57 protein-coding genes and 1 tRNA gene (2 of these 58 cut by a window edge) are annotated in these 57175 nt (G+C 49.0%); 20 read left to right on the top strand and 38 right to left on the bottom strand.

Features of this window, described 5'->3' with window-relative positions; all coding sequences use genetic code 11:
- The 7 genes from CRN95_RS11945 to tyrS all read right to left on the bottom strand — a co-directional run.
- A protein-coding gene (locus tag CRN95_RS11945; RefSeq protein WP_088631322.1) for a tetratricopeptide repeat protein crosses the window boundary here: on the bottom strand, positions 1-912 show its start. Its footprint begins 1329 nt before the window's first position; only the first 912 of its 2241 coding nucleotides appear in the window; the start codon lies at positions 910-912; the stop codon falls past the left edge of the window.
- An 11-nt stretch (positions 913-923) separates the two neighbouring features.
- Complete coding sequence (locus tag CRN95_RS11940; RefSeq protein ID WP_235003022.1) at positions 924-2441, bottom strand: OmpA family protein; 1518 nt, start codon at positions 2439-2441, stop codon at positions 924-926.
- A gap of 185 nt (positions 2442-2626) precedes the next feature.
- Complete coding sequence (locus CRN95_RS11935; protein ID WP_014546551.1) at positions 2627-2827, bottom strand: hypothetical protein; 201 nt, start codon at positions 2825-2827, stop codon at positions 2627-2629.
- Between the two features lie 126 nt (positions 2828-2953).
- Positions 2954-3745: a 1,4-dihydroxy-6-naphthoate synthase gene (locus tag CRN95_RS11930; protein ID WP_097021030.1), complete on the bottom strand. Its 792-nt coding sequence runs from the start codon at positions 3743-3745 to the stop codon at positions 2954-2956.
- A gap of 162 nt (positions 3746-3907) precedes the next feature.
- Positions 3908-4618 carry a futalosine hydrolase gene (mqnB, locus tag CRN95_RS11925; RefSeq protein ID WP_097021029.1) on the bottom strand — a complete coding sequence of 237 codons (711 nt, stop codon included), beginning with the start codon at positions 4616-4618 and terminating at the stop codon, positions 3908-3910.
- A 10-nt stretch (positions 4619-4628) separates the two neighbouring features.
- Positions 4629-5558: a 1-phosphofructokinase family hexose kinase gene (locus CRN95_RS11920; RefSeq protein WP_235003021.1), complete on the bottom strand. Its 930-nt coding sequence runs from the start codon at positions 5556-5558 to the stop codon at positions 4629-4631.
- Positions 5559-5593: 35 nt separating this feature from the next.
- Positions 5594-6811: a tyrosine--tRNA ligase gene (gene tyrS, locus CRN95_RS11915; protein ID WP_097021028.1), complete on the bottom strand. Its 1218-nt coding sequence runs from the start codon at positions 6809-6811 to the stop codon at positions 5594-5596.
- A 256-nt stretch (positions 6812-7067) separates the two neighbouring features.
- On the opposite strand from tyrS, the gene CRN95_RS11910 reads away from it, so the two are divergent.
- A complete protein-coding gene (locus CRN95_RS11910) occupies positions 7068-7685 on the top strand; it encodes an outer membrane beta-barrel protein (protein ID WP_235003020.1) in 618 nt (205 codons plus the stop codon).
- Between the two features lie 80 nt (positions 7686-7765).
- On the opposite strand, the gene CRN95_RS11905 is transcribed toward CRN95_RS11910, so the two are convergent.
- From CRN95_RS11905 to CRN95_RS11880, 6 genes are all read right to left on the bottom strand, one after another.
- Positions 7766-8656, bottom strand: coding sequence for a LysR family transcriptional regulator (locus tag CRN95_RS11905; RefSeq protein ID WP_097021026.1), 891 nt, complete (start codon positions 8654-8656; stop codon positions 7766-7768).
- A gap of 84 nt (positions 8657-8740) precedes the next feature.
- Complete coding sequence (locus tag CRN95_RS11900; protein WP_097021025.1) at positions 8741-10273, bottom strand: sigma 54-interacting transcriptional regulator; 1533 nt, start codon at positions 10271-10273, stop codon at positions 8741-8743.
- Between the two features lie 7 nt (positions 10274-10280).
- Positions 10281-10925, bottom strand: a complete 645-nt coding sequence (locus tag CRN95_RS11895) for a hypothetical protein (RefSeq protein WP_097021024.1) — start codon at positions 10923-10925, stop codon at positions 10281-10283.
- Positions 10926-11045: 120 nt separating this feature from the next.
- Complete coding sequence (locus tag CRN95_RS11890; protein ID WP_073424949.1) at positions 11046-11516, bottom strand: GatB/YqeY domain-containing protein; 471 nt, start codon at positions 11514-11516, stop codon at positions 11046-11048.
- 125 nt (positions 11517-11641) lie between these two features.
- Complete coding sequence (gene rpsU / locus CRN95_RS11885; protein ID WP_014546541.1) at positions 11642-11851, bottom strand: 30S ribosomal protein S21; 210 nt, start codon at positions 11849-11851, stop codon at positions 11642-11644.
- A 95-nt stretch (positions 11852-11946) separates the two neighbouring features.
- Positions 11947-13881: a SpoIIE family protein phosphatase gene (locus tag CRN95_RS11880; RefSeq protein WP_097021023.1), complete on the bottom strand. Its 1935-nt coding sequence runs from the start codon at positions 13879-13881 to the stop codon at positions 11947-11949.
- 339 nt (positions 13882-14220) lie between these two features.
- On the opposite strand from CRN95_RS11880, the gene CRN95_RS11875 reads away from it, so the two are divergent.
- The 3 genes from CRN95_RS11875 to CRN95_RS11865 all read left to right on the top strand — a co-directional run bounded on the left by CRN95_RS11875 (position 14221) and on the right by CRN95_RS11865 (position 16350).
- On the top strand, positions 14221-14763 hold the full coding sequence (locus tag CRN95_RS11875; RefSeq protein WP_097021022.1) for an SPOR domain-containing protein: 543 nt from the start codon (positions 14221-14223) through the stop codon (positions 14761-14763).
- A gap of 103 nt (positions 14764-14866) precedes the next feature.
- Positions 14867-16180 (top strand): 30S ribosomal protein S12 methylthiotransferase RimO, encoded by a 1314-nt coding sequence (gene rimO / locus CRN95_RS11870; RefSeq protein WP_097021021.1) that lies wholly within the window; start codon positions 14867-14869, stop codon positions 16178-16180.
- Between the two features lie 98 nt (positions 16181-16278).
- Positions 16279-16350 (top strand) — tRNA-Arg (locus CRN95_RS11865).
- 69 nt (positions 16351-16419) lie between these two features.
- Here CRN95_RS11865 and CRN95_RS11860 read toward each other — a convergent pair.
- From CRN95_RS11860 to CRN95_RS11830, 7 genes are all read right to left on the bottom strand, one after another.
- Positions 16420-17346 (bottom strand): autotransporter outer membrane beta-barrel domain-containing protein, encoded by a 927-nt coding sequence (locus tag CRN95_RS11860; RefSeq protein ID WP_235003019.1) that lies wholly within the window; start codon positions 17344-17346, stop codon positions 16420-16422.
- 204 nt (positions 17347-17550) lie between these two features.
- Entirely contained in the window at positions 17551-18462 is a 912-nt protein-coding gene (locus CRN95_RS11855) for a DUF3108 domain-containing protein (RefSeq protein WP_235003018.1), read from the bottom strand.
- A 129-nt stretch (positions 18463-18591) separates the two neighbouring features.
- Positions 18592-19065 carry a 5-(carboxyamino)imidazole ribonucleotide mutase gene (purE, locus tag CRN95_RS11850; protein ID WP_088631335.1) on the bottom strand — a complete coding sequence of 158 codons (474 nt, stop codon included), beginning with the start codon at positions 19063-19065 and terminating at the stop codon, positions 18592-18594.
- Between the two features lie 103 nt (positions 19066-19168).
- Positions 19169-20461 (bottom strand): phosphoribosylamine--glycine ligase, encoded by a 1293-nt coding sequence (gene purD / locus CRN95_RS11845; RefSeq protein ID WP_097021020.1) that lies wholly within the window; start codon positions 20459-20461, stop codon positions 19169-19171.
- A gap of 47 nt (positions 20462-20508) precedes the next feature.
- A complete protein-coding gene (locus CRN95_RS11840) occupies positions 20509-20964 on the bottom strand; it encodes a hypothetical protein (protein WP_097021019.1) in 456 nt (151 codons plus the stop codon).
- Positions 20965-21007: 43 nt separating this feature from the next.
- On the bottom strand, positions 21008-22483 hold the full coding sequence (locus CRN95_RS11835; protein WP_097021018.1) for a hypothetical protein: 1476 nt from the start codon (positions 22481-22483) through the stop codon (positions 21008-21010).
- A gap of 9 nt (positions 22484-22492) precedes the next feature.
- On the bottom strand, positions 22493-22900 hold the full coding sequence (locus tag CRN95_RS11830; protein WP_159462315.1) for a GNAT family N-acetyltransferase: 408 nt from the start codon (positions 22898-22900) through the stop codon (positions 22493-22495).
- Between the two features lie 102 nt (positions 22901-23002).
- On the opposite strand from CRN95_RS11830, the gene CRN95_RS11825 reads away from it, so the two are divergent.
- Positions 23003-23407 (top strand): GNAT family N-acetyltransferase, encoded by a 405-nt coding sequence (locus tag CRN95_RS11825; protein WP_235003017.1) that lies wholly within the window; start codon positions 23003-23005, stop codon positions 23405-23407.
- Between the two features lie 3 nt (positions 23408-23410).
- Here the strand turns inward: CRN95_RS11825 and CRN95_RS11820 are convergent, their stop codons facing one another.
- Together CRN95_RS11820 and CRN95_RS11815 are read right to left on the bottom strand one after the other, a co-directional pair.
- A complete protein-coding gene (locus CRN95_RS11820) occupies positions 23411-23890 on the bottom strand; it encodes an isoprenylcysteine carboxylmethyltransferase family protein (RefSeq protein WP_097021015.1) in 480 nt (159 codons plus the stop codon).
- Positions 23891-23952: 62 nt separating this feature from the next.
- Entirely contained in the window at positions 23953-24486 is a 534-nt protein-coding gene (locus CRN95_RS11815; RefSeq protein WP_097021014.1) for a flavodoxin family protein, read from the bottom strand.
- Positions 24487-24698: 212 nt separating this feature from the next.
- On the opposite strand from CRN95_RS11815, the gene CRN95_RS11810 reads away from it, so the two are divergent.
- Together CRN95_RS11810 and CRN95_RS11805 are read left to right on the top strand one after the other, a co-directional pair.
- On the top strand, positions 24699-24944 hold the full coding sequence (locus CRN95_RS11810; RefSeq protein ID WP_097021068.1) for a TIGR03905 family TSCPD domain-containing protein: 246 nt from the start codon (positions 24699-24701) through the stop codon (positions 24942-24944).
- Between the two features lie 74 nt (positions 24945-25018).
- Positions 25019-25384, top strand: coding sequence for a cupin domain-containing protein (locus tag CRN95_RS11805; RefSeq protein ID WP_014546523.1), 366 nt, complete (start codon positions 25019-25021; stop codon positions 25382-25384).
- A gap of 27 nt (positions 25385-25411) precedes the next feature.
- Here the strand turns inward: CRN95_RS11805 and rseP are convergent, their stop codons facing one another.
- The 5 genes from rseP to dxr form a co-directional block, all read right to left on the bottom strand.
- Positions 25412-26794 (bottom strand): RIP metalloprotease RseP, encoded by a 1383-nt coding sequence (rseP, locus tag CRN95_RS11800; RefSeq protein ID WP_097021013.1) that lies wholly within the window; start codon positions 26792-26794, stop codon positions 25412-25414.
- A gap of 166 nt (positions 26795-26960) precedes the next feature.
- Complete coding sequence (locus CRN95_RS11795) at positions 26961-29006, bottom strand: glycoside hydrolase family 9 protein (RefSeq protein ID WP_097021012.1); 2046 nt, start codon at positions 29004-29006, stop codon at positions 26961-26963.
- A 191-nt stretch (positions 29007-29197) separates the two neighbouring features.
- Entirely contained in the window at positions 29198-31060 is a 1863-nt protein-coding gene (locus tag CRN95_RS11790; RefSeq protein ID WP_097021011.1) for a glycoside hydrolase family 9 protein, read from the bottom strand.
- A 100-nt stretch (positions 31061-31160) separates the two neighbouring features.
- Positions 31161-32372: an alpha/beta hydrolase gene (locus CRN95_RS11785; RefSeq protein ID WP_235003016.1), complete on the bottom strand. Its 1212-nt coding sequence runs from the start codon at positions 32370-32372 to the stop codon at positions 31161-31163.
- 111 nt (positions 32373-32483) lie between these two features.
- Entirely contained in the window at positions 32484-33632 is a 1149-nt protein-coding gene (dxr, locus tag CRN95_RS11780) for a 1-deoxy-D-xylulose-5-phosphate reductoisomerase (protein ID WP_097021010.1), read from the bottom strand.
- A gap of 238 nt (positions 33633-33870) precedes the next feature.
- Here dxr and CRN95_RS11775 point away from each other — a divergent pair, with 238 nt between their 5' ends.
- Together CRN95_RS11775 and CRN95_RS11770 are read left to right on the top strand one after the other, a co-directional pair.
- Positions 33871-35856 carry an SUMF1/EgtB/PvdO family nonheme iron enzyme gene (locus CRN95_RS11775; RefSeq protein ID WP_097021009.1) on the top strand — a complete coding sequence of 662 codons (1986 nt, stop codon included), beginning with the start codon at positions 33871-33873 and terminating at the stop codon, positions 35854-35856.
- A complete protein-coding gene (locus tag CRN95_RS11770) occupies positions 35857-37014 on the top strand; it encodes a histidine phosphatase family protein (protein WP_097021008.1) in 1158 nt (385 codons plus the stop codon).
- Between the two features lie 91 nt (positions 37015-37105).
- Here the strand turns inward: CRN95_RS11770 and CRN95_RS11765 are convergent, their stop codons facing one another.
- The 6 genes from CRN95_RS11765 to CRN95_RS11740 all read right to left on the bottom strand — a co-directional run bounded on the left by CRN95_RS11765 (position 37106) and on the right by CRN95_RS11740 (position 43402).
- Positions 37106-37987, bottom strand: a complete 882-nt coding sequence (locus CRN95_RS11765; RefSeq protein ID WP_097021007.1) for a phosphatidate cytidylyltransferase — start codon at positions 37985-37987, stop codon at positions 37106-37108.
- Positions 37980-38690, bottom strand: a complete 711-nt coding sequence (locus tag CRN95_RS11760; protein ID WP_097021006.1) for an isoprenyl transferase — start codon at positions 38688-38690, stop codon at positions 37980-37982. The genes CRN95_RS11765 and CRN95_RS11760 overlap by 8 nt, the downstream gene beginning before the upstream one ends.
- 12 nt (positions 38691-38702) lie before the next feature.
- On the bottom strand, positions 38703-39236 hold the full coding sequence (frr, locus tag CRN95_RS11755) for a ribosome recycling factor (RefSeq protein WP_014546512.1): 534 nt from the start codon (positions 39234-39236) through the stop codon (positions 38703-38705).
- A gap of 158 nt (positions 39237-39394) precedes the next feature.
- Positions 39395-41002, bottom strand: a complete 1608-nt coding sequence (locus CRN95_RS11750; protein WP_097021005.1) for an FISUMP domain-containing protein — start codon at positions 41000-41002, stop codon at positions 39395-39397.
- 29 nt (positions 41003-41031) lie between these two features.
- On the bottom strand, positions 41032-42582 hold the full coding sequence (locus CRN95_RS11745; protein ID WP_097021004.1) for an FISUMP domain-containing protein: 1551 nt from the start codon (positions 42580-42582) through the stop codon (positions 41032-41034).
- A gap of 1 nt (position 42583) precedes the next feature.
- Positions 42584-43402, bottom strand: coding sequence for a TIGR02147 family protein (locus CRN95_RS11740; protein WP_235003015.1), 819 nt, complete (start codon positions 43400-43402; stop codon positions 42584-42586).
- A 304-nt stretch (positions 43403-43706) separates the two neighbouring features.
- Between CRN95_RS11740 and CRN95_RS11735 the strand changes: the two genes are divergently transcribed.
- From CRN95_RS11735 to CRN95_RS11715, 5 genes are all read left to right on the top strand, one after another.
- Entirely contained in the window at positions 43707-44291 is a 585-nt protein-coding gene (locus tag CRN95_RS11735; RefSeq protein WP_097021002.1) for a TetR/AcrR family transcriptional regulator, read from the top strand.
- On the top strand, positions 44288-44968 hold the full coding sequence (locus tag CRN95_RS11730; protein WP_097021001.1) for a dihydrofolate reductase family protein: 681 nt from the start codon (positions 44288-44290) through the stop codon (positions 44966-44968). Before CRN95_RS11735 ends, CRN95_RS11730 begins: the two co-directional genes overlap by 4 nt.
- A complete protein-coding gene (locus CRN95_RS11725) occupies positions 44965-45504 on the top strand; it encodes a GNAT family N-acetyltransferase (protein WP_235003014.1) in 540 nt (179 codons plus the stop codon). Before CRN95_RS11730 ends, CRN95_RS11725 begins: the two co-directional genes overlap by 4 nt.
- 61 nt (positions 45505-45565) lie before the next feature.
- Positions 45566-45769 carry a MerR family DNA-binding transcriptional regulator gene (locus CRN95_RS15035; RefSeq protein ID WP_235003013.1) on the top strand — a complete coding sequence of 68 codons (204 nt, stop codon included), beginning with the start codon at positions 45566-45568 and terminating at the stop codon, positions 45767-45769.
- Positions 45766-46341: an aspartate/glutamate racemase family protein gene (locus CRN95_RS11715; RefSeq protein ID WP_235003012.1), complete on the top strand. Its 576-nt coding sequence runs from the start codon at positions 45766-45768 to the stop codon at positions 46339-46341. The genes CRN95_RS15035 and CRN95_RS11715 overlap by 4 nt, the downstream gene beginning before the upstream one ends.
- Before the next feature lie 58 nt (positions 46342-46399).
- Here the strand turns inward: CRN95_RS11715 and pyrH are convergent, their stop codons facing one another.
- The 4 genes from pyrH to CRN95_RS11695 all read right to left on the bottom strand — a co-directional run bounded on the left by pyrH (position 46400) and on the right by CRN95_RS11695 (position 50192).
- Positions 46400-47107 (bottom strand): UMP kinase, encoded by a 708-nt coding sequence (pyrH, locus tag CRN95_RS11710; protein ID WP_097020999.1) that lies wholly within the window; start codon positions 47105-47107, stop codon positions 46400-46402.
- A gap of 196 nt (positions 47108-47303) precedes the next feature.
- Positions 47304-48209, bottom strand: a complete 906-nt coding sequence (locus CRN95_RS11705; protein WP_097020998.1) for an FISUMP domain-containing protein — start codon at positions 48207-48209, stop codon at positions 47304-47306.
- Positions 48210-48218: 9 nt separating this feature from the next.
- On the bottom strand, positions 48219-49211 hold the full coding sequence (locus CRN95_RS11700; RefSeq protein WP_097020997.1) for an FISUMP domain-containing protein: 993 nt from the start codon (positions 49209-49211) through the stop codon (positions 48219-48221).
- Positions 49212-49226: 15 nt separating this feature from the next.
- On the bottom strand, positions 49227-50192 hold the full coding sequence (locus CRN95_RS11695) for an FISUMP domain-containing protein (protein WP_159462314.1): 966 nt from the start codon (positions 50190-50192) through the stop codon (positions 49227-49229).
- A 167-nt stretch (positions 50193-50359) separates the two neighbouring features.
- Between CRN95_RS11695 and CRN95_RS11690 the strand changes: the two genes are divergently transcribed.
- The gene (locus tag CRN95_RS11690; RefSeq protein ID WP_097020995.1) at positions 50360-52321 is read left to right on the top strand and encodes a M6 family metalloprotease domain-containing protein; all 1962 of its coding nucleotides are present in this window, start codon (positions 50360-50362) and stop codon (positions 52319-52321) included.
- Positions 52322-52378: 57 nt separating this feature from the next.
- Here CRN95_RS11690 and CRN95_RS11685 read toward each other — a convergent pair whose 3' ends face one another.
- Positions 52379-53542, bottom strand: a complete 1164-nt coding sequence (locus tag CRN95_RS11685; protein ID WP_097020994.1) for an HAD family phosphatase — start codon at positions 53540-53542, stop codon at positions 52379-52381.
- Positions 53543-53759: 217 nt separating this feature from the next.
- On the opposite strand from CRN95_RS11685, the gene CRN95_RS11680 reads away from it, so the two are divergent.
- The 5 genes from CRN95_RS11680 to CRN95_RS11660 form a co-directional block, all read left to right on the top strand.
- Positions 53760-54029: a type II toxin-antitoxin system RelE/ParE family toxin gene (locus CRN95_RS11680; RefSeq protein WP_097020993.1), complete on the top strand. Its 270-nt coding sequence runs from the start codon at positions 53760-53762 to the stop codon at positions 54027-54029.
- Between the two features lie 27 nt (positions 54030-54056).
- On the top strand, positions 54057-54359 hold the full coding sequence (locus tag CRN95_RS11675) for a hypothetical protein (RefSeq protein ID WP_088631361.1): 303 nt from the start codon (positions 54057-54059) through the stop codon (positions 54357-54359).
- Between the two features lie 176 nt (positions 54360-54535).
- Positions 54536-55417: an electron transfer flavoprotein subunit beta/FixA family protein gene (locus tag CRN95_RS11670; protein ID WP_014545688.1), complete on the top strand. Its 882-nt coding sequence runs from the start codon at positions 54536-54538 to the stop codon at positions 55415-55417.
- A gap of 3 nt (positions 55418-55420) precedes the next feature.
- The gene (locus CRN95_RS11665; protein WP_072827777.1) at positions 55421-56446 is read left to right on the top strand and encodes an electron transfer flavoprotein subunit alpha/FixB family protein; all 1026 of its coding nucleotides are present in this window, start codon (positions 55421-55423) and stop codon (positions 56444-56446) included.
- Positions 56447-56451: 5 nt separating this feature from the next.
- Positions 56452-57175, top strand: partial view of an acyl-CoA dehydrogenase family protein gene (locus tag CRN95_RS11660; RefSeq protein ID WP_014545690.1) — the beginning only. The gene runs 989 nt beyond the window's last position; the window shows 724 of its 1713 coding nt (coding positions 1-724); the start codon lies at positions 56452-56454; its stop codon lies beyond the right edge, outside the window.

The raw sequence follows: 57175 nt of genomic DNA, 5'->3' as shown, positions 1-57175 counted from the left end.
GCCACGGTTCTTCTTGGCCCAGAGATCGTCGTGAGACATTTCGAGGTCGAGAGCGAGGTAACGGAAGATGCTCACATCCTTGACATTAACCGTAGCGCCAATGACCGGGTAGCCTTCCTTAGTGAAGCGAGCACGAACACCAAGGTGAGAAGAAAGGTAGTAAGTCAAGGTGAAGCTCATTTCGAGGTTAGCACCCTTACCACCTTCATCGGAATCATGAATGATATCAATGAGGGAGAATTCAGCCTTCATTTCGAGGAGACGGTTGAATCCGCGATAGAAGAACGAAACGTTCAGGTTCGTCGGGATCTTATAAGCATCAGCTGCGCCCATGAGAACGAACTTGAAGCTACCGTCACCATCAGCTTCGCTGACAGCCGGAGCAAGAAGGTTCTGGACGGCAACGCCGATGAGCAAGTAACCGTACTTCGAAGAAGCAAGCGGGTTCCAGCTCAAACCTACGTCAGCACCAACCGTGAGCTGCTTGAGTTCATCAAACTGGTTGATGTAAAGCACATCGAGGTTGACACCAAGAGAGAGCAAGTGGAAAAGTCTGTAAGCGTAACCGAACTGAGCGGCAATTTCGCCATAGGATTCACCACCTTCAATGGAAGCACCATTTTCGAAAAGGGAGAAGCCCAAAGTGTGCTTGTAGTCAATCGGGTATGTCAAGCTGACATATTCCTGGCTAGCTTCGCCACTAATGGTGCTAAAGAATGCAGCGCTGAATTCGAGCTGATCGGTTTCAGAAATACCAGCCGGGTTCACGTACATGGCGGTGTTACCACCAAATTCTGCAAACCAGTCATTCTGCTGATACTTATTCGGCGTGTAGGTTGCCTCTGCAAACAAAGAAGTGCTGGCTACGGCAAGTCCGAGAGCGGACGTCTTGATGAAACTAGTACGCAACATCACCTACTCCTTTACTTAATATCCGTGCGGATGAACTCGATACGGCGGTTCTGCGCACGTCCTTCAGGTGTCTTGTTGGAAGCAACAGGCTTAGTATCGCCCATGCCCTTAGTCGTCATACGGCTTTCGGTAATACCCTTTTCGACAAGGAAGTTCTTCACAGCGTTTGCACGGTCTGCGGAGAGGGTCATGTTCTTGTCCTTGTTACCGATGTTATCAGTATGACCAATAATTTCGAAAGTAGCTTCCGGGAAGGTTTCCATGATATCGACGACCTTCATCAAGGAGATGTAGGAGTCCTGAGTAATCGTGGACTTACCAGATTCGAAGTTCACACCTTCAAGAACGAAGACCTTCTTCGGCGGCTGCGGAACTTCATCCGGGCAACCATCGTCGTCCTTGTAGTTGTTGAGAGATTCAGCCTGTTCCGGGCAGAGGTCCACACCCTTACAGATGTGAGCGTACTGGGAAAGCATACCCTTAGCTTCAACCCACGGGTCGCAGAGACCATCGCGGTCGTTGTCGGCATCCGGGCAGCCATCGTCGTCCTGGAAGCCATCGAAGTCTTCGGCTTCTTCCGGGCAGTTATCGAAACCGGTGCAAACGCCAGCGTACTTTTCGGAGAGACCTTCTTCGGAAACCCACGGATCGCAAAGGCCATCGCCATCGGTATCCGGATTACGTGTTTCTTCGACAGCTTCTTCTTCCTTAACGACGTCAGTTGCAGTAAGACCAATATCCAGCTTGCCCTTTCCGCGCTTGATCATCGGAGAGGTGGACTGGCAGAAGAAGTTCGGGTTGCCGAGAGACGGGCTGATGAACTTCGGGTCCAAGGACACGTTCGTGCGGTTCACCTTGATGAACTGGTTGAACGGGTAGTAGTTCTTGTAAATGTTGTTGTATTCCACCTTCGTCTGACCGGCAGCCGGGTCAGCAAACACACCGTAGTAGTGGTTTTCCATGAAGATGTTGTTACGAGCGACCAGGTTAGTCGGTCCCTTCAGCGTAAGGCCGGAGTAGCCATTGCGAAGCACAACGTTCTGTTCGATGTAGGCATCGAGAGACTTTGCACCCCAGGCGAGAATGCCGGACCAGCGGTTGCCGTACACCACGTTGTTGCGGAGCCACGGCAGAGAAATAAAGGCACCGATACCAGTTGCATGGTTATCGATCACATAGCAATGATGAATGTAGGGGGCTGCGTTTTCGCAAAGGATACCTTCGAGACCGTTCCTCACAGTGAAGTGCGACATTTCTGCGCCCGAAGTACCCATGACGGTCGGACCGCGACGGCCACCATCGATAATGGTAGACAAGGGGTCCTCGCCCTTGAGAACAACACCCATGATCAAGGTGATGTTTTCGTTATAAACACCGCGTTTGACAAGGATTGTATCCCCGGCATCCGCATTTCCGAGAGCATCTGCAATCTTTGCGAAATCGCCAGGAACGTTGATATTCTTCGCCATGGCGGTTCCAGAAAGAAGCATCGCCCCGGCCGTAATTAAGACCAGTTTCTTTAGGGTCATACTGCTACGTTTCTCCAATCATAGAACACTTAAATTCGTTAAACATACGTTTGCCAGTTTGGCAAACACAAAACCCATGTGGGAATATACCTTCAAAAATGACTTTAGTCAAATACTTTTCGTCAAAAACGCCATTTTTCGTGTAAAAATTACACAGGTATAGCCATTTGGGGATAACTTATCTGTCAATCCTCGCTCGGAAGATCGTCCTTCTCCTCCTCCTTCTTTGCACCTTGAATTGAAACGCGGATCTCTTGGCAGGTCTTCTTGATGTTCTGCAAGACCTTGCGAGCGCGCGTGCCAGCTGACTTGTTGCCGCGTTCGAATTTCTCGTATTCGCGTTTGAAATTTTCAATTTCTAGTTCGAGATCGTTTACTAAACTCATAAGCAAACTCCAAAAAAAGATGCTTTTTGGAAAATAAATAAAGTTTTTGCTAAAAATTCGCCGTTTTGCAAAATTACGTTTACGTTTATAAACTATTACATAGAATAAAGCTTATTCAACAGCTTATCAACAGTGTGATAACCGCCACAGATTTTCAAGAGCCCTCCAACCCGCCTCGCCGACATTTTCGGAGAAGTCATTTACGAACATTGCGATGTGGGACTTGATGACTTCATCGTCATCGATCTGTGCTTTTTCGACGATAAAAGGGGTCACTGGATTATGCCTTTGACGGGCAATTTGGAGACTGCGCCGGATTTCATTTTCGACAGATTCGATAGTCGCATACCCCAGTTCCTTTTTCGCAACCGCAATTCCAAGCGGAATTGGAGAACCCGTTTCTTGCTCCCAATAGGCGCCTAAGTCCTGCAAAAGGTGTAGACCGTCACGCTTCCACGTAAAGCGATGCTCGTGGATAGTAACGCCCTGAGGGATATTCTTGTTCAGGAGTCCCTGATAAACCTCGTTAAAGAGGGCGTATTCGAGCTTTGGAGCGTTTTTGAACTGATGGGCGTACCAAAACTTGAAAAGGAGCACTGCGGTCGTATTGGCGCCCGGAAGGGTCGTCGAGAGCTCCGGATTGAACGTACCCGACTCCGAAGAGAGTAAAAGCGGGCCACAGCCGTACCCGATAGCTCCCCCACAACCGAGGCAGCGGTAGGTTTCAGCAATATGGGGATAGACCTGGGCACTAATCTTTGCGACGTCGAGTTCGCCCCGAAGGACCATTTCGTTAAGCGTCTGCACGTCGGCAAACGTCACTTTCCATTCAAATGGGGAATTTTCGAGCCCCTGGAGCAAGGCTTCGTAGATGAACGTGTCATTTGGGCAAGTGGAAATACCGAGTTTTAGTTGCATATGCTGTAAGGAGTAAGAAATTTGATGCTGGAAGTAAATTTAACTGGATTGACGCTTTGCGTCCGAGGCTTTGGCACAGAAATAGGCTTGCAAACAACCTGTTTCATTCGCCTTGCTCTCGTTTCTTCGGGCTACGCCCTCAGAATGACGTCAAAGAGAGGCTTAAAATGACGTAAAAGCAGCACGAAGAGCTGCGAGAGCATCGGAGATGCGCCAGGTGGATTTGTCACGAGTGGACGCAAAGTTACTGACACCACGGATTTCGTAGCAGGGAATGCAAAAGGCATGGCAAATCGAGAAGCAGGCGGCCCCTTCCATCGATTCTACATCGACATTGAAGTTTTCGCTACGCTCTTTCGCCATGGAGGCGGTTCCCGTGCAGCAATTCACGCTGAGACCGGCAACAGGCTTCAAATTGGAAAGCCATGCAGGAGCGCCCCGTAACGGAGAAGATTCGTAGACTTGTGCGGACTCTGTAGACGAAGCGCCATTCGCAGAAGCAGCGCAAACCTTGTGCCACGTCGTAAACGAGCCATCGCATTCTACAACGCCCAAATCCCCAACAATTTCGGAATCGACGCGGACAACGTCACCTACGTTCAATCCACGACCAGGATAGGCACCACAGATGCCCGCAAGCACTACATGCGAAAAAGGCCCCTCAGCAGCAAAACGAGAGAGTAAAACGGATAAATTTGTTGCAAATTCAAGCATTCCAACGCCAAGGACAACGGCAAAGCCGCGCCCTTCGGGCAACTCGACGATTTCGCCTAAACGAATATTACTTTGGACAAAGGACTTGCATTCAGGAAAGACGCCAAAGAATTCCAAGTTTGACGCAAAGGCAAACAAAGGAACAAAGTCGTTCTCCATAGCAAAATCCTTATTCGAGGCGTTCGACCTTTGTCGAGAGATCGCTTTCGAGCTCGGCAACGCGATCCAGGCTCAAATTCCACGGGCGTTCGACTTCGCAACGGGCACTAGCCACTGCAGTCGCCTTCGCCAAGCAGCTTTCAAAGCTAAGATTTTGTTCAAAAGCATAGAGCCAGCCCGCAAAGAACGAATCTCCGGCGCCGATATCGTTTTTCACATTGATGGTCGGCGGTTGCAACTGGATGCCCTGGAACTTCTTTTCCATGAGACGGAAGGCACGCACTGGAGCATCTTCTTCGGTCACGATGAGATTCTTGATCGGGAGACGTTCAAGCACTGCTGTTGCCGTCATCTTCCAGAACTGCGGGCTAGACTTGACTTGCGGAATGCCCATGCGTTCCAAAAGCTTGCAGTATTCCAGCATGTTGATTTTCAGAAGGTCCACGCCCTTGGCAAGGAGTTCATCAATACCGTCAATAGCATCGACAAAGATGTGCTTGTCGCTAAAGTCCAGCTCATTGAACATCTTCGCGTTAAAGCCTTGCGGGAACGTTCCGCACAAAGCGATGTACTGCGTTGAATCCCAGTAATCGTTGAGCGTTTGTGCAAAATCTTCGTTTTCGGAATCCGCAAGCATCGGAGACGGTTCCACAAGTTCAGTCGTGTCACCATTGCAGGCAATCGTCGTGCAGATGCGCGTATTTTCGCGAATCCAGATAGGCACCTGCTGGATGCCGCAAGCAGAGAGTTCGTCAAAGATTTTTTCTCCGTTCCCGGCACCGAGGAAATGCATCAAGCGAGGTGTACCGCCCAAGAGCTGCAACACACGGCAGCAGTTGATACCCTTGCCCGACGCGTATTCCTTGACCTTGGAGATGCGGTGGACTTCGCCTGGAGTAAACTTGTCCAGAAAGAACACCCTCTGCCAAGCAGGATTCAAACCGAGAACTAAGATTTCCCTTGACATCGCTTACCTTAGAAGTTCACCTTGAAGAACTTGCGCTTGCCCACCTGAACAACGAGCTGGTCGCCGCCCTTGATTTCGATTTGGGCCTGCGGATCAGCGAGCTTTTCGCCGCCAATCTTCACACCGCCGTTCTGCACCATACGGCGAGCTTCACCCTTGGAAGCAAAAGCCTTGATGTTCACAAGGAGATCGAGGGCGCCATACGTGCCAGCATCAACAGAGCATTCGAGAGCATCGCTCGGGATAGCGTTACCACTGTGGATTTCGCGTTCCTTGGCGGCAGCGGCTTCGGCAGCTTCGGCACCGTAGTACTGCGTCACGATGTCGATTGCGAGGCGGTGCTTTGCATCGTTCGGATTCATCTTGCCAGCAGCAATGTCTGCCATCATCTGCTTGACTTCGTCGAGCGGAATGTTGGTCAAAAGTTCGTACCAGTTTTCGACAATGTTGTCGGAGAGGCTGTAAATCTTGTGGTACATCACGTCAGCCGGTTCGTTAAGGCCAACGTAGTTGCCGATGGACTTGGACATCTTGACCTTGCCGTCAGTACCGAGCAAAATCGGCATAAAGAGACCGATCTGCGGTTCCATGCCTTCAAAAATCTGGAGGTCGCGACCACGAAGCACGTTGAACTTCTGGTCGGTGCCGCCGAGTTCCACGTCACTCTGGATAGCGACAGAATCGTAGCCCTGCATCATCGGGTACATGAATTCGTGGAGGCTGATCGGCGTGTTTGCCGTATAGCGGTTGTGGAAGTCTTCGCGTTCGAGCATCTGGGCGACAGTGAACTGGCCCATGAGTTCTGTGACCTTGCTGAACGGGAGCTTGGAGAACCATTCTCCGTTGTAGTGGATTTCGACCTGATCGCGGCGGACCACCTTAAAGAACTGTTCCTGGTATTCCTTCGCGTTTTCGAGCACCTGTTCGTGCGTAAGGCGCGGACGAGCCTTGTTGCGACCGCTCGGGTCACCAATCTGAGCAGTGTAGTCACCCACGATGAGGACGACCGTATGACCCAAGTCCTGGAACTGGCGGAGCTTGCGCATCACGACCGTATGACCGAAGTGAACGTCCGGAGCCGTCGGGTCCACACCCATCTTGATACGGAGGGGCTTACCCGTTTCGTAGGACTTCTGGAGTTTCTTTTCGAGTTCGTCTTGCGGCACAATGTCAGTAACACCGCGCATCAAAATTTCAAGCTGTTCTTTAACAGGACGGAATTGCATAATAATCTCAATGGTTGATTTTTTAATTTCGCGACAAAGATAGTAATTAGTTGTTGACCATTAGTCCATTGCCATTAAACGAGTTATGCATTACGATGGTAAAAAATCAAAAGGACATTTGCGGAATATGAAAGAATTTGAACCCTTTTGTATCATTAAAATACATGTAAATATATATTTACAAATATAAACTTTGAATTGATTTTTTATTTATTACTTTTTGCGCAAAATTTTAAACTTATCAGGAAAACATTATATGAAAAAAATTCTTTTGTCCATTGCACTTGCCGCCATCTGCGCATTTGCAGCTTCTGCTCCGAAAACCCATGACGGTTTCTTCTTGAACGCCACGATGGGTGCCGGCTATTCCAGCTTTGAAGACAAGATTGAAGGCGGTCTCGGCAAGATGACTTGCGACGGCGGCGCCTTTGAAGCATCCTTTAAGTTGGGTGGAACCGTCGCACAGAACCTCATCTTGCACGCCACATTCTCTGGCGACGTTCTTTATTCCGATCTCAAGCTCAAGAGCGGCTACGTCGATGAAAAACTCGCACACGACGGTTTCAACATGCTCATGCTCGGTGCAGGCCTCACCTACTACCTCCCCATCCAGGAAAACGTCTATGTCAGCGCCTCCTTCGGTGTGACCGACATCAGCATTACCCTCAACAACAACGATTACAACTTTGACAACCTTGATGCCGGTTTCGGTTTCAACATTTCCGTCGGTAAGGAATGGTGGATGAATGACGAACTCGGACTTGGTATTGCATTCTCCTACACGCACCATTCTGCTGACGGCAACTACCGCGGCGAAAAGAACGAAGCTTCTTCTAATTCGTTCGCACTCGTAGCCTCCCTCACCTTCAACTAATTGTTGATTTAAACCATTGAAAAGCCTCCATGTCTAACATGGAGGCTTTTCTTTTTTACAGTCCTGTCACGCAAGCGTGATTATTTCCGTTTGTTCTGTTGACGGCGAAGGATATACTTGGTCAAGAAGTTGTAGAATTCTTCGGTCTTGGAATTATCCTGTTTATTGCGACGCAGCGATACCACGATATCGCGCTTAAAATCCGTATCGGTGATTTCAAGAAGCCGAACGCGCTTGTGGTCCATTTTGCCCCACGAGAGTTCCGGCCAGAAACCCACGCCAATGCCCGCAGCAACAGCTTCCTTGACAACAGCGGCGTTATCACTTTCGAACGTCACATTTGTATGGAATCCGATACTATCGCAGAGTTCGTTACAAATCTGGCGGTACTGTTTGGAACCGTAAAGACGGATAAATTTTTCGTCTTTCAAATCAAAGAGCGATATAGAATTGAGCTTTTTGTACTGCGCCGTATTCGGAACCGCCAAGAAAATCTTTTCGGAATGGACAAACGTTTCGTCACTTTCGGTATTGTCGAGTTCCGGTCTGTAATTCGCGTAAGTGCGAACGCAGATATCGAAAACGCTCGTTTCTTCATTCTGCACAATGTCCACGTCGATATCTGAATTACTTCGTCTGTACTCAATCACAGCACTCGTGATAAGCGTGGATGCGGCAAGGACGTTCAGCTTGACATTGTTGTTCTGCTTGTTCGCCGTCTCCTTGAGAAGAGCCGGAAGCGCCATCATATTCTCGTAAAGCGGCTGGAGCTTTTCGTAAAAGAACTTTCCGCTATCAGTGAGCTTGATGTTTCGCCCAGAGTTTTTGAACAGCAAAACGCCTAGTTCATCTTCGAGCTTGTGGATAGCTTGCGTAAGCGCCGGCTGAACGATGCAGAGGTTCTTTGCACTTTGCGTGACATGCTCCGTGCGCGCCACCTCCAAGAAGTATTTAAGCTGAGTCAGTTCCATGTGTAGCAATATAGGTTTTTAGACGAGAGGGAGGAGCCCGATCAAGTCGGGCATGACATTCAGGCGGGCATGACAACATAACTGCTACTTACTAAAAGCAGTGAGGTCGATGCCGAGCTGTTTGATTTTGTAAGTCAGGATGCGCGGGGTGGTTGAAAGACTGCGGGCGGCAGCGGCCATCTTGCCCTTGCTACTCTTGAGCGCATCGCAAATGATATCGCGTTCGTACGCCTCGACCATAAGCTTGAGGTTTCCGCTCACAGGCGTTCCGCTCGTTTCGTCCGTCTGAATCGTCGGCGGGAAGTGATGCGGGTAGATGACGTCTTCTTCGGTCAAGAGCACCGCACGTTCAATCGCGTTTTCAAGTTCGCGCACATTGCCTGGCCACGGGTAGCTCATGAGCATTTCGATTGTACCGCGAGCAAGACGGCGCACATTCTTACCCACCAAGCGGCAGTAATGATCCACAAAATAATCTGCCAAGAGCACAATGTCGGTGCGGCGCTTGCGAAGAGGCGGTACGTAAATCGGAACGATGTGAAGCTGGTAGTACAAGTCTTCGCGGAAAGTCCCATCCGAGACCATCTGCTGCAAATTCTTAGTGGTCGCGCAAATCACGCGCACGTTCACCTTTTTCGGGAATCGAGCACCAACACGTTCCATTTCGCCCTGTTGCAAAAGGCGAAGCAATTTTATCTGCAAATTCGGCGTGAGTTCAGCAACTTCATCGAGGAATAGCGTGCCGCCTTCGGCCTGCTCGACGCGGCCCGGCGCCTCGTTAACGACGCCAACCAAGGCGCCCTTTTCGCTACCGAAAAGTTCCCGGTCCAAAACGGACTCCGGGAGGGCCGCGCAATGCACTCGCACAAACGGTCCTAAATTGCGGTCTGAACGGAAATGAATGGCTTCTGCAACAAGACCTTTACCAGTCCCCACCTCCCCCACGATAAGCGCTGGGAGCGGGCTTTTTGCAACCTGGTCGATTTGCGTATAGACCTGCTGCATCTCGGGCGTTTTGCCGATGATGTTATCCGGTTGGAACCTAGCCTTAAGCTCCATCGCCATACGTTCGTTTTCGGCCTTGAGGATTTCGTTTTCTTCTCGGGCCTGACGGCGGAGTTTCACAGCAGTCGCAAGCATCTGCGCGATAATTTCGAGCAAATGAATCTGGTCGTTGAGGTTTGCCTCGTCGGGATTGTGTTCGTCAGCACTCAAGGCGCCAACGACTTCCTGTTCCATGATAATCGGGACGCAAAGGAACGCCTTGTCTTCGGTCTTGCCGCGGCCCGTACGGTCCAAGAAGTCCGGATCCTTAGCGACAGACGGGATGATGATTGGCTTACCCGTTTCAACAACGCGACCGGTAATGCCTTCGCCCACCTTATAGCGGCCCTTGCTCGCCTGGCGGCTGCTCAAACCTTCTGCAATTTCAATGGAAATTTCGCCGGTATGGCGGTTGTACAACGTAAGCGTTGCATGCTCAACGTCCATCACCGATTCAACGGTCTGCAAAACCGGATGCGCCACGGTTTCGAAATCAAGACTCTGGTTCAAGATGGAGCTGATCTTGTAGAGCAACTCCAATTCTTGGATTCTACGTTCTTCACCAGAAGTCATGAATCACCTAAAATACGCGGAAAACGGCATTCAACGAGAACGTCATGCGCGAATCTCCGCCTCTTACAATAGCAAAATCCAATGGATAAAATTCCAATCCAAAGAATTCACTCTTTGTACGCCAAGAAACGCCTAAGTTCGAACGGAACATGAACGATTCAAAGTAATAGTCTTCAGACGTTTTGGAAACATAGCCCCCGTTATCCCTATCCCGCGCATATTCATAAGCTTCTATGCGATTTCCATCTGCATCGTAAGCTTCAATTGGCGTGGGGTCGTTAAAACGGATTTCATCAGCAGTTCCGTCCTGAAAATTCACAAGGAACATGAAATTAGCAATCAAGCTAACACCGCGCCCAATGGGAGCATTCAAATTGACCACGAGGCCTTCAGAAAGTTCGTTGAAATCATAATTGAGACAATCATCACACCCAGAAACATCGGTAGCGACTTCCAACATGACGCCAACTCCAACGTAGGAGTTCAACGGCTTCACAAGAGAAAGCGAGCCTCCAAACATTGAAGTCGACTCGTCATTCCAGCTTCCAAATGAAGGGCCAAACTTGACATCAAATGTTTTCCAGGAAATGTCGGAAGCCGCAGCAAACGACACAAGAAATAAAGCGATGACAGAGCTAATTTTTTTAATCATACAAACAATATAATTTTTTTTACCGCAAAAAAGGAGATGCCCGCTCGGCGGCGGGCATGACAACGTAAAAAAGAGCCCGCTCGGCGACGGGCATGACAAAGCGTGGCTGGAAGCGTAGCGTTACTTCAGAGCTTCTTGAACGAGGGCGGATGCGCGCTTCGCATCAAAGCGGCCCTTGACCTTCGGGGAAAGTTCCTTCATGATCTTTCCCATGTCCTTCGGAGAAGAGGCGCCCGTTGCAGCCTTGATTTCGGCAATGAGGGCCTTGACTTCGTCTTCAGTCATCTCGGCCGGCATGTACTTGCGGTAAATGGCAATGACAGCTTCTTCGGCCGGGATCTTGTCCAGGAATCCGCCCTTCTTGAGGATTTCGATGGATTCCTGCTTCTGCTTCACGCTCTTGGCGAGAACGTCGATGCACATGGCATCGGTAATGCTTTCGGTAATCTGTGCCGGAGTGGCACCAGACTTCATAGCTTCGTTCTTGATGTCAGAATGGAGCGTACGAAGAGTTCCGAGAGTTTCGGCATCGTGAGCCTTCATGGCGGTCTTGATGTCGTCGAGAATCTGGGTAAGCAATGCACAACTCATATTGACCTCGAGCGATTATAACGCTTCGCTCCAAGCGATGAAGATTTGTTATAAAACACCTAATGAGTCATCAGCGCAAGCTGACAACTCATTAAAGCTTAACAAAGTCCGATTAAGGAATCGAATTAGTAGAGACGCTTGCGGTTCTGGTCAGCAATCTCTTTGAGACGCTTGCGACGAGCAGCCGTTTCAATACGCTTCTTTTCTTCGGAGGGCTTTTCGAAACGCTGACGCTTCTTGACGTCGGAAATGATACCATTCTTTTCGCAAGACTTGGTGAAACGCTTGAGTGCGCGTTCGAAAGGTTCGTTGGACTTAACAATAACGCCGATCACGATAATCCTTTGGTTAAAAATTCAGTTTTTGGATAGCCAAATATACCTAAATATTCTAAATCCGTCAAGGGTAACATTTTGTAAGCATTTTAAGCTTACCGGTCATTACCCCCTTTATATTCCATTGCAAGCATGGTAATGTCGTCAAACTGCGACGCTTTCCTTGTAAACGCATCAATTTGGCGTTTGACAAAGCGGCACATTTCCTTGGTGCCTTTTCCACCGCCATGCGTAAGTGCATCGAGCAACCTATCGTTGCCGAACAGCTCATTATGCTCATTGGTCGCTTCCGTCACGCCATCCGTGTAGAGGAACAACGTATCGCCCGTAGCTAGTTCGAGCGTCTGCATCTTGTAGTGCGAGTTTTCCATCGCCGCCATCACAACCCCAGCCTTGCTCTTTGCAAATTCGGCAGAGCCGTCCTTGTGGCGGATGACCGGCGGGTTATGTCCGGCTGACGCAAATTCTACATGCCCGGTTTTCAAATCGACAATGCCCATCCAGACCGTCACGAACATGTTTGCGCGATTGCGCTTGGCAAGCTCATAGTTTGCCCTTTCAAAGGTCTCAACAACAGACTTCAAGTTCTGTGCCATGGTACGCAACACAATTCGAGAAACCATCATGAACAGTGCGGCAGGCACACCCTTACCCGAAACATCACCTACGACCACGCACAGACGTCCGTCGTCCAGCTTGAAGAAATCGTAAAAATCACCGCCAACTTCCTTCGCCGGTAAGAGGAATGGAGTCAGCTCGTGGTACGGATCTTCAGAGCCTTCTTCTTTCTCGTCCATCGACAGGAACCCGATCTGGATATCCTTCGCAAAGTCAAGTTCGCTTTCGATGCGGTCCAGGTCCTTCTGCTTTTCCATGTGCTCCTTGAGCGAGGTGCGCATGTTCAAGAACGCCCATGCAAACTGCGCAATCTCGTCGCGGCCAGAGAGGTGCGGGATTTCCACATCGAAGTCGCCCTGCCCCATTTTGTTCGCCGCCACAGCAAGTTCCTTGAGCGGACGGGACACCCTGGTCGAAATCACAAATATCAAAAGCAGCATCACGACATAGCCGGCAAAGCACATCCACGCAAACATTTTTTCCAGGGAGCGCTGGCTTTCCATGAATTCACTCGCGGGCCACACAATCATAAACGTCCAGCCGTTCGATTCCATCGCCTTGAAGTAAATGACCGCATCCTTGCCATCTGCAGTTGTTCCCATGAAGAGGCCCTTCCTCATGCTCTGCACGGTCTTTTCGAAATCCGTAACGGTCTGCGCGGTCATCCCTCCGGAGATGTCGGACAAACTTTCTTTAAAGACAATCTCGTTCTTGGGGTGAGCGATAATGGTATTGTTCGCGGACAGCACGACAACATAGCCCGAGTTCGACACAGGAATCGACGCCACGGTTTCCTTGAGGAACGCAATCGACATATCGACGCAAAGAACACCCGCAAAAACGGTGTTCCCATAGGCATCCTTTTGGTAAATAGGGGCGGTGTAAATCGCAATCGGTTCCTTGATAAAGTCTCCGACGAACGGTTCCTGCCAAAGGCCCTTCTGCAAGTTCTTGGTGCTCTTGTACCAAGTCTTTTCGAAGTAGTCCTTGCCCTTCATGAGCTTGATTTCGTTACCCGAATACTGAGCAAGGCGCATCACTTCCTGGTGCCATTTGGCCTTGGGAGCCATCCCCGGCTCGTAAGCGACAACCACGGCAAGCACTTGCGGAAGCGTCTGGCGGGCATCAAAGACCGCCTGGGTCAAGAAGTCATCGAGATCCTTCCCCGAAAGCATCTCCTTACCGAGCACTTCGGCATATTCATCGCCGAGCTTTTTGCCTTTTTCGAAAAGCTTTTCGATTATGGCGACATTTGCAAGACTGATCTCTTCGCCTTTTTCCGTGAGCAACGTCGAAAGCTCGCTTTGCACTTTAAAACTGAGAACCCCAAACAGCGTCGCAAACACGATGCTGAAACCGACCAGGGTCATCATGGACTGTTTAAACGCCAGCCCGTGCATATTGAAGCCCATAAGGAAAACCTTTTCTTTTTGTTACGACAAAAATCGTTTTTTATTACATGCGAAAATATATGTAACTTAATCGACCTTGTGTAGGAGCTCTAAAAAAAATTTTGTCGAATAAAGACACCTTTGAAGCAAGCGGAAACGCCAAGCCCAAAACCAATAAACATTTGAGCACTAAATATAGGTAAAAACTTGCTTTTTTCGCGTATTTTTTTGTAAAATTTCATAAATTTTTACAAAAATAAACCTTCGTAACTTGCGAAGTATCAACGACTTATGTATATTTTTTGTAAGAATATTCCAAACAGCCTTAGCCATTATTTTTTATAACGCGGAGTACACCAAATGAAGCTGCAATCGGTATCGTTAATCGGGGCAATAACCCTCTCGTGCGCCTTACTTTCCGCCTGCGGTAGCAAGGAAGAACAACCGGCTCCTCAAGCCGAAGTAAAGCCAGCCGTCGAAGAAGCAGCTCCTGTACAAGAAGCCGCACCGGAACCAGCCCAGGAAGAACCGGCCCTCGTTCCGATCCAATCTCTTAGTGAAGAAAAGCCCGCTCCTGCAGAACCTGCTGCACCGGTTTCTAGCGTTGAACAGGAATCCTCCGGCCCGTTCGTCATCCAGGTGAGCATCCAGGCCTCCAAGAAAGCCGCAAACAACGTCGTGAGCAAGCTCTCCGACCAGGGCATCAAGGCATACGTCGCCGAAGTTGAAAATCCGGGTGAACTCGAAGGCACGTTCTACCGCGTACGTGTCGGCTATTTCTCTTCCATTGCAAACGCTCAGCAGTTTGGCAAGGAAGTTCTCGCTCCGCAAGGTTACGCCGGCTGGGTGGACAACCGCAAGAACGACCGCATTGGCCAGCCTGGCGCAAGCGAAGACATGTAATTTTACAAAAGCAACGAACTGTTAAGGCCCCGCACTTTGCGGAGCCTTTTTTCGTTCAGTCTTTTCCTTTACAACCGATAGCCGTAAAATCTATATTTGTGCCATGCCTACAAAAAAGCCCAAAGTATTTGTCGTGCATCTCGGATGCGCAAAAAACCAGGTCGATGCAGAGAACCTCGTCGGTGAAATGCTCCATGCAGGTTTTGCTACCTGCGATACCGCCGGAAAGGCAGACTACATCCTCGTGAACACATGCGGTTTTATCGAAGCCGCTAAGGAAGAATCCATCAACGCGATTCTTGCCCAGGCCAAAGCCAAGAAGGCTAAGCAGAAACTGATTGTTTCGGGCTGTCTGAGCGGCCGCTACGGCGAAGAGCTGATGAAGGAACTGCCCGAGGTGGACTACTGGGTCGGCACGTACAAGCCGGGCGAACTTTTGAAGAAGATGGGCATTGTCGCTCCGCAGAGCTGTGACGCCGAGAACCTCCCCCGCATGAACTTGGGAGGATTTAGCCACCACGCTTATCTGAAAATTGCGGAAGGTTGCAACCGCCGTTGCGCCTACTGCGCCATTCCGCTGATTCGCGGCAAGCAGGATTCCCGTTCCATTGAAGACATCGTAGCAGAGGCCAAAGACCTCGAAGCGCAGGGCATCAAGGAAATTACTTTGATTGCGCAGGACACGACTTACTTTGGACGTGAGAAGGGCAAAAAAGGAGGCACGCTTGTTGAACTTTTGCGAGCACTGCTTGACAACACGAGCATCCCATGGATTCGTATGCTCTATTGGTACCCGATGTTCGTGGACGATGAACTTCTGGACTTGATGGCAAACGAACCACGCCTTGTGAAATACGTGGACATGCCTATCCAGCATGCAAGCGACAAGATGCTCAAGAACATGAAGCGCAACTACCGCAAAAAAGAACTTGTCGACCTTTTACACAAGATTCGCGAACGCATCCCGGGCGTGACGCTCCGCAGCACGGTGCTCGTCGGTTTCCCCGGTGAAACGCACGAAGATTTTGAAGAGCTGATGGAGCTGTTGCAGGACGTGCAATTCGACCACCTGGGCGGCTTTGTGTTCAGCCCCGAAGAAGGCACTCCGGTGATGGAAATGGACCTCCCTGCCGTGGATGAAAGCGACGCCCGAGCAAGGCTCGAAGCAGTCACGGACTATCAGGAAGAACTCGCTGCTGAATACGCCGAGAACATGATCGGAAAGACCGTCAAGATCATCATCGACCAGGTCGCCGAAGAAAGCGAATACCACTTCTACGGCCGCACAGAAGGAAACTCGATGGAAAACGACGATATCGTGAAGGTCATCGAGGGCGATGGCGACGTTGGTGAATTCCACAACGCACTCGTCGTTGACGCCGAACCGCACGAACTTGTGGTGAAATTAATTGACTAGGAAAAGGCGACCCCGGCACCCCGGAACCAGTCCGGGGCAGGCTCCAGCCGGGGTGACAAACGCTTTTTTACTATATTATACCCGCCTTAAAGGCTCAGGCCCGTGTATCACAATGGATAGTGTCCTTCCCTCCGAAGGAAGGTATTCCGGTTCGATTCCGGACATGGGTATTAAAAGCAAACAAAAAGCCCGCCGTTCGATGAACTGGCGGGCTTTTTAGCACTTATGCTAGGCGTATATTACTTGGCGTTCTTGCGTTCCTTTTCACGCTGACGGCGACGCTTTTCGGTATCGTCCGGGAAGAATTCCGGGAAGGAATAACCGATGGTAATGCCAAACACGATGCCCATCTTATCCATACCGTCCTTGTTCACGACACGAGAAACATAGGTATCGACGGCTTCGGTCTTGGAATCCTGAGTCTTTGTGAAACTCGGGTTCTTTTCGCGAGGCTTAGCAAGATCCGGAGCATAGTAGAAACCGAAGGAGAACTGCAAGTAGTACCATTCGCTAGTGAGGTAGGATACCAACACATCGAACTGATAACCCTTCACAGAAATCAAGCTACGGACATTATCCGAATTCGGAGTCATGTCATGATCAAAGTAAACCGTACCATAAGAAGCGGACAAGCCCAAATGGATAGGAATCTTCGGGAAGAAGTAGTAATTGATACCGATCTTATAGCCCGTACCGCCTTCGAGATCCCAGTATTCGAATTCGCTATCCTTGACCTTCGGCAAGAAACCGAAAGAAGCAAAAGCACCCACATGCCAGCGGGTAATATATTCGATGCCAGCACCAAGGCCCATACCCATGCCCGTTTCGCCCATGAACGGCATACGGGAACCGAGGCCCAATTCAAAAATAAGACGGTCTTTCAGCCAGTCACGACGGCGTTCGGAGTTTGCATATTCATCCAAGCGCTGTTCTTCTTCAAACTTTTTACGGGTAAAATAATCCTGCCTCTGGGCTGCAGTCATGCCAGCCGTAGAAGCCTCGACATTTTCTTCTTCGTCATCGTCATCAGCAGAAGCCTTAGCAGCAGAAGAAGAACTTTCAGAAACAGACATAAAACCATCATCTGTTTCAGCAGGCGCAGCTGCAGGTGTTTCAACCGTCTGTTCGACAACAGCGGTTGTCGCCTTCTTTGATTTAGACTTCATAGTCGCTTTACGTGCTTTTGATGGGGCAGCCCAAGCAACCAAACAGGACAGACACAACAGCAACAACAGTTTTTTCAGCATTAAAAAAGCCTCGGATAAATAACCACGCTTGGAATATAACTTTTTATCCAAGTTTTTTTCAAAAACTTCTTGTAAAACTTGTTTTTTCGTTTGATTTTACATTTTCGTAAGATTCTAGTATGGCTATTTTACTTTTGTTAGCTCGGCCTTAATACTTCCAAGCGCAATTTCGCACTGCATAAGCACAGGAATCCGCTTTTCGTCATCGGTAAACCAGATGAAAATACGGCCACTGGAGTTGAAAATGCCATCGCCATCCAAAACAGGTTCTACTTTAACTGTTTTGAACGAGCCCAAGTCTGTTTTAATCGTTTCGCGTTTGTGTACAATCACCTTGAGTTCATAGCGTTTTTTGCCGCTCACAGCCGAAAAACGGGACGTAGCCCCTTCCTTAAGCGGGAGTGTACGCACAAGATAAAACGCCGACATAATGCTATGTTCAAGCCCCTCGATAGTCACGGACGTATCCGCAGAGCGCTTAACCACATGCTTGACAGGATCCTTAAACACGGTATCGGACAGGAGAGCCCTCTTGGCATTGCGATCAAAACGAATTAATGACTTGTTATGGAATGTTCCCTCATGGAGAGACTTGCGGAACACATCCGTCATGAGACCTTTATTGCGAACAAGTGTAAAAACAGTATCATGAACCGGGTAGAACTTATTGACGGTCTTGTTGGCGGTCGCATAAGTGTAAATTTCGGATTTTCCATCATTACGCGCTTTGACTTCAATCGTCGCATAGCCTGCCGTAATAAAGCCCCAGCTGAGCTCATATTCAAGGCGTTCCCCCTTCATCCACGGAGCGCTGATTTCGGGCAGGGTCTGCCACTTGGGAAGCGGCTTTGCAGGCGCACTAGCACTTGAGGACGACAGAACGCTTGGAGACGGCTTTTCGAGAGTCGCCGAGGACAGAGACTGTTTATCGAGAGTCGCCGCACTTTGGGACAGCGCGGACGAGGACGAAACCAGAGACTCCGCCGCCATAGACGAAAACGACAAAACAAGTCCCAACAGCAAAACTCTTTTCACAGCACGAAAAATCATAAACCCCAATACTCTTTTTAAAGGATAAAATTCAAGATAAGGACAATATATAAAAGAACGCCCGCGGAAACCGCACAGGCGCCCTGTTTTTTATTCTAGATAGGAATAAAAGGCTTAGCCTTCGATATCCCCGAGGCCCTTGCGGTAAGCGATGAGCTTTTCGCGGACAGCCGGATCTGCGATGGCGACGATGTGGGCGGCGAGGTAACCGGCATTCTTGCCGTTGCCGATGCCGACCGTTGCCACCGGGATTCCCGGGGGCATCTGCACGATGGAGTGCAATGCATCGACGCCGTTGAGCGGGCCGCCGGCGCAGGGCAGGCCGATAACGGGAAGAATCGTGTGCCCTGCGAGCACGCCCGGGAGGGCTGCAGCGAGGCCAGCAACACCGATGAGGACCTGGAGGCCTCGCCCGGCGGCTTCGCGAGCATACTTCGCAGTGGCGTTCGGGGTGCGGTGTGCGGAGAGGATGTTGAATTCCCACACGATGCCGAAGCTGTCGAGCACCGCGGTGATCTTGTCTACAGTTTCCTGGTCGGACTTGCTACCCGCAACGATACCGACCTTTGCATTTTCTTTCAAATCCATTTTGTTACCTCTTATTTCGCCATCCTGAGCAACGCGAAGGATCCAGAACTTTATTTTACTGGATTCTTCGGACTTTCAGTCCTCAGAATGACGTATTAAGTCCTTATTTCGCCATCTTAGCGAGACGGGCCAAGCCCTTCTTGCCGATGTCCTTGCGGTAGAACTTGCCTTCGAACTGAACTTTTTCGCAAGCGGCGTAAGCGATGTTCAATGCTTCCTGGAGCGTTGCACCGTGACCGACCACGCCGAACACGCGACCACCGTTGGTCACCAGTTTGCCGTCCACCATCTTGGTACCGGCATGGAGCACCTGGGCGCCATTCTTTTCGGCTTCTTCGATACCCGTGACGACCTTGCCCTTTTCGTAGGAGCCCGGATAACCCGCGCTTGCGAGCACGACGATGGCAGAGCTGCCCTTCGGGGCCTTCGGGGCACCGAGTTTGGCGAGTTCGCCCTTTTCGGCAGCGTCGAACAAGGCGAGCACATCGCCGTCATAAAGCGGGAGCACAATCTGGCATTCGGGGTCACCGAGGCGGCAGTTGTATTCCACGACCTTCGGGCCCTTGCTCGTGACCATGATGCCCACGTAGAGCACGCCCGTGTAAGGCTTGCCTTCGGCGGCCATGCCCTTGAGGGTCGGTTCGATAATTGTCTTCTTGACTTCGTCGAGGAGAGCGTCCGTCACAACCGGAGCCGGGCTGTAGGCGCCCATGCCACCCGTGTTCGGGCCCTTGTCGTCGTCAAAGACGCGCTTGTGGTCCTGGGCAGAGGAGAGGATCACGTAGTCCTTGCCGTCGCAAACCACGAAGATGGAGGCTTCTTCGCCGTCCATGAATTCTTCGATCACGACCGTCTTGCCGGATTCGCCAAAGACGGCCTTGTCGCCGAGCATTTCTTCGACAGCGTCGTTCGCTTCCTTGTCGGTCATGCAGACGATAGCGCCCTTGCCCGCAGCGAGGCCCGACGCCTTCACCACGATCGGAGCCGGGTGTTCGGCGAGGAACTTCTTCGCGGAGGCGAGATCGGTGAAGGTCTCGAAGGCTGCCGTCGGCACGCCGTACTTCTTCATGATATCCTTACTAAAGGCCTTGGAGCCTTCGAGCGCGGCAGCAGCCGCAGTCGGGCCGAAAGCGCGCAGCCCGCGACGGCGGAATTCATCCACCACGCCAGCGACCAGCGGAATTTCGGGGCCGATGACCGCGAGGTCAATCTTTTCGGCAACCGCGAGGTCAGCGATTGCCTTCGGGTCGGCCACATCGACCGGCACGCACTTGCCGAGGTTAGCCATGCCCGGGTTGCCCGGAGCGCACACGAGAGTGTCGCACAGCGGCGACTTCTTGACTGCAAGAGCGATGGCATGTTCGCGACCACCGCTACCAACGACGAGAATATTCATAAGCGAGTCCTTATCTTTGTACGGGGGAAAATGTAGAAAAAAAATAACTAGTCAGCCTTTTTTGAGTTGAGTTTTTTGAACAGCAAAACAACCCCATCTACACAAAGAGCAATAGACACAGGAATCGCAATTGAATAAAGAATCATGTTCACGCCTTCGTGCGTGGAAATTTGCGGAAGGATTCTAAAAGGGCTAATCGACATGTAGTAAAAGAACAAAATGCTCTCCGGGCCGTTTGACCAATGAAGTTGCGTTTCCAATAAACCAACAAGCAGCCACGCCAAATGATAAAAGGCAACAAGCCCAAACACAGACAAGGTAAATTTAAACTTTTGCAGTTTTGATGCAACTTTCACTAAAAAAAGAACATACGTCAAAATCGAGACGATACAAATGGCGGGAACAACAAAACAAGCGGATGGTGTCGGTGGCAGAAACAAGCCGACGACAAACAGAACCAAGCCAAAAACATATAGCGAATAGAAATAGATATTGTTCATCATTCTAGACTCATACAGATTTGCTCATCACAACCCACCTTACGGATTACTGTTTTTTAGGCCGTAATGGACTTGTCTTTCGTGGTAGCAAAGAAGGCGGCCAATAATTTAACGGAACGCTCTTGGGACCGTATTCTATTTTACCGTCATGGCGGATGATTACGTAATCGCAAAGATTAAGTGGATCTGATTCCGAAAAATTTTCTTCACATCGTTTCATATGAGATGCAAATCCTCGGTGATTCCAAGGAGAAAAACGATCAATAGCAATATTGAAAAAATCTTCCCCTTTCTGAACATCCGCAACCGATACAAGAACATCGCCATTATCACTCAACATAAATACATACAACGGCACGATTCCTTCGCCAAATTGCAGTGTCGCCACATAATTTCCCGACATATTAAGTTTTTTCCAAGCACTATCTTTGGAAATTTTTTCGTTCACAACAATAAAATCTTGTTCATAAAAAAGGCTCATCCCTCCATCATTTCTCAAAAGTTTCTTATACTCAAGCCATTTTTCAAATGACGGATTTTTACGGACCGCTATAAGCGTTTTCAGAAACAGCTTAACATTTTCAACAGGATCAGCATCAAACGATTCCGCCATATCACTCTTATACAGGCGGAGAATCAATTCCCTAAACGGAGTTTTTCCTTTCAAGGCTACATAAAAACTATAACATTGATTCAATCCATAATAATAAGTGTTCACCGCATTGATTGTGAAAAAATCTTCAAATCGTTTAAAACGTGAATCAAGACGGGCTTCTTGAATATACTGCATTTTTCCATTGTCATCTAAAGCCTGCTGAAGACTATCTAACACATGATAATACGATGCAAACGGAGTCTGGTTTTTCTGATAAAGTTTCAGCGACTTTGTCTCCTTAATTTTCTCGGGCATAGTTTTCAGAGACTTCACATGTTTAGAAATCATCCCTCTAGGTAAAGGAAACTGCGCTTCGTCCAATTCCCGTTCATATTCCTTCTTTTGCAAAGACAAAACTTTACCTTTTTCTACTTGAATTCCATAATATCCCTGAATGCATGAAAAATTAAGAAATCCATTTACAAAATCGGCAACCAAAGGCTCATTCCTTTTTTCAGCAGTTTTATTCAAGATAATTTCTTGCAGAGGAACGCGAACAGAAACTATTTTGGGTGACCCAGACGATTCATAATCAAATGAACGCGTCCACGCACTGATAGTCACGCTATCCAAATAGAACATCGAATCACGAATACTCCAAAAAGCCTGATATCCGCCGCCTTCTTTAGGCGCAAGATAACTGTACATCGGTCGGATTGAGCATGCAGGGTATTCATCTATTGGGCGAAACGGCCATGCCTCATAATTGCTTTTAATGTAATCATTGAGCGGAAAAGAGTTTATACGGCAAAGACCATTTTCATGAATAATATGATCCGTTCCGCCTTCAAAATGGGCTCGCTCAGGCTCCACGGTAGCCATCGCCACGCTAGCAAACAAAGCAATCAAAAATAGCAGTCGTTTCATTCTATGGCCCTACAATTTTTCCATCGAAATCCACGTGTGACCATTTTCGAAACGTTCAGTGTTGAATGTGCGAAAACCTTCACGCTCGTAGAACGAAACCGTGCGCTGGACCTCGCCACAGGTGAACAGCCACACGCGATTGTGAGGCAGCCGTTTTTGGATTTCGCGGAACAGGATTTTTCCGTATCCCCTGCCCTGGCATTCCGGCAGCACCATCAGGCGGCCAATGTAAAGCGAACCATCCTCGACGCGACCGCGAACCGAGCCAACAATTTTACCATCGTCAGAGAGCATCTTTAGCGTCATGTATTTCGGAAAGTCTTCGCAGGCTTGCTCCAGAGATTCCTTCAAACCGGGAGCATCGAGCCAATCTACTTCTGCAGCAATAGCAAAGAACGCCCTATCATGCAGTTCCATGAGTTCGGGAATATCATTGGTTGTCGCGATTTCAATTTTCATTTAGTTTTCAAGATAAAATTTCGTGACAGCACTGTCAACATGTTATATTTAAATGCAATTATGGCTATCTCATATAAAACAATTCATGATTTTTCGGAGCAAGATTTAAAAGATTTGTTTCTTTCGGTGGAATGGTCTTCGGGGCATTTCCCTGACAAACTTGTTATCGCCATGAAGAATTTCAAGACAGTCATTTCAGCATGGGACGGCGACAAGCTTGTCGGTATGATTTGCGCAATGGACGACGGCATCATGAATGCGTATGTTCATTATTTGCTTGTACGCCCGGAATACCAAGGAAAAGGCATCGGCAAGGCTCTTGTCGAAAAGGTCAAAGACGTGTACAAGGATTACTTGCGTATTGTCGTCGTGGCATACGACAAGGAAATAGACTTTTACGAATACTGCGGATTCAAGAAGGCAACTGACGCAAGCCCAATGTTCATCACAAGCTTGTGGACGTAATCTCTAAAATCTTCTCGAGTGTTTGCAATACTCTTCGTATTCTTCGCCGAAGTCACGACGCAGGCGTTTTTCTTCGCTTAGCACCTGCACCATCATAATCGCAAAGAAGACGACGAACACGACGCAAGATTGCCAAGTCCACAGCCACACAGCTGCACCCACGAGATAAACGAGAGTTCCTGTCAGCATCGGATTGCGGTTAATCTTGTACGGACCTTCAATCATCAGATGCTGCGTACGCGGGGCCACTTCGTGGCCGAAAGCATCCATCGGATTTCCTTTACCACGACTGCGCATGTAGACGATAGTCCAAATACTCAGCACAAGGCCCACAAGCATCACGATAGGCGCCACAATGCAGCGCCAAGTATCAACGGGCCAAAGCGCGGGCATTTCAGACGCAAGCCACATGATTGTCGGGATGAGCATCACAAAGAGAAACCCACCCAACAAGTAACCGATAAAATCACGAAAGCGTTTCATTTTTCCCTCCTTATAGTAAATATAACGCATAAGGCGACCCCGGAATAAATCCGGGGTGACATTTAAAGACTTTGTCCTAACTCAAAAGCTTTTTGAAGCGAATCGCCGTTCTTGACATCGCCCTTGTCCTTTGCACCGCGCACAAGCACCTGGCCCATATCCTGCAGCTTGAAGAAGTTGAGGCAAAGTTTGTACTGTACAAGAATGCCGTCGAACAGTTCCGGGAGCGATGCCGCGCCGACCAAGAGCAAGGCCATCTTGTGGATGTGAAAAGTATCGCGAATTGGATTGTGGAAACGGTCGATGACCGCTTTCAGCTGTGCGCTCAAGCCGTAGAAATAAACCGGCGATGCAATCACGAGCATTTCGGCCTTGGCCATTTTGTCATAGACAATTTGCATATCATCTTTCTGGCAGCACTTGAGGTCTTCGCGGGCAAAGCACGAATTGCAACCAATGCAAGGTTTGACTTTGTAATCGTGAACGGAAACAACTTCAACTTGATGCTTTTGCGAAGCACCCTTCACAAACGATTCCACCAGCAAATCTGTATTGCCGCCCTTGCGCGGGCTCCCAGAAAGAACAAGAATATTCATACCTAAACCATTGCCATATAGTTTGTTGCTATAATCTATAAAAAATAACTAGCGATCGCTACGGTGCCACACTCATTGACAAGACATTCTATATTTAGTGTAAAAACAAATCCTTTCAAGGAGATTCCGGCTCGGAGGCCGGAATGACAATGTAAAGGAGATGCCCCCGCTTAGCGACGGGTATGACAGACAATTACAACAACGAGTTTTCTATGGAAGAAACATTTAAGACAAAAGGTACATGCGCAACGACAATTCAGTTCACGCGTGACGGAGAAACAATCCGCAACATTCGCTTTACGGGTGGATGCAACGGAAACCTCAAGGCGATTGCAAAACTTTGTGAAGGTATGAAGGCCGAAGACATTGCAGCCAAGTTGCTCGGCAACACCTGCGGCGGAAAGCCAACCTCTTGCGCAGACCAGCTCGCCCGTGCCGTTCTCGGGATGGAAGCCTAAAACCTGCAAAATACACAAGAATAGCACATCATTGAGCCATGAGTGCACAATAAAGAGCTATCTTTGTACACGAAATGGAACTGATTAAAAAGTACGACATAACGGTTTTGTGCAATCCTGGAGTGGAGTCTGCACAGTTGCTCACGCCCGAGAACAGCAGGTCAGAAAAGGTTTCGGTCACGAAGGTTTCGGTCATGCCGGGTGCAGAACAGCCGCGTCATAAGCATTACACGTCGGAACAGGTGTGGGTCGCAGTCCAAGGCCGTGGCGTTCTCTTGCTTGCTGACGATAAGGAAGTTCCGTTTGAAGCAGGCGATGTCGTGCGTTTTGCAGAGAAGGAAATTCACGGACTCAGAAATATGGGACCCGAGATTTTCGAATACATTTGCATCAGCACACCACCGATGAATTTCGCGTACGCGTACATGCAAGCAAGATAAAAGAAAGGCGGCCGAAGCCGCCATTTTTTATTTCAAGAAAAGCGAAATTTTCCCGAAATCAAGAATCGTGATGAACACGAAGAAACTGATGAAGAATGCCGCAGCGACGTTCTGGATTACGGATTGCGTCTTGAGGCTCAGTGGCTTGCCACGTAACTTTTCGATACCGAGGAACATCAGGAGACCGCCATCGGTAATCGCAAGCGGGAGCAAGTTCATCACGCCGAGGTTAATGCTGATAAGCGCAAGGAGCATGAGGAAATCCTGGAATCCGCTCATCCACACATTGCCCATCACAGCGACAATCGAAACCGGGCCGGAGAATGCATCAACCTTGACCTGTCCTTGGAACAAGCGCTTGAAATAGCGGAAGATGCTCGTGGTCATTTTCCAGCTCGTAGCGCAAGTCTTTTCGAACGCTTCGATCGGGCCGCGACGCACAAGATGCGTTTCGCTGAACATCACGTAGCCCATCTGGATTCCTACGATGTAGCGTTTGAATTCTTCATCGTAAGCGGGAGTCATCTTCACATTGACCTTTTCGCCATTACGCAAAAGCGTCACGTTGACTTCGGCACCTTTGGAACCGTCAATCAGGCGGACAACATCTTCATAGCGAGAAATGTGCTCGCCGTTGATTTCAAAAATTGTATCGCCCTGCGCAATCCCTGCTTTTTGAGCAGCGGTACCTTCTTTGGGCGGCAGGCGGACAATCACGCGGTTGCGCGGGTAAATGCCGATATCGCCGATGCCCATTTTAATGGGTTCAGAAGTCGAATCTGCAGCCGGAATCACGAGTTCTTGCGGAACGACCTTAATGGCAAGCGGTTCGCCCCCACGATGCACTTCAAGCATCACATCGGCACCGAGACTCACGCCAATCTGTTCACGGAAGTCATCCCAACCTTGCGTTTCTTTTCCGTTGATAGACGTAATCGTATCGCCCGGCTGGATGCCCGCAATTTCGGCAGAGGAATTTTTCGCCACAAAACCGACAATGAGGCTCTTGTTGTCCGGTTCCTGGACGCCGACCATGTAAAGGAATATAAGGAGGATAAACGCAAAGGCGATATTCACAAACGGGCCCGCAAAGGCAATCGCAGCCCGAGCGCCAACCGATTTCCCCAAAAAATCATCTTGCGATGGAAGCTTACCATCTTCAATGCTATCTGGATTTTCGCCAGCCATGGCGACGTAGCCGCCAAAGGGAATTGCCGAAATGCAGTATTCCGTCTCGCCCTTCTTGAAGCGGAAAAGCTTTTTGCCAAAGCCTACCGAGAACGTGTTCACTCGGACTTTATTCCACTTGGCGACAATAAAATGACCCAATTCGTGAATGGTCACGAGGAAGCTCAATGCCAAAAGCCCCAAAACGAACATCAACAAATTATTAAAAATACTCGACATCATACGGACAATTTAGTAATTATAATCAAGCGCGATGTAACGCAATTACAAGTATATAAGCAGATGCCTGCTTACTTCGACTGCGCTCAGCACAGGCTCCGGCGGGCATGACACAAAAAACGGCGCCCCGAATGGAGCACCGTTTTGCATTCTATGAATATGAGAGAATTTACTTAATGCGATGGCCCTTGAGGTCAAAGCGCTTGCCGTTCTTTTCGATGAAGAGTTTCTGGTCGTCGAAACGGAGGCGCGGCTGCGTCGAGCGAACGGCCTTGTAATCCACCGTAGCGTGAATTGCAATCGTGCCCTGCGAACTTGAAGATTCTACGTTTGCAGAAGAGCTAGAGGAAACGCCCGGAATAGAAGATGAGCTTGCGGGCATCTCGGAAGAGGAGGAATTGCCAGAAATCGCGGAAGAACTACTTGCAACTTCAGAGGAGGAACTCTGCGGAACACTCGAAGAAGAGCTTGCGGGAGCTTCAGAAGAGCTCGATGCAGGTACATCCTGTTTTGCAACGCCAGCGGCAGCAAATTCTGGTGCATAGCCCGCGTTGATGGCTTCGATAGCGCCAGCGAGGTATGCAAGAGGAGCGTTCCAGTTGATAGCGACTTCGTTCGTGGCGTAGCTGCAACGCTGATCGGTGTAAGCGGTTGCCGCCTGGCCCTTGCGATAATCAGCGCACTTCCATTCGGCGGCAGAACCAACGTCTTCGCCGCCAGGCTGCGGGCCACCCACAAGCATACCTGGGATTGGTTCTTCTACGTTATCCGAAGTACTCGGGCGGTGGTGCGGCATTTTCGGAGACTTGGTGCCATAACCAGTTACGAAAGACATGTCAAGCGGGTTCTTGCCGAGCAAGTAATCAAGAACCTTGACGGCAGCCTTGTAATACTTCTGTTCGCCCGTGAGGTAGTAGGCATGCAACAGCCAAACGCCCTGATTGGAGGCAACCGCATTGGAACCCCATACAAAGTCATCCTTTGCCATCACGACGCCAAAGCCTTTTTCGGCGCGGTTAGCAAAGTTGTCTGCAGTGCCCAAAATCTTTTGCTTGGCTTCGTTTGCATCGCCACCAAATTGCGCCTGATGCGTAGCCTTTTCGTACGTGGCAAGGCCCATGACATCGCCCCAGTAAGAGACGTATTCCGATGAGCCGGACTGCTTGTAAGAAGCATCACCCGTCGTGATGAAGAGTTCTGTCCCGGCAAGAACCTTTTCGTCGTTCGGATTGTCGTTTTCATAGGCGCCCGTCGAAACATCCGACGGATTAGCGAGATAGTTGCGGCTCGGGTTCTGCTGGCCCCAAGCGTAAGCTTTTTTAGCGGCTTCAAGGCACTTGGAAGCGTAAGTGGCATCAAACGGCTTGTAAATGCGGGAAGCCATCGCCATCACGGCTGCAAAGTCAAACGTACCCGCCGTGCTCTTGCCGATAGCATAAAGCTTGGAATTGTCCGCAGCAGGCATCACGTCGCCCGGGAAACCGAGAGAGGTAAGCTTGTGGTAGACACCACCGTCAGAAGCCTGCATGGTGAGCATCCAGTCGAGATTGTACTTGATTTCGGCAAGCAAATCTGGGAGGGAGCCTTCGGCCGGGATGTTCCACTTGAGCGTCTTGAAATACTGCGGGAAGTGTTCGTAAAGAGAGAGGAGCGTGTAGGTCGTAATACCCGAGTTCACAATGTAACGGCCGTAGTCGCCAGCATCGTACCAGCCCTTGCTGGAATTGATCGTACCCGAAGCACCCGTAGAATTGTGAAGTTCGGCAGTCGGATTCGTGTGGCCGGCTGCGCGGGCCCACTTGCCTGCGTACTGGCTTTCGAGAGCCATGGAGGCGCGCTGGTAGTAGAACCACTTGATGGAAGCCTTGACGATATCTTCGTACGTCTGGGATTTCACGACGAGGTCGGAACGGAGCACATTGCCGTTTACCTTGATGCTGTACTTGCCCGCTTCGGCAAGCTTGGAGAAATCGACGAGCTGGACATTCTGACCGCTCGCATCCCAGTAAGATGCGGCCTTAGGCGTCACGGAGAGAACGACCTCACCGGCTGCATTCACGAAATCCACGCTGCCGTTAGCATCGACGAGAGCGAGTTCCTTGAAGTCGCCCGGACGGTAGCCAATCTGGTTGATGAATGCAGTCGCTGCGAAAGCTGGGGCTGCGACGAGCGCGGCAAGCGCTACGGACTTTAACGCATGATTATTCACAAACATCCTCGTAAAAAAGTGCAAGTTTTAGCCCATATAATATAGAGCCATTCAAGCATATTTTCTACCCGTCCGAACATCATTTTAAAGAAAAGTGTTGCAAGTGTTTCGTAAAAAAAACGTGAAAAACGGCGTCCCGGGAGGGGCGCCGTTTCTGCATTCTATGAATATGGATTTTTGAGGTTCGTTAGGAGTTCTTACTTGAGAAGATGGCCCTTGAGGTCAAAGCGCTTGCCATTCTTTTCGATGTACACCTTCTGATCAGCAATACGAAGGCGCGGTGCAGTTTCAACCTTTCCGCGGTTTCTCAAAATCGAAGGCTTGAGAGCAGAAGTTCCACCCTTTGCAACACCTTCAACAGCGAAGGACGGGGCATAGCCAGCGTTCAAAGCTTCCATGGCACCCACGAGGTATGCAAACGGAGCGTTCCAGTTAATAGCGACTTCGTTGGTTGCATAGCTGCAGCGATTGTCAATGTAAGAAGTGGCAGCCTGTCCAGTTCTATAGTCCTTGCATTCCCAAGACTTCGTTCCAATATCTTCACCACCCGGCTGCGGGCCACCCACAACCATGCCCGGAACAGGATCCGTCACCTTATCGGCTGTACTCGGACGATGGTGCGGCAGTTTCGGAGACTTTGTTCCGAAACCAGTCACAAAGGACATATCAAGCGGGTTCTTGCCAAGCAAATAGTCCACCACTTTTTTTGCGGCTTCGTAATACTTCTGCTCGCCAGTCACGTAATAAGCATGGAGGAGGAACACGCCCTGATTGCCGGCAACTGCATTCGAGCCCCAAACGAAGTCTTCCTGGGACATCACAACGCCAAAACCCGTCGTGGAGACATAGGCAAACTCATTGGCATATTCCGTGAGCATCTTTTTAGCCGTTGCAGCTTCGTCACCAGTTTCAGTCGGATGACTTGCAGCACCAAAAACCGCAAGGCCATAGACTTCAGGCCAAGCAGGAACAATGCTTGCTTCATTTGCATTTAAAGTCGGCTTATAAGAGACTTCACCCGTAGAAATAAACAATTCCATACCGGCAAAGACCTTTTCATCATCCAATTTGCCGTCGCTGTACGAACCTGTTGCGACATCCATCGGATTGTTGAAAGCCACATCAGGATGCTGGGCACCCCAGGCATAGGCCTTCTTGGCCGCTTCGAGACACGTTGCTGCATAGGTGGCATCAAACGGCTTAAACACTCGATAGGCCGTCGCCATCACAGCAGCAAAATTAAACGTAGCCCCCGTACCCTTGCCAATCACATAGAGCGGGTCCGTATCCTTCGCTGGCATCACGTCGCCTGGGAACTGGAGCGTCGAAAGCTTGTGGTAAACACCGCCATCTTCGGCCTGCATGGTGAGCATCCAGTCAAGATTATACTTGATTTCGGCAAGCAAGTCTGGCAAAGTGCCTTCAGCCGGAATATTCCACTTGAGCGTTTTGAAGTAATCCGGGAAGTGTTCATAAAGCGAAAGGAGCGTATAAGTCGTAATGCCCGAGTTCACGATATAGCGACCATAGTCACCAGCATCATACCAGCCCTTACTCGTTTCAAGCGTACCCGAAGCACCTGTAGAGCTATGCATTTTAGCAGTCGGATTGGTGTGGCCCGCATCGCGTTTCCACTGACCTGCATAAGTTTCTTCCAACGCCATAGAAGCACGCTGGTAGTAGTACCACTTGAGCGCAGCCTTGGCAATACTTTCAAACGGCTTTTCCGCAATCACCAAATCGGAACGGAGCACTTGACCGCCCTGCGTAATGCTGTAAGTTCCAGGAGTCTTCAGTTCGGAGAAATCGACAAGTTGCACATTCTGGCCACTCGGATTCCACTTCGTAGCGGCCTTCGGCGTTGTCGTAAGGACTGTCTGACCGGCGGCATCCACAATTTCAATATCACCAGAACCTTCAAAAAGCGTAAATTCCTTCGGATCCGTGGTACGATAACCGACCTGGTTGATGTAAGCCGTTGCTGCAAACGCTGTAGACGCAAACGTCAATGCGACAGCCGCAGCAGAAATATACTGTTTCAAGCCGAACGAGACTTTCATAAGACACTCCTTTCCTTTTTTCACAATCTATAATCTACCCTAAAAAAAACAGATTGCCCAACTTTTGTTGGACAATCTGGTTACAACTGTACCCAATGTATTATTTCTTCGCAAATTTTATGAAGTTTGATGCTCCCGAAGGCGCCTCTACCATAATCCCATAAACGCCAACTGGCAATTGAGATAAATCGAGTTCCTTACGGAAAAATCCGCCAGCTTTGCGTTCCCCGTTTACAGAAACCACCGTGTAACGGAAAGCGCCATCGCCTCCGAGAATAGACAGCCGGTTTCCACGAATTTCCATACCGAAGGACTTTGCAAGTCTAGGCACAAAACCTACCGTCGAATCTTTTTTAACAGTGGTTTTAGCTTCGCGCGCCTTGTCCAGGAAGGCAACAGCCTTGTTCAAATTCTCGGTCGAGTTCATCTTGTCACCGCCATGAGAACCGCCCGATACTTTGACAAATTCCGTTACCACATTGTGATTTTTTAGGGAATCGTAAAGTTCCTCACTCTGTTCAATGTTCACAATATTATCGGACGTGCCATGAAACATGATTACCGGCGGATCGTCATCGCCCGCATAATAGGGAGAACTGGCGACCATCCATTTGTCCTTGTTGCCTTCGCGTTCCACGCCAATGAATTTCCCTTCCATTGTTCCGGAGCCACCCATGCTAATGGGGTTCATCGTGTAGATGTCGGTCGGAGGAGACCAAAGCACGGCAGCATCAGCACAGCTGCTGAACGATGTAAATTCACCGAGATTACCGACCAAATCGACCGTCACCGAGCCGGACTTGCCCTCTTTCAAACCGCAAGTCGTCGCCACGAGGCTCGAAAGGTGACCACCCGAAGAGAACCCGGAAACGGCCACAAAATTCGTATCGAACTTGTACTTAGCCGCATTGCCGCGGACAAAACGCACCACGGCCTTGATATCGTGCAGCTGAGCCGGATATATGGCATCGCTTGCCGAACGGTGGTTCGGAGTCACAACTGCATAGCCCGCCTTGACATAAGCAGCGCAAATGGTGCTCAAGTCCGCAGAGCCCTTCATGTTGTTCATACTCCAGGCGCTGCCGTAAGTATGGATGACCACAGGATACGATTCCTTTACTTCCTTAGGGATGTAAATATCCAATGTATGATAGGTCTTTCCATCGCCTACATAATTGACATCGGCTGTTTTTTCGGCATCAGGAACACTGCCACCACCTTGCGGGCCGCCAAAGCCCCCGCCCATACCGCCGCCCCACTGGGCGAACGCAAAAACAGCGGCAAAGCATACCGCCATTGTCATCTTTTTCATGCACACTCCAATCAACACCGCCCCTAACACTAGAATCGGCTATTATAAATTTATATACAACAAAAGCCCCGCAATAAAGCGGAGCTTCATTTCTATTGTTGTATTTTACAACTACTTCAAGAATCCTTCCGTCATGAGGCGAGCTTCCTTGTCGGCTTCGAGCACTTGTTCCAAGGAAAGGTGACCGGTGACATTCGGGGCCTTTTCCATCACCATTTCCACGTACTTTGGGATGTCGGTGAACTTGAGGTTACCCTTGAGGAAACGGTCCACGAGTACTTCGTTTGCAGCGTTCATCATCGAAGGCACGATACCGCCACGACGGCCAGCTTCAAAGGCAAGAGCGAGGCAACGGAACTTGTTGAAGTCCGGTTCGAAGAACGTGAGCTTTGCAAGCGTCGGCAAGTCGAGACGCTTAGTTTCGAGCTTGAGACGGTCAGGCCACGTGAGAGCCACCTGAATCGGGATGCGCATGTCGGGAGCGCCGAGCTGAGCCATCAAGGAACCATCGCGGAACTGCACGAGAGAGTGCACCATGGACTGCGGGTGAACCACAACTTTGATCTGGTCATACGGAATGTGGAACAAGAAGTGAGCTTCGAGCACTTCAAGGCCCTTGTTCATCATGGAAGCAGAGTCAATCGTAATTTTCTTGCCCATGCTCCACACCGGATGATTCAAGGCGTCGGCGACAGTGATTTTTTCAAACTTTTCGATAGGCCATTCGCGGAACGGACCGCCCGAAGCCGTGATTTCGAGGAATTCAACTTCGTGTTCGCGCTTGCCGCCTTCGAGGCACTGGAAAATAGCACTGTGTTCAGAGTCAATCGGCGTGATGAAGGACTTCGGATTTTCAGCAAGCTTGTCCCAAATGACCGGGCCTGCCATCACCATCGTTTCCTTATTTGCGAGGGCGACATGCTTGCCATGTTCAATAGCGGTAATCGTCGGGAGGCAGCCCACTGCACCCATCAAGGCGTTAATGATAATGTCGGCCTTGGGGTCTGCTGCAAGTTCGCAAAGGCCGTCCATGCCAGCAAGCACCTTCTTGCCGAGCACGCCTTCGAGTTCCTTGGCGGCCGTCTCGTTGAACATGCAAACGCGTTCAACATTGTACTTGCGCACAATTTCAGCAACCTTCTCGACACTGCTATTTGCAGCCACAGCGTAAAGGTTGAAGATATCCGAATGCTGGTGAATGACATCAACGCTAGAGGTACCGATAGAACCGGTGGCACCCAAAAGAACAACGTTTTTCATTTAAAAACCTCTTTTTTTTATTCAGTTAAAAGATAAAAAAAGAGACGGATGTACCCGATGTGGTCATTCCCGTGCAGGCGGTGTTCATCCTTATTTGTTTCGATTAATTTTAACACTTAAAAAATAGGCATTCGACTCAAACTGGCATTTTGTCCACACGTTTGCGAAAATTTACAAACGAAACCATCTTTTTTAGGTTATTTTGAAATTGGGTTAGGTTTGCTCGAAGGAGGTGCATATGCGCATACTTTCCTCGGGTGTATATGCTGCGTGTTGTTGCGCAGTGGGGATGTTCATAGGGTGCTCGGATTCTTCGGACAACGGAGTCTCCGGAGAAAACAGTAATCTTTCTTCCGTTACAGATGATTTTGGAATTTCGTCCAGTTCCAGTTTTACAGGGAACGCAGGCGGTTCTTCGCCATCCGGGGATTTGATTTCTTCAGGAGCGGAGTCTTCAGCGGGGAATTCGGCAACGTCTTCCAGAATGCAAGGGAGTTCCTCGGGCTCAGTCAAAAGCTCTTCAAGCGGGCATCCGCACAGAAGTTCTTCTTCGGGAATCGAGCAAGGGAACTCCTCTAGTGCACATGCAAATTCCAGTTCTAGCGAGAGTTCCTTTGTTTATACTTCACCCGCAAATTTTGCAGACACGGTAAACGGAGTCGTCTTCAACATGGTCTATGTGGCTGGCGGCACTTACACGCGCGGCTGCGACAACTGTGCCGAGCCTGATAAAATTTACGAAGCACCTTCGCATAAAGTAACAGTTGACGAATACCATATCGCACCGACCGAAGTAACAATAGCCCAATGGAACGCCGTCATGGGCGGAAAAAAGAATGCATGGGAATCGGACAAAGCTCCCAAAATCGGCGTAAGCTGGTTTGACGCCAACAATTACGCCTGCAAGCTTGGGCAAAAAACAGGGAGACAGTACCGACTGTTGACCGATGCCGAATGGGAATTTGCGGCCCGCGGCGGCAAAGACGGAATTGCAGACAAGTTTAAATTTTCAGGTAGTAACAACGTCGATGATGTGGCATGGTATTCCGAAAACAGCGGCGGAAAATCACACGATGTTGCCACTAAGAAACCAAACAAGCTTGGACTTTACGACATGAGTGGCAACTCATGGGAATGGGTCTACGACTGGCTCGTAGCCTACACGGACGCAGACAAGGTAAATCCGGTACAGCTCACAGGAAGTGGCAACAAGACGCGAAGAGGCGGAAGTTACGGGGAACCCGCAGAGTTCGCGCGAGTGAGCCGTCGCGCCATCCGCAGCCGCGATGGCGCCGCAGACATGGGCTTTAGACTAGGCATGTCTACGGAACTCCCGCCGGGAATGGTAAGCCCCTGCGAAGCGGCAAATCCGTCTGCAGCCACCTGCCAAGGCGACAAGAATCGCGACTGCCGCTTAATTACCGCCGCAGAAGAAGCCTGGATCAGCGACGACTACACCGTAATCATCAACGAAGACGGGATAGCGGCCGTGTCCGGATTCCCGAATGTTTCAGGACAATGGTACACGCTCAACAACCGCAGTTTTAACGTTGTCACCAAGAGCGGCACAAAGACTTACGCTTACTACGTGTTCAGCGAAGATGAACTCACAATGATTAGCGATGACGGCATTCCATACCGTCTGTACAGGCGAGCCGCAAACGAAGCCAAGAATAAAGTAAGTCTCCCGACCGTAAGCAATCCCAAGACTTTAGCACAGCTTATCGCCGCTGTAGAACCCGAACGCATCGTCACAGACGAGCAACTCGCCCACCCCGACACAAGCGTTCGCGACCCGCGCATTGCAGCCGCAAGCGGATACACGTGGTTTTTCGACGGGCGTTGCTGTGGCGGAAACCATAAGTACCGCTTCCACTTAGACAAGAGCGGCGATGCAGAATTTGTCGTCATGGACTACGACGACACCCACCACGAAAACATTCTCGCCAAAGGGCGCTGGTTCACCGTCGGAAATATCGGTCTTCACATCGTTTTAAACGGCAAGTATTTCAACTACCTTTACACGGCGGGCGAACGCACCATGAGCTTCAGCGAATACATGCCGGCGGGCCCCATTTTCTGTCACATTTCATTCCAGAGCTATGAACGTGGCGACTTCCGCATTTTCAATAAGACTTTATTCGATGATAAAATCAAGCGCCCACGCGGCTTCAACGGAGAAAATCCAGTCTATGAAGCCGGCGATTACCAGTGGGGTTCGTAAATGAATAAACCTACACAAAGCGTGCTCTGCGCGATTGCGGCTTATCCCTTGTTCGCCGCAATCGCATACACGGCGATGCTTTCAGCCTGTGACAATGCCACATCCACAACAGCTCCTGAAAGCACCGCTTCATCCTCTTCCACAACTACAACAATTGAGGAGCAATCGTCATCGGAGACTGCAACCGTCGAGCCATCAAGTTCAGCCATTCAACAAAGTTCATTGTCAAGCGGGCAAAAACAATTTTCCAGTTCATCACGAAGCAGTCATCGGCGGTCTTCGTCTTCTGCAGTTCAAACAAGTTCATCCGCAATTTCATCATCGCAAGAGACGCCAGTTTCTTCGTCTTCAGATGTAGCAAAATCTTCCAGTTCCTCGCAAACATCGCTACCAGCAAAAGAGATTTCGCTTGACGAGAACGGTTTTGCAACTGTCGCCGACGTCTACAAGAGTCTTACCGCAAACGAAAAAGCAGTCTTCATCATTCGACATTCCGAGCGCGAAGACAATGTCGCCATAGAAACGGAACTCACCGCTAACGGCGTAAAAATGGCCCAAAATTTAGGTACCACGCTCAAGAGCGACGAAGAATTTAGTTACATCACTTCGGGATTCGTGCGCACCAACGAGACAGCAAACAACATTTCAAAAGGCCGTGGAGAAGCAAGCCTTCCAAAGCTCATCACGAACTACGATATTACCGGGAACTGGTTTCTGAAAATCTCCGCCGACGAACTTTCCGCATACGGGACAAAGCTTGGCATGCAAGGCGGTTCTGTCGAACTCATGGCCCACTGGGCTTACGAAGGCGGCTACACAGACGCGCTTTACGAACTCACCCCACGCGCCGAAGAATTCATACAGAAAGTCATCCTCAAGAATTTACCCAAGTGGAAACGCGTAAGCATCATGGTCTCGCACGACATTTTCGTCATGCCGCTCGCCGTGTTCGGCTCCAAAGGCAAAGTCGCCTTGAAGTACCATGAAGATTACCACTGGATTAATTACATCGCCGGGCTTGCCATCATCATCGGGGCAGACTACAGCTTGCGCTATGTTCCGGTCAAAGGCGCAGATTCCGGCGTTATTGACTACCTCGCCATTTACATGGAGGAGCACGGCATGGGAGGCAAGAAGCCGTCAACCCCCAAAAGATAATCAAGAACTTAAACCTTGCAAAAAAAAACAAGACCGTAACTGAGAGAATCAGTTACGGTCTTTTCAATGCTTTTGCGTAGCGCTTTTGTTTTTACACAACGCTCTTCAAGAAATCCATGAAGATGTATAGAGCAGGTGCTGCGAGAAGGAACGAGTCGCAACGGTCAAGCACGCCACCGTGCCCGACAAACAAGTTCCCGGAATCCTTCGTGCCGCTCCAGCGCTTGAGAGCAGACATCAAGAGGTCGCCCACCTGACCAGCTACTGTAATGAGGAGGCCAATGACGATTGCCGATGTCCAAGTGAAATTCATTTCGAAAGAGCTGAGCGAAGCGCTGCACTTAACCCAGTACGCAACCCATGCAATCGTTGCGATGGAGCCAGCAATCGAGCCTTCCCAAGTTTTCTTGGGGCTAATGCTCGGCGCAAACAAATGACGGCCAAACGGTCCCTTGCCCGCAGCAAACTTGCCAAAGAAATACGCGACCGTATCACAGAGCCACACTGCAGTCATCACGAGAATGAACGGGTAGCAATGTTCAAAGCCCTGGCCGTTGCCCATCATGAGCACATTCATGCCACCCCAGAGCCCCACATACAGCGGAGCGCCGAGCTGCATCACGAGCCACGGGAACAAGTGGTCGATTTCAACCTTTGCGTAAGCAACGCCAATGTAAATCGCAAAAATGGCGAGGAACGTCATGCCGACAACGTAAGGCACAGCCGGGAGTCCAAAATAGCCACCCTTCGAAAGCGCCCACGCAAGCGTCAAAGCCAAAGACGATGCAAACGAGAGGTAACGCATGTCCGGACCCTTGTACATCTTCGATGCCATGCGGGCCCATTCCCAGGCGCCCACAGCGCTCAAAAAGCACATCAGTCCAATGCGGCTAAAATCGTTATACCACAAGCATCCAAAAACAATCGGAATAGCGATGAATGCGGTAATCAAGCGCTGTGTCAAGTTACTCATGCAATACCTTTCCAAAACGACGTTCGCGAGTATTGAAAAATTCAACGGCCTTCATGAACTCTTCCTTAGTGAAGTCCGGCCAAAGCGTGTCCGTCACATAGAACTCGCTGTAAGCCGCCTGCCAAAGCAGGTAGTTCGAAAGTCTGAATTCTCCACCGGTACGGATAACCAAGTCCGGATCGGGAGCGCCCTTCAAATAGAGATTCTTTGCAAATAAAGTTTCGTCGATTTCATCAACCTTGAGCGTGCCAGCAGCCACCTGCGAAGCGATAGACTTCGTAGCTTCTACAATTTCTTGCCTGCCACCGTAAGAAATGGCGAGGTTCAACTGCATGCCCGTATTGTTTGCTGTAATATCAATAGCGGACTGGAGGCTTGCACGAGGCTTTTCGGGAATGCGGTTCATGTTACCGATAACCGTAAGCTTCACGTTCTTGGCCATAAGGTCGGGGATTTCTTTGACCACCATCTCGATGAGGAGGTTCATCAGGTAATCCACTTCCTTGGACGGGCGGCCCCAGTTTTCCGAGCTGAACACATACAATGTCATGTGCTCGAGCTTGAGGTTCACGCCCATTTCCACAGCGTCAATCGTCGATTCCGTGCCCTTGCGGTGACCTAAGAAACGTTCAAGGCCACGGCTACGAGCCCAACGCCCGTTGCCGTCCATGATGATAGCGACATGTCTAAGCTGATTTGCCACGCAAACCCCGGACTACACCTTGAGGATGTCTGCTTCCTTTTCGGCGAGCAAACGGTCGATTTCGGCGATAGCCTTGTCGGTAGCCTTCTGGATTTCGTCCTGCTGCTTCTTGACTTCGTCTTCAGAAATTTCCTTGTTCTTCTTGAGGGCGTCGTTAGCATCACGGCGGATGTTGCGGATAGCCACGCGGCCGTCTTCGGCATGCTTGCGGGCGATCTTGGCAAGTTCCTTGCGGCGTTCGGTCGTGAGGATCGGGAGCGTCACGCGGATGCAGTTGCCGTCCTTCATCGGGGTAAGGCCGATGTTAGCAGCGAGGATAGCCTTGTCGATTGTATCGACGAGCTGCTTTTCCCACGGAGTCACGAGCAACATACGCGGTTCGGGCACAGAAATCTTTGCGACCTGAGAAATCGGGGTCGGAGTGCCGTAGTAGTCGATGCGCACGCCGTTGAGGATAGCCGGGCTTGCCTGGCCAGCGCGGATCTTGGAAAATTCACGTTCGGTGGCCTCGATGGCCTTGTCCATCTTTTCAGAATATTCAGACATCTTTTAGTTCCTAGTTGCTAGTTACTAGTTAATACGTTTAAAACTAGAAAGACCTGCGGCAAAAGCCGAAGGACTCCTAGCGTTAGTTATACGTTTGAAATATAGGTAAAAATTTAACTCGATGGATCGGTATGTGCGAATAATCCTCTAGATAACAATCAATCTTTCACACAACGAACATAGTGCAATGAGGTGAAACCCCAGCCTGTATAGTTTATTCCAGCATTTTCTGTACCAATTTCCATTGTCGATGGAAGATTTTCATATCGAGAAGAAGCCCAGTAAACAGCACTTTCTCTACTTGCAAAACCACCCGTAGCATAAAAAGCGTCTCCTCCTAAACTATTAAATCCATACTCATCAACGTTAATACCCTGAACATTTTTATAAATAACGACCTCGACATCAGGCACTACAACAGTTCCACCAGTATACACAAGTAATTGGAACCATTCGCTTTCCGAAGGCAAATGCCAACCTTCCGGGCAAACACCCCGCAACGATTCACTGTAGTTACACATACTCCAACTACCATTGCCACAACCAACACCTTCATTACCAAACAAGCCCGCCGAATCAATTACCGCCGCAAGAGGATACAGCAATCCAAATTCATCACATTCGCCAGATTCGCTTTTATAGCATACAGAATGAGTTTGAAGAGTCTGGTAATCATAATTCAGATTTTCAGCCATCCAAACTTGGTCACCGATTTCGACGGTTCTATACATCTGACCATCTCTTGCATCGGTCATCGTTCCAAACACACTCTTATAGTTGCTTTTCTTATCCGCAGATTCCCAACGTTCGTTTTTGCAAATAAATTTTTCTCCGTTTTGTTTGCTCAAAGGATTTACGTTTACAGCCGTATCACCCGCATTCGCATCGGAACATATTCCAAGACCATAGTTATCGGCCCAGAACACATCGACAAACTTTTCAAAGTCCGGAAGAGTATCCGAAATTTTCCACGCAAGGACATTATTTCTGACATCGACGAGTAAGCCTCGTTGTGAAACTTCGCAAGCCCAGTCTGCGATTTCCGTCCTCGTCGCAGAATCCTTCCAAGAGCCATTTTCAGCAAGTTCCATACTGAACTTTCCAACACGTTCCGTAAGGCCAGCGACGTTGACATTGCTTTGCATCAAAACACTTATCGCAAGGAGTTTGGCGTTTCCGTCACCCGATTTAAAAATATCCAAATCTTCAAAAGACTCACCAGCTTCATTCATAGCCATCGCTGCAAGGACTTCTCTTTCGGCCTGAGCCTTGGCTTCTTCAAAAGATTTTCCGTTATAAACAAGCGCCTTGACTCGTTCAAATTCCAAATGAGTCAACAGGTTCACATTAACCTTTTCACGATTACGAAGATCTGTAAAAGCGTTCAAAGTCAAGGGGCCCGAAGACCTCTTTCCCGTAATTTCGTTACGGTAATAGCCTTTAACTTGAACCATCGCATACGGCGAAGGGAATCCTTTTCCCGAGACAGAAAAGTCACCTTCGTCACTTCGGATTGTCGACTTGAATATTTTACCGGTCTGATCAAACGTCAAGCTATCCAGTTCCAAAATACTCACGTTAGAACCGGTAACAAAAGGTCCTTTTTGTGAGAACCCAGAAATTTTCCAACCGTCAACAGAAGGATTTTCAAGAGGTGTGGCTTCGCCCTTTGTGGCATCATCCCTTGTGATATCGCTGCCCGAAATATTATCAGAACAGGCAACAAACAAGAGGGCCATCAAAATTATACTTGAATATGATTTCATATAAAAGCTCCTTTTTTAATTAAAAACTGTTAAACGCGATCCTTCACGCAACGAACATATTCATTTTCATTGCTGGGTGCAAACGAGATCCAGCTGGCGTCGACATAATCAAGGCAAGCCGGAAATCTGGTTAACGAACCCGAATATTCAAATTTGGAAGATGTCCAAAACTTTGATGTTTCATCAGTGATATTGAAGCCCAACTCATCTGTACCAAAATCATCAGCCGTTCTCAAAGTCTTTTTTGCCATGATATATCCTCCAGCTACGGATATCAAAGAATCCCATTCTTTTTGCGATGGCAAATGCCAACCTTCTGGACAAACACCCCGCAACGATTCCTTATAATCGCAGTCCATCTCTTGGGATTCATTCAAGACGCACTCCAATCCATCTTTGCTAAAAAGTCCAGCAGAATCCATAGCAGCGGCATAAGAATACAAGCGCCCCATTTTTTCACAATTATCAGGAATATTTCCAGGACACCCAGTAACAAGTTCTTTTGCCGAGTAATTGTATCTCAAATTTTCGGCCATCCAAGTCTGGTCCCCCACTTGAACAGTTTTATAAGAACGTCCGTCTCTTTCGTCATTCAATATTCCAAATTCACCTTTATACTTGCTTATCCTTGTATGAGCATATTCCCAACGTTCATTCATGCAAATAAACTTGTCTCCATATCGAGAGCTCAAAATATTTACGTTTACAGACGTATCGCCTTCATTTGACTTAGAACATTTTCCCAAGCCGTAATTATCGGCCCAGAACATATCGATGTACTTTTCAAAGTTCGGCAATGTTTTTGAAACATCCCAGGCAAGAATGCTATCCCTGATATTTTTAAGCGTTCCTTCTTCCGAAGCATCTGAAGCCCAGTCAGCAATAGATGTTCTCGTTAGAGAATCATTCCATACGCCATTATTTTCTAAGGCTAAACTAAATTTGCCGATGCGCTCTGTAAGACCAGCGACATCGACATCACTGTGCATCAAGACGCTAATCGCAAGGAGTTTGGCATTTTCTTCGCCTTCTTTAAAGATGTTCAAATCTTCGAAACTCGTTCCAGATTCATCCATCGCCATCGTGGTAAGGATTTCTTTTTCGGCTTGCGCCTTGGCGTCCTTTACCGACTTGCCGTTGACGACAAGATACTTGACTCGTTCATATTCCAAATGAGTCAGCAAATTCACGATGACATTTTCTCGATGGCTGAGGTCCGTAATCGCATTCAAGACAAGAGAGCCCGAAGACTTTTGCCCAGTCATTTCGTTACGGTAATAACCTTCTACTTCAATTATCGCATATTGCGAAGCAAGTCCCGGCCCCGAGACCACGAAATCGCCCTTATCGCTTCTGATCGTAGACTTGAATATTTTTCCAGTCTGGTTCAATGTCGAACCTTCAAGCTCGAAAACATTCACTGTAGATCCAGTAACAAAAGGTCCCTTCTGAGAAAGGCCTGCCACCTGCCATTTACCAAGAGGCGTAATACCCACATCTTCGCTGGCACCACTTGCAACATTGTCCGAGCAAGCCGCAAAAACAAGGGCGGACAATAAAATAAACCGTTTCAAAGCCATATTAACGTTCTCCTCTAACTTTTTCTGTAAGTGGGAAAAATTGAAAATTCAATCGATAAACCTGTTCCGTATCACCGTCTTTGGAGATGATATTCAAAACCTGTTTGCGAAATTCCGTAAGAGCCTTCACAATCCGCTCATACCCTTGACGGGTTATGCCCATGGTAATGCCCGACATACTTCTCTCAGAAGGAGGCAAGCTGACGGCATCTAAAGCAAGCTCACCCATTTGACGCTGCAAATTCCTAGCAGCCGCAGGAATCACATCGACGGCGCCAATAGAAATAGTCTTGTCCGTTTGATGGTAGACATCATTGCCGTCTTTGACAAGCAACCCGCTCCTTTCCAAAAAATTCAGAGTGGAGTCAACATCATTCGCAGAAATCAACGGTTTACAGGCTTTAGCCATTTCAAAAGGCTTTGCGCCAGGCATTGCCGGAGCTAATTCGCGGATAACAGAGTTTTTCCAGGACCTGAAGTAATCATACTCATTTGCACCGAGCGTTCTAACCTTTCGCTGGTTCGCCATAGAGCACAATTCCTCATAAGCCTTTACCTTGTCGCTTTCATTTTTTGCAGAACCGTAAGCAACCATAGTGTTAAAATAAGCGGCATCAAATTCAGAAAGTCCCATTGCAGAAGCAACTGATGATGCTGCCGCTTTGCTCAGATTCTTTTTTCCTTCGCAAACGTACTTAAGAAAAACTGCAGAAGCAAAACCGGCAGACTTAGCAAAATCACGCCATGAAAAAGCAGAAGTTCGCTTTTTTTCGTCATAAAAGTCTTGGATGACTTTTCGATAATCGATGTATTCAATCATTGGCTTCATACTAATAAAATACCTATTTACATACCACATTGGCAACATTTTTAGGACACAAAATGCCTTAAATTTTTCGAAAATAAGAAGTTTTTATCATTTTTCAAAAATGAAGACATATTTTCAGAACACAGCCGTATTCCTAGAACACGGTTTTTTGGTATTTCATTTCAATATCGATTTGCCGATCATCAAAAGCCGCCTTCACTTGCCAGGCTAATGTTCATTAGCTAAATTTCCGAGCACAAGAAGCTAATAGTCATTAGCCAGCATTCACTACAGGAAACCGCGCGGAGACCAGCCTATGTCCACAAAAGAAAAAATCCTCGAAACCGCCCTGACACTTTTTGCCGAGAACGGTTATAACGGGACGAGTATGGAACAGATTGCCCAAGACGTAGGCATCAAGGCGCCATCACTCTACAAGCACTTCAAGGGCAAAGAAGACATTCTGAATACGCTCATAGATACAGCGGAAAACCGTTACGAAGAGAATTTCGGCTCCGACAAGAATATCGGCAAGATTCCCAATAGCATCGACGAGTTCATTCACGAAACGGTCGAAAAAATCCGCTTTACCATGAGCGATCCGATGATTCGTAAAATGCGCATTTTTCTAGTGCAGGAACAGTTCCGCAACGAGCGCCTCGCCGAAATCACGACGCGCCATCAAATCGAAGGCATTCAAAAAATGTACCAGGCAATTATCGAAGGGATGATGCAAAAGGGCATTCTAGCCAAAGGCGACTCTGCGTTGCTCGCGCTAGAAATTACGGCACCTGTCGTGATATTGCTTTCGAAAGTCGATAGGCAGCCCAACTGCAAAAAGGAATCGTTAAAAATCATCCAAAAGCACCTGCAACATTTTTTCGAGACTTATAAGAAATGAATCGTCCGATTACCACTTTGTTCATGCTAATGTCCGTTGATGGTAAAATCAGCACAGGTTCTACGGACGCGTTGGACGTAGACCAGGATTTTCCGCATATCGAAGGCGTCAAGGAAGGGCTGCACCAGTATTACGAAATCGAGCAGACAACCGACTTGTGGTCATTCAACACGGGCCGCGTCCAGCAAAAAATGGGCTGTAACCATAAAGAAATGCCAACCAAGTCGCCGGTATCGTTCGTTCTTTTGGACAACACGCACCTGACCGAACATGGCATCCGCTATTTTTGTGCGAGGTCCAAGACTTTTGTTTTAATCACATCGAATCCGAAGCACCCCGCGTTTTCAGTTCACGAAGAAAACTTACACATCATATACCAAAAAGAATTAGACTTGCACAGAGCCCTTGCAAGCCTGAAAGCGGATTATGGTTGCGAGCGGCTGACGGTGCAATCAGGCGGTACAATCAACGGACTCTTTTTGCGGGAAAAGTTATTTGACTTTATCGATATTGTAGTGGCACCAGTTTTGATTGGCGGAAAAGAGACCGCTACGTTGATTGACGGGAATTCGCTAAAATCCGTAGAAGAACTTCACAAGCTCTGTGCATTGAAACTGATGGACTGCACAGCTTTACAAGACTCTTATTTGAGACTACGTTATCAGGTTATTAAATGATGGAAACGAATAGAATTTTACTGCGCCCTTGGCGCGAATGTGATGCCGAAGCACTTTTCAAATACGCAAGTGACCCGGATATAGGACCGCGCGCCGGTTGGGAACCGCACAAATCCGTAGAAGAAAGCCTGCAAATCATCCGCACGATTTTCGGCGGTGATCACATGTGGGCCATCGAGCTGAAAGAGACGGGAGAACCCATCGGTTGCGTCGGTTACCTGCTCAAAGGCGAAAGCAACATCGACATCGGCGAGAACGAGGCCGAAGCCGGTTACTGGATTGCAAAGCCTTACTGGAACAAAGGAATTTGTACTGATGCATTGAAGTTGATGATAGACTACTGCATCCGCGTGAAAGGCTTTACCGCACTTTGGGGCGATTACTTTCTCGACAATCCATCGTCGGGCCGCGCGATGGAAAAATGCGGATTCGCCGACACCGGCAAAGAAACTTTATGTGCAAGCCTTGCGGTAGGTTCCGACCGACCCGTAAGAGTAATGAAACTGGAGGCAAATTTTTTCAACAAAACCCCTTGACTCGTCCCTTAGAGCAGACCTTATATTTTAAGCAGATTCGAATCTAAACCAAAATCGTACGATGACAAACTACAAAACCAAACTTAAAATCGGAGAGTTCTCGCAGTTGATGCAAGTTACTGTAAAGACTTTGCGTCACTACGAACAGAAAGGTCTGCTATTGCCTCACGATGTGGACAACTTGACGGGGTACCGCTATTACAGTATCGATCAAATGCAGAAGTTGCAAAAGCGCTCGGCGGATTCCACAGCGCAAAAATCATGATGTACAATGTGGACTTTGCCGAACTCGAAGCAAATATGTCCAGCGGAAACTGGGACGGAAACGCCAAGATTCTTTCGGATGCGGCCAAACGCCTCGAAATCGCCGGCGCCGACCTTATCGTCATCGCGACCAACACCATGCACAAGCTCGTCCCGCAAATCGAAAAAGAAATCCGCATCCCGATTTTGCATATTGCCGATGCGACCGCCAACTGCATCAAACGCGACAACATCAAGAAAGTTGCCCTCCTCGGCACCAAATTCACGATGACGCAAGACTTCATCAAGAACCGTCTCATAGAAGCCGGTCTCGAAGTCATGACGCCTGACGCCCAAGACATCGAACTCGTAAACGATGTCATTTTCAACGAGCTCTGCCTCGGCAAAATTCTTGATTCATCCCGCAAGGAATACCAGAGAATCATTACAGAAATGAAGAACCGCGGCGCCGAAGGCGTGATTCTCGGCTGTACCGAAATCGGCATGCTCATCAGCGCAAAAGATAGCGTGCTCCCCACCTACGACACAACCATCATCCACGCGACCGAAGCCGCGAAGATGACTCTAGAATAAAACAAAACGACCCTCGCAAAAATGCGAGGGTTTCGTTTTTTCGCGTAAGCGACTTTTATTAGCAGTGGACGAGCGTGCCGAGGTCGCCATTGATGGCAGCGCGCGTGAGGTTGCCCTTTTCCATCTTGAAAACGAAGATGGGCATGTTGTTTTCCATGCAGAGAGCAACGGCAGCGGTGTCCATGACCTTGAGGCCGCGAGAGATGACTTCCTTGTAGCTGATGTCGTCGAAGCGGGTAGCCGTAGGGTCCTTGACCGGGTCTGCAGTGTAGATGCCATCGACCTTGGTGGCCTTCATGATCACGTCGCATTCGCTTTCGATCGCGCGGAGAGCAGCACAGCTGTCCGTCGTGAAGAACGGATTGCCCGTACCAGCAGAGAAGATGACCACGGAGCCAGCAGAGAGGAGCTTGAGAGCCTTGCGGCGGTCGAAGAATTCGCAGACCGGTTCCATGCGGATAGCGGACATCACGACGGAGTCGATGCCCTGCTTGTCGAGAGCGTCCTGCATGGCAAGGCCGTTCATCACAGTGCCGAGCATGCCCATAGCATCGCCCTGGGCACGGTTCATGCCACCAGCAGAAGCAGAAATGCCACGGACGAGGTTGCCGCCGCCAATCACGAGAGCGACTTGCACACCCTGCTTGACGATGGATGCAATTTCGGAGGCCATGTCAGAAAGAATCTGATTATCGATACCGTGGCCCTTTTCGCCTGCGAGGGCTTCGCCACTGAGCTTGAGAAGAATGCGTTTGAATTTAGACATAGTTGTTAGCCGTTGTCGATAGTAATGAGTTAAAGTGTAGATTTTAGGAATCGTCGCTAGTTCATTCGCTGTTACCTAGAATAACGAGACCTCTATTCACGTAAAAAATGTAATAAAAAGCGGAAAGAGTTTCCACCCCACCGATGGCCTAAACATCTAATCGTTAATGACAATATTTAACCGTCGGAGTTCCGCTTTACTTATCAAGAATGCATCGAACCGGAATACGGGATTTTTTTTCCTTGTTCCCGAACGAAGCGTATCCCTGAAAAAAAGCATAATTCGCTTTTTCCTCGTCAACTTCTACCGATGTCCAATACTCCGCATAGCCATAAGATGAAGAACCAGTAGCATTGAAACCAAAGGAATCCAAACCGCGATAGCGATAATCCCTGTAATTGCGAGAACGCAAATCCGCACCAACCGATGTATTTCCATTGATAGAATCGACATAAGCAAACAACGTCTTAAACTCATCCACGCTCGGCAAGTGCGTTCCTTCGGGGCAAACAGTCATGGCAGCAGCCCATGAATAATCCCTTGGGAAAGCACCACAAGAATCCCAGTCGCAGGAACTCTCTTCAACCTCATAGTTCATGTCATCACGCATCCATGTCTGGGTTCCCATGACGATAGTCCTGTAAGTCTGGGAATCACGCACATCCAAGATGTCCTTGCCCGGAACAATCATCTTCTCGCGAGATTCCGCATCATCGGCAATAACCTTAAACGAGCCGCAATCAAGAGTCACGATATGAACATCCTGCGAATCATGCGACACAGCACACGACTCAATATCGTCCGCAGACACGTGCTTCACGGTCCCCTTTTCCTCAAAACTAGAATCCTTCTGAGTGACTAAAGAATCCTTCCGCGAAATTTCCCTGACCGCAAGCGGTTTCCATCCTTCCTCCGTGCAAAGGAGAAGTTCCTTCGTATCGGTCGTGAGGACAATCTTCCCAGCATAACCTGAAGCGCATTCGGGAAGGCTTTTCGAAGAAAACGAGGCCATGCCCTCAGATTCCGTTCTTGTGATATTTTCTTCAGAACAGGATACCAAAAGCAAGGCAAAACAAAAAGTCAACACATATAAATATTTCATATAAATTTCCTAATTTTTATTTTTAAGACAACGGACCGATAATTGCGTTCTTACATCGCAAACGGTGTATTTTTCAAGAAGCGTATTGTTGTCATTGCCCGAATAAATTCCAGCGTGTTCTTTAAGCCAGCACATATTAGCCCTCGGATCCATGTCTGGAGTAAGCCAAAATCCGGCAAACTGTCCCGTATAAGCCGATCCAAGCTCCGTCCTGTATCCAGCAGGTAAAATCGAAAAGCTAAAGACGTCATAAGCCTTCTCCCCAGATTTCCAAACATCCCTAGCCACTAGGTCCTGAGTCGCCGAATAGCCACCATTATGGGCATCCACAAATTTAACGAGAGTATCAATATCACTGCGATTCGGCAAACGCCATCCGTCCGGGCAAGCCACCAGCGCCGCATTTAAATTATAGACGCGACCGTATTTTTCGCAATAGCCTACAGAGTCCGAAAGGCAAGTACTCCCTTCCACCTCATACTGGAGGTTTTCTGCCATCCACGTCTGCGAGCCAATAATAACGGTCTTGTACTTTTTCTTATCGCGGGGATCTACCAAATCCGCCCCGTACTGAGTTGAAATCGTATGAGCTAGACGATTTTCCACATAGAACTCCGACTTTCCGCATGTAACTTTTGTGACATGGTAATTCGTCGTATCCGGTTCTGCAGTGCATAAATTTCCTATGGATCCAGCATTCCCAATATAGACGGAATCCTTCACTGTCTTTGCAATATAGGTCGATTCGAAAACAAAAAAGGAATCCCTCGTTTCAGCACCTTGAATAGAAGATTTCCACGCACCATCCAAGCAGTAGAACAGTTCTCCCGAATCCATGACATAAGCCACCTTGCCCTCATTCTGAGCATCGCATTTCGGAAGGTTCTTCTGCGTCTCGCCGACCATCGCTGTTGCATGAACAGGAATATATTCCGTCGAGGGATCATCTCCACAGCCTACAACCCACAGCAAAGAAAGTACAAATAAATAATTCTTTTTCATAACAAAGTCCACCCATCAATCATTCTTTAAGCAACGTACAGCATAATAAAGGCTTTTTGCATTCGATTTACCATACCGCAACGATATATCCAGTTTATAGCCAGGGGTATTTTCTGTCCCCCACAACACGGCCACATAGAACAAGCTATCTTCCGTCTGCGTCGATGTCATCGTCACATTATCCATGCCAAAACCAAATAAATCATTTCCAGGAAATTTTTTATTTACGCTAGTTGCAGCCAAGTCCCTTGGAACAGATTCATCGCCATTACGAGCATCCACGTAATCCGCCAAAATATTCCACTCGTCAGCACTCGGGATATGCCAGCCATCCGGACAAACTCCCTGCGGCTTTTCCCCCAGTTCGCAATAAGAGGTTCCATCGCAACCTTCCGGGAAATTCATAGCCGTAAGCCAGCTGTATTCCAGCCAAACAGAATCCGCTTTGAATTTCAAGTTTTCCGCCATCCAAGTTTGGGTGCCAATGACAACGGTTTTGTACGAATTTCCATCTCGGGAATCCACCAGCGGCTCCCCCCATTTTGCCAACCGCGCACCAGCACCGTGGTCCCATACAGAAAAAGTATCCGTACCGCACATCACCGTAATCAGATGATAATCCGTAGTGTCCGCTTTCATCGTGCAGCCAACATCCAGCGTATCTTTCGATCCCAAATAGACCGTATCGCTCTCGACCAGCGTATAAATCCTAGTTTCGAGATCATGATAAACCGTATCTGTGGATCTATGATTCTGAACAACCTTGTTCCATTTTTCATTGGCACAGCAGAACAACGCATTGGAATCCGCAACAAAATACAATTCACCGACATTCTCTAAAGAGCATCTAGGCAACGATCCCCCTTTCGGAATATCGGCAAACCCCGGAGATTCTACATATACAGTGGTATTTCCTCCATCACTGCACGAAACAAGGAAAATCGTCAAGGCACAAGCAGCGAAATGCAGCAAAAATTTCATATCAACACTCCTTTCAAAAAAATTTAAAAAAAAATTCATTTCTAAAATATTTCGGTCGTAATACACGATGCCTTACTCGTTTTCCTCTGCTTTTTTTCATACGAAACGCCTTCTTGCCGCAAATTAATGTATTTCTAAAAATGGATTAAAGGGAAAGGGATGTTTTTATGAAAACCAAAATTATATTTGGCCTATTATCGAGCATATTATTGCTCCCGACGATGCTTTTTGCCGACATCGTTTATCAAGGGAAAAGAGTCCAGGAGTGGCCCGAAGAGGCTCGGCCGACATTCAACAACCAAAGCGCAGGCAAGCCAAGTTTTCTCTTGGCACGAACGCCTGTCACACAAAACAAGAGCCATTATGCAGCCCCAAAGGGCAAAATTTACAGTCTCACGCTCCTCGTCGATTTTTCAGACCAGAAGGCGCCCGTCTCAGTAGCCGATGTTGAAGAATGGCTGAACAAGGAAGGGTTCAACAGGGACGGCTGTAACGGATCCGTGCGCGACTACTATCTAGATGTTTCAAACGGGCAGCTCGACCTCACCAACGAAGTTTTCGGCTGGTATCGCGCAAAGCATCCAAAGTCCTGGTACGAAAGCCTGCAAGGATACACGGGATCGGATTCGCTCATGAAAGAAGTATTCGCGTATTTCGATTCGCAGGTGGATTATTCGCGCTACGACAATGACAAGGACGGCACCACCGAAGCCATCAACATCGTCTACGCAGGCCCCGGACAAACATGGGGACAAGGCCTTTGGCCGCATTCCGGATGGTCCAACGAAAGACGCGACGGAGTCCGGCTCACGCATCATCAAATGACGGACATGCCCGGCAAGTTTTCCATTTACGTCTTTGTGCATGAATCGGGACACATGATTTTTGGCTGGCCGGACCTTTATTGGTACGGCGATTACTGCACCATGGGCAACCGTGCGCATGATTTGAACCCAGTCGCCATCAACGACTTTTACCGCGCGGACCAAGGCTGGATTCCCTTTGTGGACGTAACCAGCAACGACGTGAGCCTCGAAACCACAAAGCCCGGCGAAGTCTGCTACCGTTATAAGAACCCCGCAAGGCCAAACCAGGAAGGCTTGGTATGGTCTTACGTACGGAACACGGGCCGCAACCAAGTGCTAAAAGGCAGCGGTCTCTTGATGCAACATTACGATTTTTCAATCGAAGGCAACTCCGCTTCGGATAAACTCGGGTTGAGGATCGTACATGCAAGCGCCGCGGGAAAATCTACGGATAACGTTTCTGACCAATGGCCAAGCCCTGGCAGTACAGCCAATACGTTCTTCAAATACAACGCCTATCCCGAATTTTCGGACGAGAAGTATCCCGCCATCCGCTGGTATAGCGGAGCCAAAACAGGACTCAAGATTACGGACATTGGAACGCCCGGAGAAACGCTAACGTTCTGCATCGGCGGAAACTGCCCAGCACAAGAATCGTCAAGTTCAACAGGGATTGCGTCGAGTTCATCAAGTGCACCAGTTGTTTCAAGTTCGTCCAGTTCATCCAGCGTGACGCCACCGAAAAGTTCCAGCAGCTCTGTCGAAATCACGGTCCAGAAAATCGCACTGGAAACGACACTCCCCATTAGCGACAATTACGCTTACGTGACGTTAGACTTGAAGGGCGATGAAGTTGCAAAAATATTGGGCATCAAGAAAAGCGAAATCGCAGATAAAGTCAAATTCTACGGCATAGATCCCGACGGAACACTCAACAGCCGCACCACCGGCGAAGGGACCGGACATTGGTTTGACAAGGACGGCAAAATCGTTGCCTGGGATCCGAACGGTTCAAGCATCGTTTATTCTAACGTAGACCTTTCGACAATGACCACAAAAATCGGCCACATGCCGAATAAGGTCAAAGCCGGAGATTCTTTTGTTGTGCGACAAGCGGTCGTTTACGAAAGCAAGCAAGTCACTTTTGAAATCACGGTCACGATACCGCAAAAGACGACGAGGATTTCAAACATTCGCAGTTCAAAACGCGGCAAGCCCGGAAACATGATTTTCAATGCGCTCGGAAAGCCCGTCGGTCAAAGAACAGAATCGGGCGAAATGCCCGACCTGCCTAAAGGCGCGTACGTGGAAATTGCGAAGTAACAATGCACGTGCAAATTTCGGCACGACAAGCGAAATGCGCGGCGACCGCTGCGCATTTTATTTTGCCTTCTGGACACCATCCCCGTAAATAGTCTTCCAGTCGTTTTTCATGGACACGGGAATCCATCCGTACTTTTCGCTTGCAGTGCGCATTTTTTCGGCTTTCGCCTCATTGCCATATTCGCGTTCCAGGTCATCGCAAAGCAACATGAAGCCCATTGATCTGTACTTGTTGTTAGAAATTGCATAATTCAAGAGGCTTGCATCCGTGCCGCTGTTGCCAAAGGCAAGTACCGGCTGGTAACCGATTTCACTCGCGAGAGTCGTCACCTTGTTCGTCTGCAAATTCTTAATAATGCTCTGCCCCGCAAGCACGAGATTGTCGCCATTCTGGAATGTGTATGCAAGACCGTCCGCACCTTTTTGGTTGCTCGACACTACGACCACATCGGAACCGATAATTTGTTTGGGCGGAAGACCGAGACCGTCAACAACGACCGGACGCATCGTATAGCGTTCCGTGCCACTGCTCACATAAACCGTGAAGCCGTTCGCCGTCAAGAATTTCACCACTTCGACCATAGGCTTGTAATAGGCATCGCCGCGTTTGAGTCCCGTAAAGCCCGGCTGTGGTTCTTGCATAAACGCACGGACATACGCTTCGAATTCCGGAAGCGTCATACCCTTGTAAGCCTCGGCCACCATGCGTTCGCGCTCTGCGCTCAGCCCCGGGAAAATCTTCTTTTCGCGGCCCTCGCGAGCCGCCTTTAACTGCTTTTTCGAAGGCTTGTAAGTGGAATCGTCAAGAACGCGGTGTTCAAAAAGCATCCAGTCAAAATACGTCGGAGCTGTTTCGAGGAACAGCGTGCCATCCCAATCGAAAACAGCAATGCGGCGTTCCGCCGGAATAAAATCTGGAGAAGTCGAATCCGTCGTTGCACGCACAAACGCTTCAAGAGAATCTTTCGCGGGAGCATGATCATTCCAAAGCGAAAGAGATTCTTGAGGTCTCTCGGGAAGTACGGCTTGCTTGGATTGCTCGGCGAGAGTCGCGCCATCGCGAGAATCCGCCACAGCCGCAGTCGAGACTACCGCGGACTTTTGAACCGCCGCGGACTTATCTTCATATTTCGAACAGTCTTCACAAGATGCCCGCTTATCGCAACAGCCCACCAAGAACATCGCCGCCACAGAACCAACCGCAAAAATTTTTGCAATCATACTTTGCTCCCCTTATTCAGAAATTTTTGAAGACAATCATAATGATAAAAATTTTACATAAAAAGGGTGAATCAATCACCTGAAAAAAGTGTGTATAAGTAATCGGAGGTTCTATAAAAAATTTTAAAGGATACAATGAATACACGCAAAAAACACCTTAATTCCGCACATTTTTTGAATATGTTGACAAAATCAAACTCTTTACTTATATTCTAATATGAAATTCACCGTAGAAAAAACGCTAGCGGCAGAAACAGAAATCAACGCCCTTGAACAATTTCAAAAAGACCTTCTCAACAAGGAGTACGAAACCATAGAAAAACAGGGAATCGAATTCGTCCGAGTAAAACATCTTCAAAAAGAAATTTTCGAAATCAAATCGAATGAACTACGTTCTTTGTTCAAATATAAAGCCGGAGCCATTATTGTAATAGGAGTTGTTTTTGTTAAAAAGACTCAAAAGACCCTAAAGACAAAATTAAGCTAGCCATCAAAAGATTAAATGAGGTTTAATATGCCATATGTATATGTTAAAGATTCAGAAGGTTTCGTTTTCAAGAAGAAAGAATCCGAAGTTGTTGCCGGAGAAAAGATCATCTCCGAAAAAGAATACTTGAAAAAATCTGGACTCGCTTTATACGAGAAGAAATTCGGACATGGGGGCGCTCGCGAAAATGCAGGAAGAAAAACTAAGTTTGCCTCTCCGCTGAAATTTCAGATTCGCGTAACGAAAGAAGAAAAGGAATTTTTGACCATCGCGAGAAACAAAAAGCTGAATTTCGCAACTTTGATGAATCTCGCTTTGAAAGCGGATTAACGCCCGCCCCTAAACATTACAAAATCATTACACAATTCTTAAAATGGAGTTATTTTCGGCCCGTTCGGAGCATATTCAAAAATCCGTCGGGCTTAATAAATCTATCTTGTAGCTTGTAAAATTTTGCAGAGTAGCAGGATTTTCAATTAACCGTTAAATTAAAACACTATAGTAATATGAGTCTTAAAATCGTTGTGCTTGCAAAGCAAGTACCTGATACACGAAACGTAGGCCCGGACGCCATGACGCCGCAGGGTACTATCAATCGTGCCGCATTGCCCGCGGTCTTCAACCCCGAAGACCTGAACGCCCTGGAGCAAGCCCTTCGTTTGAAGGACCAGTTCCCTGGTTCCACCATCTCCGTGTTGACCATGGGTCTCCCGAAGTCTGCCGAAGTCGTCCGCGAAGCTTTGTACCGCGGTGCAGACTGCGGTTACGTCGTGACGGACCGCCCGCTCGGTGGTGCTGACACGCTCGCTACGAGCTACACGCTCGCCCAGGCAGTGAAGAAGATCGGTGACTACGACATCATCCTCGGTGGCCGCCAGGCTATCGACGGCGATACCGCACAGGTCGGTCCGCAGATTGCAGAAAAGCTCGGACTTACTCAGGTCACTTACGCCGAAGAAATCCTGAAGCTCGACGAACAGGCACGCAAGGTCGTGATCCGCCGCCACATCGACGGTGGTGTCGAAACTGTGGAAGCACCGCTCCCGCTGGTCGTGACCGTGAACGGCAGTGCAGCTCCGTGCCGTCCGCGCAATGCAAAGCGCATCATGAAGTTCAAGAACGCTACTGCAGTTGCCGAACGCAAGCCGGAAGATGCTGACAAGTACGCAGCTCTCATCGCTAAGAAGCCCTACCTCGACATCCCGCAGTGGGGTGCAGCCGATATCGATGCCGACCCGGCTCAGATCGGTAAGGCAGGCTCGCCGACGAACGTGAAGGCCGTCAAGAACATCGTGTTCAAGGCCAAGGAAAGCCGCACGCTCTCCGCAAGCGACGCCGACATTGAAGGACTTATCAAGGAACTTTTAGACGGGAAGATTATTGGCTAACCTATGAATAACGTATTTGTATATTGCGAAATTGAGGGAACCACCGTCGTTGACGTTTCCCTTGAACTGCTTTCTAAGGGTCGCAAGTTGGCCAACACTCTCGGCGTTCAGCTCGAGTGCATTTGCGCCGGCAAGGGCCTTGATGGCATTGAAAAACAGGTTTTCCCTTACGGTGTGGACAAGGTTCATGTGTTCGACGCCGAAGGCCTGTTCCCCTACACCACCAACCCGCACGCATCTCTCGTGGTGAACCTCTTCAAGGAAGAACAGCCGCAGATTTGCTTGCTCGGTGCAACGGTTATCGGCCGTGACCTCGGCCCGCGCATCTCCAGCGCCATGCACAGCGGCCTTACCGCTGACTGTACCGAACTCGAAATCGATAGCTTCGAAATGAGCATCGGTGGCGTGAAGAAGTTCTACGAAAACCAGCTCTGCCAGATCCGTCCGGCATTCGGCGGTAACATTGTCGCAACGATTGTGAACCCGGAACACCGCCCGCAGATGGCAACCGTCCGCGAAGGCGTGATGAAGAAGGAAATCGTGGACCCGAACTACAAGGGCGAAGTCATCAAGCACGACGTGGCCAAGTATGTTCCGGAAACGGAATACGTGGTCAAGGTGCTCGAACGCCATGTGGAAAAGGCCAAGCACAACCTCAAGGGCGCTCCGATCGTGGTCGCCGGTGGTTACGGCATGGGCTCCAAGGAAAACTTCGACATGCTGTTCGAACTTGCCAAGGAACTCCACGCTGAAGTCGGTGCTAGCCGCGCCGCTGTGGACGCAGGTTTCGTCGATCATGACCGTCAGATCGGTCAGACTGGCGTAACGGTCCGCCCGAAGGTCTATATCGCTTTCGGTATTTCCGGCCAGATCCAGCACCTCGCTGGCATGCAGGATTCAGGTATCATCATCTCCGTGAACTCCGACCCCGAAGCTCCGATCAACGCTATCGCTGATTACGTGATCAACGGCACCGTCGAAGAAGTTCTCCCGAAGATGATCAAGTATTACAAGGCAAACAACAAGTAAGCGCTATGGCAAATTTCTACACAGATCACCCCGAGATTAAATTCAACCTCGAAAGCAGCCCCTTGATGCAGCGCATTGTCGAGCTCAAGGAAAACGGCTTTGCTGACAAGGACAATTTCGACTATGCGCCGGAAGATTTTGCCGACGCTATGGACAACTACAACCGCGTGCTCGAAGTCGCTGGCGACATCACCGCAAACACGGTCTTCCCGAACTCCGAAGACGTGGATGCCGAAGGCCCGCACTGCGAAAACGGCCGCGTCCGCTACGCATCCAAGACCTACGAAAACCTCGAAGCCACCCGCAAGGCAGGCCTCAACGGTGTCACGATGCCGCGCCGCTTTGGCGGTCTCAACTTCCCGATTACCGCCTACACGGCCATCAACGAAATGATTGCCTCTGCAGACGCCGGTTTCGAGAACATCTGGTCCCTCCAGGACTGCATTGAAACGCTCTATGAATTCGGCGACGAAGACCAGCGTTCCCGTTTCATCCCGCGCATCTGCGCCGGCGAAACGATGTCCATGGACTTGACCGAACCGGATGCAGGTTCTGACTTGCAGCGCGTGATGCTCAAGGCCACCTACAGCGAAGCTGACAAGTGCTGGTACTTGAACGGCGTGAAGCGCTTCATCACGAACGGCGACTCCGACATTCACCTGGTGCTCGCCCGCTCCGAAGAAGGCACGCACGATGGTCGTGGTCTTTCCATGTTCATTTATGACAAGC

The organism is Fibrobacter sp. UWB16 (genome assembly GCF_900215325.1).
Classification (GTDB): Bacteria; Fibrobacterota; Fibrobacteria; order Fibrobacterales; family Fibrobacteraceae; genus Fibrobacter.
Note: the sequence above shows the minus strand (reverse complement) of the source record. Positions and strands in the feature narration are given on the sequence as shown.

Bases quoted from the DNA above. Each gene is read 5' to 3' on its own strand.
- CRN95_RS11675 (WP_088631361.1), top strand. From the start codon at position 54,057: ATGCCATATGTATATGTTAAAGATTCAGAAGGTTTCGTTTTCAAGAAG.
- CRN95_RS11900 (WP_097021025.1), bottom strand. From the start codon at position 10,273: ATGACTTCTGGTGAAGAACGTAGAATCCAAGAATTGGAGTTGCTCTAC.
- CRN95_RS11825 (WP_235003017.1), top strand. From the start codon at position 23,003: ATGGCTATCTCATATAAAACAATTCATGATTTTTCGGAGCAAGATTTA.
- CRN95_RS11670 (WP_014545688.1), top strand. From the start codon at position 54,536: ATGAGTCTTAAAATCGTTGTGCTTGCAAAGCAAGTACCTGATACACGA.
- CRN95_RS11830 (WP_159462315.1), bottom strand. From the start codon at position 22,900: ATGGAACTGCATGATAGGGCGTTCTTTGCTATTGCTGCAGAAGTAGAT.
- CRN95_RS11795 (WP_097021012.1), bottom strand. From the start codon at position 29,006: ATGTTTGTGAATAATCATGCGTTAAAGTCCGTAGCGCTTGCCGCGCTC.
- frr (WP_014546512.1), bottom strand. From the start codon at position 39,236: ATGTCTGAATATTCTGAAAAGATGGACAAGGCCATCGAGGCCACCGAA.
- CRN95_RS11875 (WP_097021022.1), top strand. From the start codon at position 14,221: ATGAAGCTGCAATCGGTATCGTTAATCGGGGCAATAACCCTCTCGTGC.
- CRN95_RS11690 (WP_097020995.1), top strand. From the start codon at position 50,360: ATGAAAACCAAAATTATATTTGGCCTATTATCGAGCATATTATTGCTC.
- purD (WP_097021020.1), bottom strand. From the start codon at position 20,461: ATGAATATTCTCGTCGTTGGTAGCGGTGGTCGCGAACATGCCATCGCT.
- CRN95_RS11705 (WP_097020998.1), bottom strand. From the start codon at position 48,209: ATGAAATATTTATATGTGTTGACTTTTTGTTTTGCCTTGCTTTTGGTA.
- CRN95_RS11775 (WP_097021009.1), top strand. From the start codon at position 33,871: ATGCGCATACTTTCCTCGGGTGTATATGCTGCGTGTTGTTGCGCAGTG.
- CRN95_RS11740 (WP_235003015.1), bottom strand. From the start codon at position 43,402: ATGATTGAATACATCGATTATCGAAAAGTCATCCAAGACTTTTATGAC.
- CRN95_RS11680 (WP_097020993.1), top strand. From the start codon at position 53,760: ATGAAATTCACCGTAGAAAAAACGCTAGCGGCAGAAACAGAAATCAAC.
- CRN95_RS11905 (WP_097021026.1), bottom strand. From the start codon at position 8,656: ATGGAACTGACTCAGCTTAAATACTTCTTGGAGGTGGCGCGCACGGAG.
- CRN95_RS11735 (WP_097021002.1), top strand. From the start codon at position 43,707: ATGTCCACAAAAGAAAAAATCCTCGAAACCGCCCTGACACTTTTTGCC.
- CRN95_RS11730 (WP_097021001.1), top strand. From the start codon at position 44,288: ATGAATCGTCCGATTACCACTTTGTTCATGCTAATGTCCGTTGATGGT.
- CRN95_RS11895 (WP_097021024.1), bottom strand. From the start codon at position 10,925: ATGATTAAAAAAATTAGCTCTGTCATCGCTTTATTTCTTGTGTCGTTT.
- CRN95_RS11910 (WP_235003020.1), top strand. From the start codon at position 7,068: ATGAAAAAAATTCTTTTGTCCATTGCACTTGCCGCCATCTGCGCATTT.
- CRN95_RS11880 (WP_097021023.1), bottom strand. From the start codon at position 13,881: ATGGGCTTCAATATGCACGGGCTGGCGTTTAAACAGTCCATGATGACC.
- CRN95_RS11930 (WP_097021030.1), bottom strand. From the start codon at position 3,745: ATGCAACTAAAACTCGGTATTTCCACTTGCCCAAATGACACGTTCATC.
- CRN95_RS11810 (WP_097021068.1), top strand. From the start codon at position 24,699: ATGGAAGAAACATTTAAGACAAAAGGTACATGCGCAACGACAATTCAG.
- CRN95_RS11840 (WP_097021019.1), bottom strand. From the start codon at position 20,964: ATGATGAACAATATCTATTTCTATTCGCTATATGTTTTTGGCTTGGTT.
- dxr (WP_097021010.1), bottom strand. From the start codon at position 33,632: ATGAAAAACGTTGTTCTTTTGGGTGCCACCGGTTCTATCGGTACCTCT.
- CRN95_RS11750 (WP_097021005.1), bottom strand. From the start codon at position 41,002: ATGAAATCATATTCAAGTATAATTTTGATGGCCCTCTTGTTTGTTGCC.
- CRN95_RS11890 (WP_073424949.1), bottom strand. From the start codon at position 11,516: ATGAGTTGTGCATTGCTTACCCAGATTCTCGACGACATCAAGACCGCC.
- CRN95_RS11770 (WP_097021008.1), top strand. From the start codon at position 35,857: ATGAATAAACCTACACAAAGCGTGCTCTGCGCGATTGCGGCTTATCCC.
- CRN95_RS11835 (WP_097021018.1), bottom strand. From the start codon at position 22,483: ATGAAACGACTGCTATTTTTGATTGCTTTGTTTGCTAGCGTGGCGATG.
- CRN95_RS11940 (WP_235003022.1), bottom strand. From the start codon at position 2,441: ATGACCCTAAAGAAACTGGTCTTAATTACGGCCGGGGCGATGCTTCTT.
- purE (WP_088631335.1), bottom strand. From the start codon at position 19,065: ATGGATTTGAAAGAAAATGCAAAGGTCGGTATCGTTGCGGGTAGCAAG.
- CRN95_RS11715 (WP_235003012.1), top strand. From the start codon at position 45,766: ATGATGTACAATGTGGACTTTGCCGAACTCGAAGCAAATATGTCCAGC.
- CRN95_RS11695 (WP_159462314.1), bottom strand. From the start codon at position 50,192: ATGAAATTTTTGCTGCATTTCGCTGCTTGTGCCTTGACGATTTTCCTT.
- CRN95_RS11935 (WP_014546551.1), bottom strand. From the start codon at position 2,827: ATGAGTTTAGTAAACGATCTCGAACTAGAAATTGAAAATTTCAAACGC.
- CRN95_RS11790 (WP_097021011.1), bottom strand. From the start codon at position 31,060: ATGAAAGTCTCGTTCGGCTTGAAACAGTATATTTCTGCTGCGGCTGTC.
- CRN95_RS11700 (WP_097020997.1), bottom strand. From the start codon at position 49,211: ATGAAAAAGAATTATTTATTTGTACTTTCTTTGCTGTGGGTTGTAGGC.
- CRN95_RS11815 (WP_097021014.1), bottom strand. From the start codon at position 24,486: ATGAATATTCTTGTTCTTTCTGGGAGCCCGCGCAAGGGCGGCAATACA.
- CRN95_RS11665 (WP_072827777.1), top strand. From the start codon at position 55,421: ATGAATAACGTATTTGTATATTGCGAAATTGAGGGAACCACCGTCGTT.
- CRN95_RS11725 (WP_235003014.1), top strand. From the start codon at position 44,965: ATGATGGAAACGAATAGAATTTTACTGCGCCCTTGGCGCGAATGTGAT.
- CRN95_RS11745 (WP_097021004.1), bottom strand. From the start codon at position 42,582: ATGGCTTTGAAACGGTTTATTTTATTGTCCGCCCTTGTTTTTGCGGCT.
- rseP (WP_097021013.1), bottom strand. From the start codon at position 26,794: ATGATGTCGAGTATTTTTAATAATTTGTTGATGTTCGTTTTGGGGCTT.
- tyrS (WP_097021028.1), bottom strand. From the start codon at position 6,811: ATGCAATTCCGTCCTGTTAAAGAACAGCTTGAAATTTTGATGCGCGGT.
- CRN95_RS11860 (WP_235003019.1), bottom strand. From the start codon at position 17,346: ATGAAGTCTAAATCAAAGAAGGCGACAACCGCTGTTGTCGAACAGACG.
- rimO (WP_097021021.1), top strand. From the start codon at position 14,867: ATGCCTACAAAAAAGCCCAAAGTATTTGTCGTGCATCTCGGATGCGCA.
- CRN95_RS15035 (WP_235003013.1), top strand. From the start codon at position 45,566: ATGACAAACTACAAAACCAAACTTAAAATCGGAGAGTTCTCGCAGTTG.
- CRN95_RS11685 (WP_097020994.1), bottom strand. From the start codon at position 53,542: ATGATTGCAAAAATTTTTGCGGTTGGTTCTGTGGCGGCGATGTTCTTG.
- pyrH (WP_097020999.1), bottom strand. From the start codon at position 47,107: ATGTCTAAATTCAAACGCATTCTTCTCAAGCTCAGTGGCGAAGCCCTC.
- CRN95_RS11765 (WP_097021007.1), bottom strand. From the start codon at position 37,987: ATGAGTAACTTGACACAGCGCTTGATTACCGCATTCATCGCTATTCCG.
- CRN95_RS11785 (WP_235003016.1), bottom strand. From the start codon at position 32,372: ATGAAAAAGATGACAATGGCGGTATGCTTTGCCGCTGTTTTTGCGTTC.
- mqnB (WP_097021029.1), bottom strand. From the start codon at position 4,618: ATGGAGAACGACTTTGTTCCTTTGTTTGCCTTTGCGTCAAACTTGGAA.
- CRN95_RS11805 (WP_014546523.1), top strand. From the start codon at position 25,019: ATGGAACTGATTAAAAAGTACGACATAACGGTTTTGTGCAATCCTGGA.
- CRN95_RS11820 (WP_097021015.1), bottom strand. From the start codon at position 23,890: ATGAAACGCTTTCGTGATTTTATCGGTTACTTGTTGGGTGGGTTTCTC.